Raw genomic sequence first — 57,671 nt, 5'->3', positions numbered from 1 at the left:
CGGTCGCGACATATTCGGTGACGATGAACTTGCCCTTGCCGCGGACGAAGCCGCCGATATGCATCACCGGCGTGCCCTCCGGCGCCTTCTCGTTGCAGGGCCACTGCACCGAGCCGAGCTCGTCGAGCTTGGCGTAGGAGACGCCGGTGAAGGTCGGCGTCAGCGCCGCGATCTCGTCCATGATCTCGGAAGGATGGCTGTAGTTCATCTCGAAGCCCATCGCCTTGGCGAGCGCGATGGTGACTTCCCAATCGGCCATGCCGTTCTTCGGCGTCATCACCTTGCGGACGCGCTGGATGCGGCGCTCGGCGTTGGTGAATGTGCCGTCCTTCTCGAGGAAGCTCGAGCCGGGCAGGAAGACGTGCGCGTAGTTCGCGGTCTCGTTCAGGAAGAGGTCGTGGACGATGACGCATTCCATCGCCGACAGCGCCGCGACCACGTGCTTGGTGTTCGGGTCGGACTGCAGGATGTCCTCGCCCTGCACGTAGATGCCCATGAACGTGCCTTCGATCGCGGCATCGAACATGTTGGGAATGCGCAGACCCGGCTCCGGGTTGAGCTTGACGTTCCAGAGTGCCTCGAACTGGTCGCGCACGGCCTCGCCCGAGATGTGGCGATAGCCGGGCAGCTCGTGCGGGAACGAGCCCATGTCGCAGGAGCCCTGCACGTTGTTCTGGCCGCGCAGCGGGTTCACGCCGACGCCGGGACGGCCGATATTGCCGGTGGCCATCGCGAGGTTGGCGATCGCGATCACGGTGGTCGAGCCCTGGCTGTGCTCGGTGACGCCGAGGCCGTAATAGATCGCGCCGTTGCCGCCGGTGGCGTAGACGCGGGCGGCTTCGCGCAGCACCTTCGGGTCGACGCCGGTGAGGATGGCGGTTGCTTCCGGGCTGTGCTTCGGCTGGGCGACGAAGGCGGCCCATTCCTCGAACTCGATCCAGTCGCAGCGCTCGCGCACGAAGGCTTCGTTGACGAGGCCCTCGGTGACGATGACGTGCGCCAGTGCGGTGACGACGGCGACGTTCGTGCCCGGCATCAAAGGCAGATGCAGCGCCTTCACATGCGGCGAGTCCACCATCTCGGTGCGGCGCGGATCGATCACGATCAGCTTTGCACCCTGGCGCAGCCGCTTCTTCAGGCGGGAGGCGAACACCGGGTGAGCCGATGCCGGATTGGCGCCGATGATGACGGCGACGTCGGTCTCCTCGACCGAGTCGAAGTCCTGGGTGCCGGCCGAGGTGCCGAAGGTCTGCGACAGGCCATAGCCGGTCGGCGAATGGCAGACGCGGGCGCAGGTGTCGACATTGTTGTTGCCGAAGCCCCCGCGGATCAGCTTCTGCACCAGATAGGTCTCTTCATTGGTGCAGCGGGAGGAGGTGATGCCGCCGATGGCATCGCGGCCGTACTTCTTCTGGATGCCGCGCATCTTGGCGGCGGCAAACGAGAAGGCCTCGTCCCAGGAGACTTCCTGCCAGGGGTCCTCGATCCGCTCGCGGATCATCGGCTTGAGGATGCGTTCCTTGTGGTTGGTGTAGCCCCAGGCGAAGCGGCCCTTGACGCAGGAATGGCCGCGGTTGGCCTTGCCGTCCTTGTACGGCACCATGCGCACGACTTCCTCGCCGCGCATCTCGGCCTTGAAGGCGCAGCCGACGCCGCAATAGGCGCAGGTGGTGACGACGGAATGCTCGGGCTGGCCGATCTCGATCACGGACTTTTCCGTCAGCGTCGCGGTCGGGCAGGCCTGCACGCAGGCGCCGCAGGAGACGCATTCGGAGCCGAGGAAACTCTCGCTCATGCCGGGCGAAACGCGGCTGTCGAAGCCGCGGCCGGAGATCGTCAGCGCGAAGGTGCCTTGCACCTCCTCGCAGGCGCGCACGCAGCGCGAGCAGACGATGCACTTGGAGGGATCGTAGGTGAAGTAAGGGTTGGACTCGTCCTTCGGCATCCAGTGGTCGTTCGCGCAGCCGTCGGTCTTGCCTGGTGTCTTGGCGAAAACATGATTCTCGCCCTCATAACCGTAGCGCACGTCGCGCAGGCCCACGGCGCCGGCCATGTCCTGCAGCTCGCAGTCGCCGTTGGCGCCGCAGGTGAGGCAGTCGAGCGGATGGTCGGAGATGTAGAGCTCCATCACACCCTTGCGCAGCTTCTTCAGCCGCTCGGTCTGGGTGCGCACGACGAGGCCGTTCATGACCGGCGTGGTGCAGGAGGCCGGCGTGCCGGCGCGGCCCTCGATCTCGACGAGGCAGAGACGGCAGGAGCCGTATGCGTCGACCATGTCGGTCGCGCAGAGCTTCGGGATCTGGTGGCCCGCATCCATCGCGGCCCGCATGATCGAGGTGCCCTCGGGCACCGTGACCTCATTGCCGTCGATGGTCAGCGTCACCATCGTTTCCGATTTGGAGCGCGGTGTGCCGTAGTCGATTTCTTCGATCAGAGACATCGTCGTTCTCCTATTCCGCGGCCTGAAGCGTGGTCGGCGCCGGAACGAAATCCTCCCGGAAGTGCTTCAATGCGCTGAGCACGGGGTAGGGCGTGAAGCCGCCGAGTGCGCAGAGCGAGCCGAATTTCATGGTGTTGCAGAGGTCCTCGACGAGTGCGAGGTTTTCGTGGACGCGCTCGCCGTTGATGATCTTCTCGATGGTCTCGACGCCGCGGGTCGAACCGATGCGGCACGGCGTGCACTTGCCGCAGGATTCGACGGCGCAGAATTCCATCGCAAAGCGCGCCTGCCGGCGCATGTCGACGCTGTCGTCGAACACGACGATGCCGCCATGCCCGATCAGGCCGTCGCGCGCGGCAAAGGCCTCGTAGTCGAAGGGGGTGTCGAACAGGGCGCGCGGGAAATAGGCGCCCAAGGGGCCGCCGACCTGCACCGCGCGAACCGGACGGCCGGTCGCCGTGCCGCCGCCGATGTCGTCGACGAGCTCGCCGAGCGTCACGCCGAACGCGGTCTCGAACAGGCCGCCGTGACGGATGTTGCCGGCGAGCTGGATCGGCATCGTGCCGCGCGAGCGGCCCATGCCGAAATCGGCATAGGCCTTGGCGCCTTCGGCGAGGATGAAGGGGATCGCGGCGAACGACAGCACGTTGTTGATGACGGTCGGCTTGCCGAACAAGCCATGATGCGCCGGCAGCGGTGGCTTGGCGCGCACGATGCCGCGGCGGCCTTCGAGGCTCTCCAGCAGCGAGGTCTCCTCGCCGCAGACGTAAGCGCCGGCGCCGACGCGCACTTCCATGTCGAAGTTGTAGGTGGAACCGCCGATCTTGTCGCCGAGATAGCCGCCGCGCTTTGCCGCGAGAATCGCGGCGTTCATCGCCTCGACCGCGTGCGGGTATTCGCTGCGGATGTAGATGTAGCCCTTGGTCGCGCCGACCGTGATGCCGGCCGTGGTCATGCCCTCGATCACCAGGAAGGGATCGCCTTCCATGATCATGCGGTCGGCAAAGGTGCCGCTGTCGCCCTCGTCGGCGTTGCAGACGATGAACTTGCGGTCGGCCTTGGCCTGCGCGACGGTCTTCCACTTGATGCCGGTCGGGAAGCCCGCGCCGCCGCGGCCGCGCAGGCCGGACGCTGTCACTTCGTTCAGGATCGCATCAGGTCCGAGCGAGAGTGCGCGCTCAAAGCCCTTGTAGCCGCCATGGGCGCGGTAATCGTCGAGCGAGCGCGGATCGATCACCCCGCAGCGGGCGAAGGTGAGGCGGGTCTGGCGCTTCAGCCAGGGGATCTCGTCGGTGGCACCGAGCCGCAACAGGTGCGGCGTGTTGCTGGCGAGCGCGTCGAGCAGGGAGGGCACGTCCGCTTCGGTGACCGGGCCGAAGGCGATCCGGCCCTGCGGCGTTGCGACCTCGACCAGCGGCTCCAGCCAGTACATGCCGCGCGAGCCGGTCCTGACGATGTCGACCGTTACGCCGCGCTTGGCGGCCGCCTGTGCCAGCGCCAGCGCGACCTCGTCGGCGCCGACGGCGACAGCACCCGCATCGCGTGAGACGAAGAGACGCATGCTCATCGCTGTGCCTCCGCAACCAGCGCGTCGAGGCGCTTCTCGTCGAGCCGGCCGATGAGGCGGCCGTCGAGCATCGCAGACGGCGCGGTCGCGCACAGGCCGAGGCAGTAGATCGGCTCCAGCGTGACGCGATCATCCGCCGTCGTGTGTCCAAGCGAAACGCCGAGCTTCGATTCGGCGCGCGCAGCCAGCGCATCGCCGCCGGCAGCCTGGCAGGCTTCGGCGCGGCACAGCTTCAGCACGTGGCGGCCGGCCGGCTTGTGGCGGAAATCATGATAGAAGGTGAACACGCCGTGCACTTCGGCGCGCGACAGATTCAGCGCCTGCGCGATCATGGGAATCGCAGCCTCCGGCACGTAGCCGAACGCCTCCTGGAGCGCGTGCAAGATGACCAGCGTCGCGCCTTCCTGCCTGGCATGTTCGGCGATGATCTCGGCGCCGCGCGCTTCGTCCCAAGGCTCGTAACGAGCTTCGTAAGGCGTTGTCATTATTCGTTCTCAACCTGAGCGTTTCTCTTCTGCAAACTATTTGGAATCATTCGAAGATCAATAAAGCTGTCTCATGCTGCGATTGCGAATTCTGATCGATTTGCAACCACAATCGGTCGATACGAAATGACAATGAAAGTTGTATCGGCTGCCGGTTTTTGCGTGTTGGTGCAGGGCCCGGCATGCTAGCTTGCATGCCACGACAGAAGCCGAGGGGACGACCGGTTGATCGACAAGCTTGAACTGCTGCTGGCGCTGGCAAAGGAGCGGCATTTTGGACGCGCGGCAGAGGCCTGCGGGGTCACCCAGCCGACCATGTCGACCGGGCTGAAACAGCTCGAGGAGATCCTCGGCGTGATGCTGGTCCAGCGCGGCTCCCGATTCCAGGGTTTCACGCCGGAAGGCGAACGGGCGCTGGACTGGGCGCGGCGGATCGTGGGCGATGCCCGCGCCATGCGCGACGAGATCAACGGGCTGAAGCACCAGCTCTCCGGCGAGATCCGCATTGCCGCGATCCCGACCGTGCTCGGCATGGTCGCCCAGCTGACGACGCCGTTCCGCGCCAAGCATCCCGAGGTGCGCTTCCGCATCCAGTCGACGACCTCATCCGAGGTGCTGGGCCTGCTCGAAAATCTCGAGGTCGATGCGGGGCTGACCTACATCGAGAACGAGCCGATCGGCAAGGTGCGCACCATCCCGCTCTACAACGAGAGCTATCGCCTGCTCACCGCGCCGGACGCGATGTTCGGCGACCGCGAGACGGTGACCTGGACCGAGGTCGGGCAGGTGCCGCTGTGCCTGCTGACGCCCGACATGCAGAACCGCCGCATCATCGACCGCGCGCTGCGCTCGGTCGGCGCGGAGGCGACGCCGACGCTGACCTCGAACTCGCTGCTGGTGCTGTTCACGCATGTGAAGACGGGACGCTGGGCGAGCGTGATGCCGGCCAAGCTCGCCGAGACGCTCGGCCTGTCCGACACCGTGCGCTCGATCCCGATCGTCGACCCCGAGGTCAATTACAGCATCGGCATGGTGATCCCGCAGCGCGATCCCATGACGCCGCTGATCGCGGCGCTGGTGAATGTCGCCAGGGAAGTCGCGCCGACGCTGCAGCTGTAAGCGCATCGACAGCGGAGCAAGCGGCTCGTCCTTCGAGACGCCCGCCTTGCGGGCTCCTCAGGATGAGGCTCTGCGCCGCCCAACTGCTCTAGAACTGCTGCCGCGTACTCGACCCTCATCCTGAGGGCCCGCCGCAGGCGGGCGTCTCGAAGGATGGCCGCAGGCACGCTGCCTGCGCCGCCTCAGGCCGCGGCCGAGATCCCGGCGGCCGCCTTGACGGCGTCGCGCGGCAGGGTCACGCGGACGACGGTGCCGACATCGATCTTCGAGCGCAGCCGCATCGAACCGCCGTGGAGCTGCGCCAGCGAGCGGGCGATGGCGAGGCCAAGGCCGGAGCCGTGGTAGGTCTTGGTGAGCTGGCTCTCGACCTGCTCGAACGGGCGGCCGAGCCGCGCCAGCGAGTGCGGCGCGATCCCGATGCCGGTGTCGGCGATCATCAGCACGATCCGGTCCTCGAGCTGCCGGCTACGCACCACGATGCGCCCGCCGTCGGGCGTGAACTTCACCGCGTTGGAAAGCAGGTTGACGATGATCTGCTTGGTGGCGCGGCGGTCGGCGACGACGGAGATCGATTTCTCGATCTCGGCATCGAGCGTCAGGTGCTTGTCCTCGGCGCGGCCGGAGACGACGCGCAGGGATTCCGCAAGCGTCTGGCCGAGGTCGAGCTCTTCCATGTCGAGCTTCATGCGGCCGGCCTCGATCTTGGACATGTCGAGGATGTCGTTGATGACCTCGAGCAGATAGTGGCCGCTGGTCAGGATGTCCTGGCAGTATTCCTGGTACTTCTCGCTGCCGAGCTCGCCGAACATGCCGCTTCCCATGATTTCGGAGAAGCCGATGATGGCATTGAGCGGCGTGCGCAGCTCGTGGCTCATATTGGCGAGGAATTTCGACTTGGTCTGGTTGGCTTCCTCGGCGCGGGTCTTCTCGCGCTGATACTTCTCGGCGAGGTCGGCGAGCTCGTTGGTCTGGCGCTCCAGCGCGGCCTGCGAGCGCTTGAGGTCGATGACGGTGGCGCGCAGGCGCAGATCGTTGTCGACCAGCTTCTGCTCGTGCTCCTTGATGCGGGTGATGTCGGTACCGACCGAGACGTAGCCGCCGTCCTTGGTGCGGCGCTCGCTGATGTGCAGCCAGCTGCCGTCGTCGAGCTGCGCCTCGAAGGTGCGTGCGCCCGGACCCTGGCTGGCGGTCTCGTTGTGGCGGGTGCGCACCTCCGGCATGCGGCCGACCTCGAGCACGGTCTCGTAGGAGGTGCCGGGAATGACGGCGCTGTCGGGCAGCTTGTGCAGGCGCTGGAAGTGCGAGTTGCACAGCACGAGGCGGTCGCTCGCGTCCCACAGCACGAAGGCCTCCGGGATGGTCTCGATCGCGTCGCGCAGGCGAAGGTCCGCTTCCACGGTCTTCTCGGCGAGGCTCTTCTGCTCGGTGATGTCGACGGCGATGCCGATCAGGTGCACGCTGGAGTCGGTCGCGCCGCGGGTCTTTTCGCAGCGGACGCGGAGCCAGATCCAGTGGCCGTCGACATGTTGCATGCGGAAGGTCTGGTCGATGTGGTCGATCTTCTCGGAGATGAGCTGGTCGGCGATCTCGAACAGGTCGATGTCGTCGGACTTCACCAGCGCGTTGACCTCGCCGAAGGTGAGCAACTCGTGGCGGCCGTCGAGGCCGAGCATCGAGAACATCGACTGCGACCAGAAGATCCGGCCGCGCGACAGGTCCCAGTCCCACAGCCCGCAGCGGCCGCGGTTCAGCGCGGTGTCGATGCGGCCGCGCACGGCGTCGTTGATGAGGTCGCCTTCGCGGGCGCGGGTGGACTGCCAGTGGAAGGCGAAGCCGAGGATCAGGACGACGAAGCCGGTGGTCGCCGACAGCGTCACCGAGAGCGCGGCGTCGGAGCCCCAGATCGGCTCGTTGCGCTCCTGGATCACGGTGACGAAGCCGGGCAGCGACTTGATCTGCCGCGAGGTCGCCATCGCGGCGTTGCCGTTCGGCAGCGTCATGTCGGAGATGCTGCCGTCGCGGGGCGGCGCCGCGAGCAGCTGCGCCGTGGTGATGGCATCGAGCAGGCGGTCGTTGCCGGAGGGATCGCTGTCGATGGGAATGCGGGCGAGGATGCGGCGGTCGATGCCGGCCGAGGTGACGATGACGTGGCGGCCCGAGGCCGTGCCCCAGGACGGGATCAGGTCGGGCAGCAGCGACGGCAGCCGCTCGATGTTCTTCTGTCGCTCGATCCGCGAGGAGGTGAGGCGATCGACGCGCTCGGCGAGCAGGTCGGCGAGCGCCGAGATATCGTGGCGGATCACCAGCCGCTTCTGGCGGGTCTGGTCCACGACCTGCACGAACGCGCCGAGGCAGATCGTGATCAGGAACGCGATGATGAGCGTCGGCACGGCGCGGCGCAATGCCGGCTCCGCGACAAGGAGCCGGTGATAGGCAGGTTTCGCGATCGATTGCGCCAATCCCTTGATCGAATCGGATTGGACGCACGCGTTCGCGGCGTCTGCACGCGACATGCCTTCGGCCCCCTGAAAACCAGCTTGCAACTTGAGCTCGGAAGCAGCCCCACGTCGCTTCCGAATCACACCGATTTGAATCCAGTTTTGCCGGACTGTCGAGAGTCAACGAATCGTTAACGCGAAATTATTCTTATCCAACGCGGAGTTCTTGCACTGCAGCTCCGCAAACTCACGTGCGCGGCGAGTCCGAAACGAGAACGTGTGAGTCCTCGCACATCCCGCGTCACATGCGCGGCGGTTCGGCGTGGCTGATCACGCGCTTCACGCTCGGAAACGCGCGGCGCAGCGCGCGCTCGATCGCGTCGACGTGCTCATGCACCTTGATCACGCTCATCGACGGTGCGGCGCGGCAGTGGAAGTTGACGATCTCGCCGGCGTCGGTGTTGCGGACGCGCACATTATGGATGTCGTGGATCTCGCCCTCGCCGGCAAACTCGGCCAATGCGGCGGCGATGGCCTGCGCGCGTTCCGGCGCGGCATCGACCCCGAACGGCAGTTCCGGTTCCAGCGGCTCGATATGGACGTCGACCTCGACGTCCTCGCCGAACTCCTCCTGGATGTTGCGCTCCAGCGCGTTGGCGATGTCATGAGCCGCATCGAGCCGCATGCCGGCGTCGACCTCGAGGTCGATGCTGACGATCAGCTTGGCGCCGAGATCGTGCACCGTGACGTGGTGGATGGCGAGGCTCGAATTGCGCGCGATCACCATGATGCGGTCGCGCACCGTCTCGTTGTTGCGCGCGACGGGGACCGGGGTGAAGGTGAGGTCGGCATCGCCGAACGCGGCGTCGACCGCGGCGTGGGCCTTGCGCTTGATCTCCTCGATGCGGTCGATCGGATAGGTGCGCGGCACCTTGGCGATGGCGTCGATGAAGGTGGTCGAACCGACCATGCGCACGCGCAGGCGCTCGACGTCGATCACGCCGGGGACGCCGCGGATCGCGGCTGTGGCCTTCTCCTGCGCCCCCTCGGGCGCGCGGTCCAGCAGGGTCTGCACGGTCGATCCGGCCATGCGCAGGCCGAGCAGGGCGATCATCACGGCGACGGCGGCGGCCGCCGCCGCATCGCCCCACCAGAAGCCGAGGGCGGCCAGGACCAGGCCCACGATCACGGCGCAGGAGCCCATCACGTCGGAGGCGAAATGCAGCGCGTCGGCGGCCAGCGCCTGGCTTCGCGTCTCGCGCGCGGCCTGGTGCAGAGCACGGGCGCGCCAGAGATTGACGACGATGTCGATCACCAGCACAACGAAGGGCACCGCCGAGATGGTCGGCGGCGGGGTTCCCTCGCGCAGCCGGCTATAGGCCTCGACCAGGATGCCGCCGGCGAGCACGTAGAGCAGGGCGGTGACGCCGAGGGCGGAGATGCTTTCCAGCTTGCCGTGACCGTAATGGTGCTCCTCGTCCGCCGGCTTGTCGGACACCCGCACCACCGCCCAGGTGATGATGGTCGCAACCAGGTCGATCGAAGAGTGCAGGGCTTCGGAGATCAGCGCGAGCGAGCCGATCGCGATGCCGACCACGAACTTGGCCGCCGCCATGCCGCCGCTGGCGAAGATCGAGATGGCCGCGACCGATGTCTTGTTGTGCTGGGAGCTCATGGCCGGGGATTTAGCAGCCTAGGGCTGAACATCAAGCGGCGATCCACAGCTGAAATCGCGAGTGAGTTGCAGGAGCGAAGCTCTTGCGAATGCTTCCGAATTGAATGGGGCCTATGCCACTCTCTCCGCCATGCCCGGGCCTGTCCCGGGCGTCCACGTTCTTTCTTTGCCGCCAGGACGTGGATGGCCGGGTCAAGCCCGGCCATGACGCGTGGAGACGGTGCGGCTCTCGTCCGGCTGCTGTTAAAGCGTCACGACGATCTTGCCCAGATGCTTGTTCGCCTCCATGTGCTCGAACGCCTGGTCGATCTGGTCGAACGGATAGACCTTGTCGATCGGCAGCTGCAGCTTGCGTGACTCCACCGCGCCCCAGATGTCCTTGCGGACCTCCTCGAAGATCTCGCGGACCTCCTCGATGCTGCGGGTGCGGAAGGTGACGCCGATATAGCTGATGCGGCGCGCGGCATGCAGGTCGAAGTTGAAATCGGCATGGGTGCCGCCGAGCCGGCCGACATTGACGATGCGGCCCAGGACCTTCGTCGCGGCGAGGTTCTGGTTGGCGACCTTGCCGGAGACCTGGTCGACGATGAGATCGACGCCTTCGCCGTTCGTCGCCTTCAACACCTCGTCGACCCATTTGGGATCGGAGGAATCGACCGCGAGGTCGGCGCCATACTCCTTCAGCCGGCCGCGCCGGTAGGCATCGGTCGAGGAGCCGATCACGAGCTTGGCGCCCTTGAGTTTTGCGATCTGCATCGCCATCAGCCCGACACCGGAGCTGGCGCCCTGGATCAGCACGGCTTGCCCGGGCTGCACGCCGCCGACCATGACGACGGCGTTGTACATGGTCGCGAGTGCGACGGGCAGGGTGGCGGCTTCCTCGAAGTTCATGTTCGAGGGCGCGCGGAACAGCCGGCCGTGGTCGGCGAGCGTGTACTCGGCAAACGCCGCGCCGCCCGATCCCATGATGCGGTCGCCGACCTTCACGCCCTTCGCATCGGGTCCGAGCTCGGCGACCTCGCCCGCCCATTCCATGCCGAGCACGGTGCCGACGCCGCCGGCCGCGCCGTGGGCGTGGCCCTTGCGCATGCCGGTGTCGGCGCGATTGAGGCCGCAGGCGCGGACCTTCACCAGCACCTGCGTGCCTTTGGGCTTTGGTTGAGCGACGTCGGAAATCCGGGCGCCCTCAGGGCCATAGACGTAGGCTTTCATGTATTGCTCTCGCTTCTTGCAGTGACTATTCCGCCGCTTGCGCCGCCGGGCCCGCGATCATGCCTTCGAGCCGGCTGCGGATGATCGCCTCGGCCTCGCGCACGATGCGCGAGATCAGCTCGCCGCAACTCGGGATGTCCTGGATCAGGCCCTGCACCTGGCCGGCCGACCAGATGCCTTCGTCCGAATTGCCGGTCGCATAGACCATCTTGCCGCGGGCGCCGGCCACGAGCTCGCGGATGTCCTCGAACTTGGCGCCTTCCTTCTCCATGGCGACGACCTTGGTCGAGATCTCGTTCTTGGCGACGCGCGAGGTGTTGCGCATGGTGCGGAAGATCAGCTCGGTCTCGCGCTCGTCATTGGCGACGATCTTCTCCTTGATGAGCTGATGGATCGGGCTCTCCTTGGTCGCCATGAAGCGGGTGCCCATGTTGATGCCCTCGGCACCGAGCGCCAGCGCAGCGACCAGGCCGCGCGCATCGGCAAACCCGCCCGAGGCGATCATCGGGATCTTGACCTTGTTGGCGGCGGCGGGGATCAGGATCAGGCCGGGGGTGTCGTCCTCGCCGGGGTGGCCGGCGCACTCGAACCCGTCGATCGAGATGGCATCGACCCCCATGCGCTCGGCCGAGAGCGCGTGGCGGACGCTGGTGCATTTGTGCACGATCTTGACGCCGTGCTTTTTGAACTCGTCGACATGCTCCTGCGGCTTGTTGCCGGCGGTCTCGACCACCGTGATGCCGGCTTCGATGATCGCGGCGCGATATTCGGCATAAGGCGGCGGCTTGATCGCGGGCAGGATGGTGAGGTTGACGCCAAAGGGCTTGTCGGTGAGGTCACGGCAGCGCGCGATCTCCTTGGTCAGGTCCTCCGGCGTCGGCTGGGTCAGCGCCGTGATGAAGCCGAGCGCGCCGGCATTGGCGACGGCAGCGACCAGCTCGGCGCGTCCGACCCATTGCATGCCGCCCTGGACGATCGGGTGCTCGACGCCGACGAGCTTCGTGAAACGTGTCTGCAGCATGATGTGTGTCCCCCCGGGTGGCCCGCAGGCTCTGTTATCGGTTGATGGCGGGAGGATGCCGCCGGGGGTGGGAAAAGTCTATCAGCGGGGCGTGCGGTGGGGGCGGGGCGTCATGCGGGCCGCGAGGGTGATTCCGCAGGGCGGATAATTGGTATCTCGTTCCGTCATCCCCGCACAACCGCGAAGCGGTTGTCGCTGGAGGTGCGACGCACGGGTCGCAACGCGTCCCATGGAGAGTCTCGAAGGATGAGCGGCCACGCCGCCAGAGCCGGGCTGTCGCCCTTCGAGGCTTGCTCAGCGGCGCGATGCGCCTCTGAGCGCGCACCTCAGGGTAACGGTTGAAGATCAGTGCGCAATCCGGGCTACCGCGCTTCGGCTACTCCGCCGACAGCCGCACCATCTGCCGGCCGCCGTTCATTTCCTTCAGGCGGTTGACGAAGTTTTCCGGGCGCTGCCAGCGGTTGGGGACCTCGAGGCCCATGAACTCGGCGATATCGCCGATAAAGCCCGTGCAGTTGGCGGTCTCGGCGTTCCACACCGGCGAGTTCGCCTGCAGCTTCTTGATATAGGCGAAGACGCGCTTGGCGTCGGCTTCGTTGAGATAGACCCGGTAGCTCGCGGTCAGATATTCCGGATCGAGATCGCCGTAGCTCGCGCCGGTCTCGGACGGCACGAAGGTGATATGACCGAGCACGTAAGCGAGCGTGTCGCCGGCCGGCGTGAGGCCTGCGACCTCGACCGCCTTCTCGCTGGTCTTGCCGTACCAGACGAACGCATGGCCCCAGCTCGCCGCCGTCCGCGCACGGAAGTCGACATAGTAGGGGCCCTTCTCCGCGCGCGCGACCGCACGCCGCGTTGCTTGCGGCTGTGGTCGCGATGCGGTCTCGGTCGTTGCAAGCGCGTTTGCATCGGCAACGCGCTTGTTCGCTTCGTGGGCCGAGGCCGTGGGCGTCGTGCACGCAATCATGGCCGCGAGGGCGAGCCCCGCGAGGATGCAGGATCCCGATCGATCAGCTTTGTTCGTCACGCTGTGCCCCCTTCGACTGTCGGCCGCTTACGCTGGAGTTGGCGCTCAGTAGCGCGCAGCGACCGGGCCGGGCGCCTTGCCGATCGGGGCCTTGCCAACCGGGCTCTTGCCAATCGGCATCTTGCCGATCGGAGCCTGCTCAGCCGGATAGACAGGCACGGGCTGCCGGCGCGGCAAATCCGCCGCATTCGCGGCGGTCACCAGAGCAAGCGTAGCACCCAGAACAAATACGATCTTCTTCACAGTCATACCCCTAGAAGGTTTGGTCCAAACACGACCATGCCGTGCCCCCAGACACACCTCACAGAAGGGCGGCCGAATGCGTCCAAGTTGCGGCACCCGCGCGACATGTTGGCGGCATCTGTCGGGCGCGCGCAGTTGTGATGTGTCTGGATGTTGCCGCGCGCGGTGCTCGTAGCCCGGATGAGTTCGTAGGATGGGTAGAGCGCAGCGAAACCCATCGGCCATCGGCCGTTTAGCTGAGGAGAGATGATGGGTTTCGCTGCGCTCTACCCATCCTACGCAGCTCCTCACCCGATCCGGTTCAGGCTGTTCCGGATCGTTGCGAAGATGCCGCCGATGTCCTTGCGCAGCGCGTCCAGCGCGTTGAAGTTCTCGAAGACGCGGGCGAGGCGGTCTTCGACCTCGCGCTTGCTTGTCGTCAGCGCGTCGACGCGCGAGGCGAGGGTGACTTCGCCGTTCGCCTCGATCTCGCCGACCGTCCTGGCGAGAAGGTCGCGGGTGGTGCTGACCTCCGCGATCATCGCCTCGATGCCGAACACCGGAGCCTTCAGCGGAACGAGGTCGGCTTGCGACTTCGACAGCTCCGTCTTGAAGGCGTTCAGCGTCGAAAGTGTCTCCTGCAAGGCGCCGAGACGCTGGCGCGACTGGATGACGAAATCGTTCAGCGCATTCTGGCGCTCAGTGAGGCTCTTGCCGTCGCCGTCGGTCTCGACCTCCGCGATCGCGCGTTCGAGCTGGGCGCGGCGCTGGCCGAGCTCCTCGAAGTCGAGGCCGATGCTTTTCAGGATGTTGGCGCTGTCGTCGATGCGGGCGAGGCGATGCTCGATCTCGATCTTGTTCTGCGACAGCGTCTCGACGCGCGTGCCGAGCGGCGTCTCGCCGCCGGTCTCGAGCTCGTCGATGCTCTTGGCGAGGCGGTCGTGGCTGAGGCCGAGCTCGCTGATCAGGGCGTTGATGCCGGCGTCCGAAGAGCGCAGCGGCGCGAGCTCGGCATGGGATTTCGCCAGATCTTCCTGGTAACGGTTCAGCGTGGCGAACGTGTCCTGCACCGCGCTCACCCGCGCCAGCAGCGCCGATACGTCGCGCGCGATGTCCTTCAGGCGGTCGGCGAGGTTGTTCTTGCGGTCGTCGGTCTCGAGGTCGTGCAGCGAGCGTTCGAGCTGGTTCTGCCGGTCGCGGATCTCGGTGAAGACGGGCTCGACCGCGCGGCGCTGATCGGCGACCTTGCCGACCATCTCGCGCAGCGCCTGCTGGCGGCGGCGGATCTCGGCGAGCTGGTCGTGCATGTCGGTGGATTCATTGCGGCTCTGCTGGAGCAGCGCGCGCTGCTCGGTCTCGCCGAGCTTGTCATGGAGCGCCGACACCGCCTCCCGCGGATCGCTCTCGATCAAGTGCTGGACGGTGGCGTCGAGGTGGTTCTGCAGGGCGTGGGCGACGACGACGTCCTCACGGGTCTTCCTGAGGCGGTCGCGCAAGGTGTCGAGGCGCCGGTCCTGGCGCGAGAGCCGCCAGACGGTTGCGCCGATCAGCGCCAGCCCTGCGGCCAGGATCGTGCCGGCCACGATGCGCTGGGGCACGGACAAGGCCGTGAACCACGCGGGCAGGTGACTGACATCGTACCCGAACGCCTGCTGGGCGAGGATCGCGATGGCGGCTAGCAGGGCAAACCAGGCAACCAGGAAAAACAGCCACATCGTGACTTCCTCACGCCGGCACACATTTTCGCCATAGTTGCTATTGGAGAGCGGAACCGAGATCAAGGGGCGGGCGGGGCGCCGGATGCGCCCTTTAGCGCGTATCCACGACTGGTTGTGTCAGCCGATCGGCGGACGGCGGCGTGGATTGCCGGATTTTCCCGAAGGCGCGCGCTTGTAGCCCGCATGAGCGGAGCGACATGCGGGACCACGTCAAGCGGTCCCGGATGTCGCTGCGCTCATCCGGGCTACGGCCGGGGCCGACGCGAACGGGCGTCTCTACTTCCCGAGAAAGTTCGAGCGCATCTTGTCGGCGAACCAGACGACGAAGATCGCACCGAATGCGAGAGCGAAGTACAGAACCGTCCACAGAAGCGCATTGCCGGCATTCGTCATGGTGTCCTCCCTTGCATCAGAAATTGATCTGTTGCCGGGAAGGATAATGGCGGCCGCGATGGCACGGCTTGAGCAGGATCAATTTCGCCGCGCTGCGGCGAAGATGGCGGGAGCCTTTGTTCTAGCGGTCAGGCCACAGCCTGTAGCCCGGATGACGCTACGCTCCATCCGAGTCACGGCACTGCGTCTGTCGCTACAGCCGGAATTCGTTGGTGAGCTCGCCGATGCCGTCGATCGCCACCGTCACCGTGTTCACCGGCTCCTTCATCACGCCGACGCCGACCGAGGTGCCGACGGCGATGAGGTCGCCGGGGAGCAGGGTCATGTCATGGGAGATTTTGCTGACCAGTTGTTGTGCGGTGAAGATCATGTCCGCGATCGGATAGTTCTGCCGCTCGGCGCCGTTGAGGATGGTGCGGACGGTGAGCTTGGCCGGATCGAGGCCGGTCGCGATCACGGGGCCGAACGGGCCGTAATCGTCGATACCCTTGGCGCGGGCCCATTGCGGGAAGGTCGGGTCGCTGGTCAGGATGTCGTTGGCGGTGATGTCGTTGACGCAGGTGTAGCCGAAGATGAAGCCATCGGCTTCCGCAGGCGACACGCGGGCGCAGGTCTTGCCGATGACGATGCCGAGCTCGCCCTCATAGGTGGTCTTGCCGTCGTAGTAGGAGGGACGGCGGATCACGGCGCCCGGCGTCGTGATGCTGGTGGTGGCCTTGAGTAGATAGAGCGGCTCCGGCGGCTCGGGCTGGTTGAGCTTCGCGGCAAGCGCGTGGAAATTATTCCAGAGCGCGACGATCTTGCTGGGCGCGCACGGCGCGAGCAGCTCGACCTCCGACAGCGCCAGGGTCTTTCCAGTGGCCGCGTTGCGGCCGAACATCTCGCCCTCGTGCACGCTGATGCCGGACGGCGTCAGCGTGCCGAAGCCGGTCGCGCCGGCATGGCGGAATCGGAGCCACTGCTTCATCTCGCTCGCCATCACGCCACCGCCAGTGCGCGGGGATCGGTGGGCGCGGAGACGCCGTCATAGAGACCGGCGATGCGGGCGCGCTGGGTCACCATCGCCAGCACCGAGTCCAGCGCGGGCGTCGGAACGCCGGTGAGGCGGCCCATCTCCTGGACCACGGTGACGAGCGGGTCGATCTCCATCGGACGGCCGCGCTCGAGGTCCTGCAGCATCGAGGTCTTGTGCGCGCCGACCTTGCGGGCACCTTCGATGCGGCGTTCGACGTCGACGCGGAACTTGACGCCGAAGGTTTCGGCGATGCCTTGCGTCTCCACCATGATCGCGCGCGACAGGGCACGGGTGGACGGATCGGTGCAGATCACGTCGAGCGTGGCATGGGTCAGCGCGCTGATCGGGTTGAAGCAGACATTGCCCCACAGCTTGAGCCAGATCTCGTCGCGGATGCGGTCGAGCACCGGTGCCTTCAGGCCGGCGGCGACGAACAGGTCGGCGAGACGCTGCACGTCGGAGGTGATCTCGCCGGAGGGCTCGCCGAGCGGGAAATTGTTGCCGTAGACGTGGCGGATCACGCCGGGCGCCTCGATCTCGGTGGCGGGATAGACGATGCAGCCGATGGCACGCTCGGCGCCGATCTCGCGCCATTGCCGCCCGCCGGGGTCTATGCTCTCCAGCGTCGAGTTCTCGTATTGGCCGCCGTGCTTGTAGAAGTACCAATAGGGAATGCCGTTGACGGCGGTGACGATGCGGGTGTGCGGCCCGAGCAGCGGCTGCATCTTCTCGATCACGCCGGTGATCGAATGCGCCTTCAGCGTGATGATGATGTAGTCCTGCACGCCGAGTTCGGCGGGATCGTCGGTGCAGCGCGGATGCACGGTGTGCGTCTCCTCGCCGGCGAGCAGCGTCAGGCCGCGCTCGCGCATCGCGGCAAGGTGGGCGCCGCGTGCGATGAGGCTGACATCGGCGCCAGCGCGCGCGAGCTGAACCCCGAGATATCCGCCGATCGCGCCGGCGCCGTAGATGCAGATCTTCATGAAATCCTCGCGAGCAGAGACCGGATTTTGGGACGAAAGATCCGGTCCGGCTCGAACGTGTCCGAGCCGGCCGGTAGTCGCAGGGGAAGAGTTGCCGCTTGTTAGGCTGCTGCTTGCGGCGTGCCGTTGATCGCTTCGTCCATGGCAGCTGCGATGTCGCGCATGCTGATGACGGAGACGAGGCTGTAGTCGTCGATGACAGGCAGGTGCCGGATGTGGTTGCGGTTCATCAGGTGCCGCACGTGCTCGATCGTGTCGGTCGAGGTGCAGGACACGAGCTGCTGCACCGACACGAGCTGCGAGACCTTGACGTTGATGGCGTTCGCGCCGTGCTCGGCGACGGCCCGCACCACGTCGCGCTCGGTGAACATGCCGACCGCGGTGTTGCCTTCCGAACGGACCACGTCCTTGACCACGAGCGCACTGATGTTGTTGGCGCGCATCAGCTTGGCGGCGATACCCACCGTTTCGTTCATTCGCACCGTGACGACGCGCGGTGTCTTCTTGCGCAGAATGTCTCCGACCAGCATTGCAACCTCCCTCGCGTGAATGACAAGGCGAAGTGTGGTATACATAATGCCAATCGTCAAGCGCTGGATTTGGCTGATCCGAAAATTCTTGCGACAGCGATACTGACGTTTGTCGCCAGGCCAAAAGAAAAGGGGCGCATCGCTGCGCCCCTTTCTGCAAGCTTTGGGATGAGGTGGCTTACGCCGTCTCGGTCTTGGCGCTGCCGGTCGCCGTGCTGGCGCTCTCGGCCTCCTTGCCGAGGATGAAGGACCGGCGCAGCGGCTTGATCACGAACAGCGCCATCAGCGCGGCCGTTGCGTTCAGCGCCACCGCCACCACGAACACGGCCTTCCAGCCATAGGTTGCCGAGATCACGCTGGCGAGCGGGACCAGCAGCGAGGCCGTGCCCTTCGCAGTGTAGAGCATGCCGTTGTTGGTGGTCGCGAACTTCGAGCCGAAAGTGTCGCCGCAGGTCGCCGGGAACAGCGAGTAGATCTCGCCGAACACGCCGAAATACACCGCGGTCGCGAGCACGAACACCATCGGATTCTGGCCATAGGCCGACAGCGTCAGCAGCATCACCGCAGCGGTGCCGAAGGCGATGAACATGGTGTGCTCGCGGCCGATCGTGTCGGAGACCCAGCCGAAGAACGGGCGACCGAAGCCGTCGAAGATGCGGTCGAGCGAGATCGCGAAGGTCAGCGCCGCCATCTGGAAGCCGGCGAGCGTCACCGGCGTGTTGGCGATCTTGTAGTCATGCGCGATCGGGCCGATCTGCGCCGCCGTCATCAGGCCGCCGGAGGCGACCATGACGAAGACGAGATACATCACCCAGAAAATGGGGCTGCGCAGCACTTGCGGCGGGGTGAAGTCGATCTTGGTCTGCGGCAGATTGAGCTGCTTCTTCTTCGGCGGGATCGAGAGGCGCGGCGGCTGGATGAAGAAGGCGAGCACGAACACGACCAGGCCCTGGCCGATGCCGAAGGTGAGGAAGGCGTGCTGATAGCCGCTCGTTGCGATCATGGTCGCGATCGGTACGATGGTGAGCGCGGCGCCGGCGCCGAAGCCGGCGGCGGTCGCACCGGCGGCAAGGCCGCGGCGGTCGGGGAACCATTTCAGCGCGTTGCCGACGCAGGTGCCGTACACCGCGCCCGCGCCCATGCCGCCGACGACCGCGGCCGCGTAGAGCAGGGTGAGCGTGTCGGCATAGGAGTTGAGCACCCAGGACAGCGCGATCATCACGCCGCCGAACATGATGACGACGCGGGGGCCGTATTTGTCGACGAACCAGGCTTCGATCGGCACCAGCCAGGTCTCGGTGACGACGAAGATGGTGAAGGCGAGCTGGATCGCGGCGCGTCCCCAATGATGGGCGGCATCGATCGGATCGACGAACAGCGTCCAGCCGTATTGCAGGTTGGCGATCATCGCCATGCAGACGATGCCCATGCCGAGCTGGAGCCAACGGAAACCGGTGCGAAGAGGCGCGGCCGTGACGGCGCCATCCGTGCTGGAAATCATCAAGAACCTCCCAACGCGCCTGATTGATTGCGACCTGGGATTGCAAGATGACCCAGTGTCGCAAATGTTGTGGCTTATCGTCGCAAGCGCGGCGGGCAGCTTGGTATACCATATTCCAGTTTGCAAGTCCTAACTTGATCTCCCGCTCAAGAAATTACGAGTTCCCTTCGGATTTTACGGAGTGGTGAAAGCATCGCCCAAAAGAAAACGCCCGGCCGTGAGGCCGGGCGTCTTGTCTGAAGTTTCTCTGGCGGTATCAGGCGGTCGATTTTGCGACCACGACCTTGCGCCAGGGCTTGAGCACCGCGATCGCCAGCAACGATGCCAGGATGTTGGCACCGGCCGCGATGATGAACACGCTGTCCCACGTGCCCGACGATTGCTGCATGTAGTTCGCGATCGGGACCAGCAGCGCGGCCGTGCCCTTTGCGGTGTAGAGCAGGCCCGCATTGGTGGTCGCGAACTTGGCGCCGAACGTGTCGGTGCAGGTCGAGGGGAACAGCGAGTAGATCTCACCCCAGGCGAAGAACACGAAGCCCGAGAGCAGCACGAACCAGACCGGATCGTGGCCCCAGAGGTAGAGCATCCAGATGCCGAAACCTTCCATGCCGAAGGCGATGAACATCGTGTTCTCGCGGCCGATCATGTCGGAGATCCAGCCGAAGAACGGACGCGTCAGGCCGTTGAGCACGCGGTCGATCGTCGCCGCGAACGTAACCGCGGTCATCGTCACCGCCATCAGCGTCACCGGAACGCTGTCGACCTTCCAGTCGACCGCGATCGGCTTCAGGTTCGCCGTCACCATCAGGCCGCCGGCACCGACGATCACGAACATGAAGTACATCAGCCAGAAGATCGGCTGACGCAGAACTTCCGTCGGCTGATAGTTGCGGCGGGTCTGCACCAGATTGGCGTTCGCCACCACGGCCGGCACCTGGCCGGCTTTCGGCGCCAGCAGGAAGAAGGCGAGGATGCAGATGATGATGCCCTGTCCGAGGCCGAAATAGAGGAAGGTGGTCTGGAAGCCACTGTCCTTGATCATGGCCTGGATCGGCGCGACGGTCAGTGCGGAGCCTGCACCGAAGCCCGCGGCCGTGATGCCGGCAGCAAGACCGCGCTTGTCCGGAAACCACTTCAGCGCGTTGCCGACGCAGGTGCCGTAGACGCCGCCGGCGCCGATGCCCGCGATGATCATGCCGAGATAGTAGCCGTTGAGCGTGGTGGCCTGCGCGTTGATCGCCCAGCCGACGGCGCAGAGCACGCCGCCGACGAGGACGACGATGCGCGGGCCGTATTTGTCGACGAACCATCCTTCGACCGGGACGAGCCAGGTCTCGAACAGCACGAAGAGCGTGAAGGCCCATTGGATCGATGCGCGATCCCAGCCGAACTTCTTCTGGATGTCGGGGACGAAGAACGTCCAGCCGTATTGGTAATTGGCGATCATCACCATCGCCGCTACACCGACCGCCAATTGCGCCCAGCGATACGTGTCGCTAACGCGCGCGGCTGTAGGGGCCGTTGCCTGCACCATGTCCGTCATAAAGCCTCCCGTGGCGCCTCTAATTTTTATGCGAGCGCTGGAGAGGCATTCTTGTATGCATTATGCCAAGCTTCAAGCGCTGGTCCGGTCACCGTGCGCAAATGCCGCAGGCCTTGTCCGGCCGCGGCAGTGACTCAGGGACAGCGCAAGTAGAAATGGCCCCGTCCTGCGGGGCCATTCATCAAAAGTAGTATGTTGATGGTTCCAAAACCGGCGCGCTGCTCGGCAGCGCGAAAGGCGCGGGCTTACAGGCCGAAGCGGGGCAGGTCGCCGTTGTGATTCGAGATCTCGGCGCTCGCCATCAGGAAGCGGTCGACGGCAGCCATGAAACGGGCGAACAGCGAGGAGGAGGGGGCGAGAGCGACGGTGGCGGTCTTGGACATCGGAATTCCCTTTCTTAAGACAGTCAGTGTTGCTGTCTCATTTCGAAGGGCAATCTATGTATACCAGATGCCACTGTCTATGCATGCCATTGCATGGCAGCATGTGCTCTGCCGCATTGCAGCATAACACTCCCTTAAAGAGGCCGTTTCGGGCGTAAAATTGCTCGTCGGGTGGCCGGAAGGGGCATTTCGGCCCCAAAACTCGCAGGCATCGCTGGAAAGTGACGGGCAATCGGGATCTCTGATCCCACCTGGATGCCTCGTAGCGCCCGAATTTCCGACCGCGCTGCAGCAAATCGGCTTGGCAGGGGAGGTCAAAGCCGTTAGTGGTCTGCCCCCTTTTCCAGTCAACCGTCAGAGTGGTTCATGTCGAGCGCCTCGCCCGCCGTCTCGATCGGCATCGATTTTGGGACCAGCAACACGGTCGTCGCGATCGCGGCGGACGATCGCCGGGTCGAGGCCATCCGCTTCGACCACGGTGGCCAGCGCCACAGCACCTTCGTGTCGGCGCTGTGCTTCTGGGAGGAGCGGCCGGGCGCCGGTGCCCAGGCCGAGGGCGGGCCGTGGGCGATCGAGACGTTTCTCGAAGGGCGGCACGTCTACCGCTTCCTCCAGTCGTTCAAGACCTTCGCGGCGAGCAGCAGCTTCAACACCACGCAGGTGTTCCGGCAGCGCTTCAAATTCGAGGACATCCTGGCGGCGTTCCTGCGGACGTTGGCGCGCCATGGCGGCGAGAAGTTCGGCTTCGAGGCGTCCAACATCACGGTCGGCCGGCCCGTGCGCTTTGCTGGCGGTAATCCCGATGAGGCGCTGGCGATGCAGCGCTACCGGGCCGCGTTCGAGCGGTTGGGGGCCGGCCACGCGCGCTATGTCTACGAGCCCGTCGGCGCCGCCTTCTCCTTCGCCCGCAAGCTCGAGCGCGATGCCACCGTGCTGGTGGCCGATTTCGGCGGCGGCACCAGCGACTTCTCGGTCATGCGTTTCTCGCGCGCGGGCGGCGTCCTACGCGCCGAGCCGCTTGGGCACGCCGGCATCGGCATTGCCGGCGACACGTTCGATTACCGCATCGTCGACCACGTCGTCTCGCCGCGGCTCGGCAAGGGCTCGAGCTTCCGCTCCTTCGACAAGGTGCTGCCGGTCCCGAGCGGCCATTACACCAACCTCGCGCGCTGGCATCAGCTCGCGATGATGAAGAGCAACGGCGATCTGCGTGAGCTCCGCGAGCTCCAGCGCACCGCGCTGAAGCCGAAGCTGCTCGAGGACTTCATCACCATCGTCGATTTCGACCTCGGCTTTTCGCTCTACCGCGCGGTATCCGATGCCAAGGTTGCGCTGTCGGGGCAGGACGAGGTGGACTTCCACTTTAGGGGCGGCGGAGTCGATATCGGCGCGACCATCACACGGAAGAACTTCGACGCCTGGATCGCCGACGATATCGCCCGCCTCGGCGCCACCGTCGACAAGGTGCTGGGCGAGGCCGGCATCACCGCGCGCGAGGTGGAGAAGGTGTTCTTGACCGGCGGCACCTCGTTCGTGCCCGCCGTCCGAAAACTGTTCGCCGACCGCTTCGGCAACGAACGGCTGATGTCAGGCGACCAGTTCGAATCGATCGCCTACGGCCTCGCTTTGATCGGGCACAGTCCCGAGCCCGACCGCTGGACGTCAGACGGCGGGCTGGCGCCGAAGGGCGCGTAACGATCGTTCTCCGTCATTGCGAGCGCAGCGAAGCAATCCAGAATCCCACCGCGGAAAGACTCTGGATTGCTTCGCTGCGCTCGCAATGACGACTGGGGCGATTTGCATGTCCAATCGAACAGTGCCGTAGGGTGGGCAAAGGCACGGAGCGCCGTGCCCGCGTTCTTTCCGATGCCGAGAGAGCACGGTGGGCACGCTGCGCTTTGCCCACCCTACGATGTCATCGCTACTGGTTGATCTCGGGCTCGACGAGCTTCGCCAGATTGCGCAGCGATTCCTGCCAGCCGAGATAGCAGGCTTCGACGGGGATGACGTCGGGAATGCCGGCCTGCGTGATGTCCACTTCCGTGCCGACCGAGACCTTCTTCAGGATCACGGTCACCTCGATCTCGCCGGGCAGGTTGGGATCGTCGAACCTGTCGGTGTAGCGCAGGCGTTCGCCAGGAACGAGCTCGAGAAACTCGCCGCCGAATGAATGGCTATTGCCCGTCGTGAAATTGCGGAACGACATCTTGAACGTGCCGCCGACCTTGGGCTCGAAGTGATGCACGGTGCAGGTGAAGCCGTTCGGCGGAAGCCATTTCGCCATCGCGTCCGCCTCGAGGAACGCGCGATAGACCTTCTGCGGGCCGGTGGCGAGAACACGGTGCAGGCGGACAGTGCCGGGCATGGTTGTTTTCCTCTTTGAATCGATGGGCCCGAGTTTGCCGTCTATGGCCCATTCATGTCACGAGGACGACCGGGAAGCTGCCGATCCGACAGGGCGTCCGAATTTTTTCGCTGGTTCCGGCCAGGTTGCTAGAGGGCTGCGACATCCTGCGGCGTCATCGTGAACGCCAGCCTGTAGTGGCCGATCGTCGACGCCTCGCGGGTGCCTGCCGCTTCAAGCGATGACGTCGAGAGCTGGTCCGCGATCACACTCTCGACCACATCGGCATCGTAGCCCGACAACAACACGATCCAGTCGGCAGCAGCGTCCTTCCCCCGGATCTGCTGTTCAGTGGTTGGCGCGCTTGTCCTGGGCGTATCGGTCTGGAGCAAATGAGCGCCCGTCAGCCCCGGCTTCTGCGCCAATGCGCCGAGCATCTGCGAGAGTTGGGTCTGCAACTCCGCGTCCCGTCCGGTCTCCGGCGAGAGCCTGATGGTCGCAAGCGAGGTCGCGACACCGCCGCCGAAGCTCGCCACGATCCGGCATTGGCTGCGCACCATGCCGAGATGATGCGGCATCATCCTGGTCGACCACGGTGTCGGCGCGTTGAGGCGATCGAGATAGAATTTCGAGGTGAGCACCTCGTATTGCTCCAGTTCGTAGAGCACGAAGAAGCCTTCGGCATCCGTCGTGCTGCTCCAGCGCGATCCGCGGCGGAAGCCGGGAATGCTCATCCGCTCCGGGAAGTGTTCGTGGGAATGCCAGTCGCCGAACTCGGCGCGCTGCTCGGGGCGGATACTCCACCACATCGCGACGGCGGCCTTGCCGAGCAATGACATGCTGACCTCCCTGTGTCGTGGCCGCTGCAACCGGAGCGTTCACCGGTCCCATAACCGCGACGTTGTAGATATCCTTGGTCCCGCCGAGCGAAGAAAGTCAAAACTATAGTCGAGCAACCTTGCTTGCCAAGCGGCCGGCTTGTGCGTCGCATGCGGACCCGTTAACCTCGAATGGCCGCGAGCGACGACGGGAGGATTCAATACCTCCCCTGGCAGCCCAAGCCAAAAGCAAGAAATTTCCAAGCATTTCTTCTGGCATTTTTTCCAGCAAGCGTTTCTTCCAGCCTTCGCAATGCCCGTTGTTTCCGATTGCGCATTTCGGTTTTCATTCAGGGATATTCAGCGATGCTCGGCTTAATGATGCAGACCCCGCTGCTGTTGTCGTCGATCCTGTCGCACGCAGCGCGCTCCTTTCCCGATGTCGAGATCGTCTCCCGCGTTCCCGACAGGCCGGACCATATCACCAATTATGCTGGCCTGATGCGGCGCAGCTCGCAACTCGCGAATGCGCTGAACTCCGCCGGCATCAAGCCGGGCGACCGCCTCGCCACGCTGGCCATGAACGGATATCGCCATCTGGAGCTCTATTACGGCATCTCCGGAATTGGCGCCGTGTGCCATACGGTCAATCCCCGACTGTTCGTCGAACAGATCGTCTACATCATCAACCATGCCGAAGATCGGCTTGTGTTCTTCGACCTCGGTTTCATCGAGCTGGTCAAGATGCTGATGCCGAAATGCCCGAGCGTCGAGCGCTGGATCTGTCTTGCCGACGCCGGCGAGGCCCGGGCGGCCGGAGCGGGTGACTTCCCCACCTACGAGGACATGCTGGCGGGGCAGGCTCAATCCATCGACTGGCCGCAGCTCGATGAAAACACCGCATGCGGCCTTTGCTACACGTCGGGAACGACGGGAAATCCCAAGGGCGTGCTCTACGCCCATCGCAGCGCGGTGCTGCATTCCTTCGCCGCCGCCCTGCCGGACGCATGCCGCATCTCGCTGAACGACACCGTGGCGTTCGTCTCGCCGATGTTCCATGCGATGTCCTGGGGCATGCCCTATTGCGCGCCCGCGATGGGCGCGAAGCTCGTGATGCCGGGCCAGAAGGTCGACGGCGAGAGCCTGCACCGGATCTTCGAGGACCACGGGGTCACTTTCGCGAACGGCGTGCCGACCGTCTGGCTCGGCTATGTTCAGTATCTGCAAAGCGCCGGCGTGCGGCCCACCACGCTCAATCGCGTCCTGATCGGCGGCACGGCGTGCCCGCGCTCGCTGATGCAGACGCTCCAGGACGACCTTGGCGTCGAGGTCCTGCACGTCTGGGGCATGACGGAAACCAGCCCGGTCGCAACGATATCGAAGGTCTTGCCCAGACACAGGTCGCTGTCGAGCGAGCAACGCCGGAACCGGCAAGTCAAGCAGGGGAGGGCGGTGTTCGGCGTCGAGATCGGCATTCGCGACGGCGACAACAACGAGCTTCCGCACGACGGCAAGGCCTTTGGAGATCTCGTGATCCGCGGTCCGTGGATCGCCCGATCCTACTACAAGATGCCCGAGAGCGAGCGCGCCGACGGGTGGTTCTTCACCGGCGATGTCGCGACAATCGACGAAGAAGGCTACATGCAGATCACCGACCGCTCGAAAGACGTCATCAAGTCCGGCGGCGAATGGATCTCCTCCATCGAGCTCGAGAACCTCGCAATGGCGCACCCGGAGATCGTCGAGGCCGCCGTGATCGGCGTTCCCCATCCCAAATGGGACGAGCGGCCGCTCGTGATCGCGGTGAGGCGCAAGGGATCGGGCCTGACCGCGGCCGAGCTGCTGGCCTTCTATGAGGGCAAGATTGCGAAATGGTGGATGCCCGACGACGTCCTGTTCGTGGAAGAGCTTCCGCATGGCGCGACCGGCAAGCTTCTGAAAACGAAGCTGCGGGAGCTGTATGGGGATCATGCGCTCCCGAGCGTCGCGTTGGCGAGAACGGGCCTGGCTTGAAGCCACGAAGGCCTGACGTCTCGCAGCAAGGAATCTGCCCGCTGCTGCTCAGCGTGCGTGCAAATCACAAGCATACAAGCTCGATATACACTTCGAAATACTCCGGCCGGATTTCCGCTCGACTCGGCGAATAGCGATGGCCTGCCGCGTCTCGCGGCGGACTGTCGCTGGAGAGACTTGCGATATGAAGCAGACGACGCTGCGTTACCGGGCCCTGCGCCGGCTCCGCAGCCTTCCAGCCGAGACGGCCTCGCGGCTCCTCGGAATGCCCGCGATCAGCCGACAGTTGAACAAGGCCTATGACAAGGCGCGGGCGGCCCACAGGCCGCACCTGCCCAGACTCCCGCCGCTCGACATGAGCATCGTCGCCGGGCTCGAAACGTGCGGCGTCCACATCACCTCGCTTGCGGAGTTGAACCTGCCCGGCACCCATGCGCTGTGGAGCGCCGCGACCGATGTCGCGGATGCCTATTCCCTGCGCGCGAAGGACGGGGAGTTTGCCGGCGACTATACGGTGCAGGTCGATGCCGGGGATATGATGCGCCACCCGCAGATCGTCCGCTGGTCCCTCAATGACCGCATCCTCGACATCGTCGAGACCTATCTCGGCTTGCCCGCGGCCTACGACACGCTGAATTTCTTCTACACTGTGGCCGACGGCAGACAGGTCGCAGCGCGCAGATGGCATCGCGATCTCGAGGACCGGCGGATGGTCAAGGTGATCGTCTATTTGCACGATGTCGACGAAGGCGGCGGCCCGCTCGAAATCCTGCATCGTTCCTTTCCGGGCAGCGAGACGCTCGACGGTGCCAATTTTCCAGTCCTGACGCAGGAAATGCTGGAGCAGAGGCTGGGCGGGAGGCTGGAGCGCGACGATGTCACGACCTGCACCGGCAAGGCCGGGACCGTGATCTTCGCGGATGTGGCCAGCCGCTATCATCGCGGACGCCCGGCGCTGACGCGCGATCGTTGCGCGCTGTTCTACAACTTCTTCTCGCGCTCGCCGCTTCGACCTTTCTTCTGCGAGCGGCATGTCTTCTCGCGCGAGCAGCTTGCCGAACTCGCGGCCGGGCAGACCGACCGGGCGCGCGCGTGCATGCTGTGGCATGCGAACGTGCCTTTGCTGGCCCGGATGGTGCCATCGGCACGGTCCTAGCCGGGTCTTCACCGCAGCTTGATTGGAAGTCTCGGCGTCTGTCGCTATCTGCTCCTTTAAGTGCGCTCGAGGCTTGTCCGGATCATCCCCATTACACGAGGAGCACAACGCATGCCATTTGTCCGCATCGATCTTCGCAGAGGCAAATCTAAGGAATACCGCAAGACGCTGGGCGAGATCGTCTATGCCGCCATGACCGCGTTGATCAACGTACCGCAGGACGACAAATTCCAGGTCATCACGGAGCATGACCGCGAGGACCTCAACCATGCCGAAAGCTATCTGGGCAATCGCTACAGCGAGGATGTCGTCTTCATCCAGATCACGCTGAATGCCGGCCGCTCGACCGAGATGAAGAAGGCTTTCTACAAGCGTATCGTCGACGAATATCAGAAGCAGCTGGACGGGCGTCCGGACGATATCGTGATCAACCTCGTGGAGACCGCGAAGGAAAACTGGTCGTTCGGACACGGCATTGCGCAATACGCGACGTGAAGGGGCCCGAAGCGAAGACCGGTTGAGAGACAATCGGTTGAAGCCACAGTTCCGCTGGGGTTTTGTCGCTGGCGCTGGCGCCCGGGTAGGGCGCCAGGAGAGCCTCGTTATGCCGGAGCCGCCGGACGTTTCACGAGAGCGAAGGCTGCGTCACGTCGTTCCGGCCGGCCACTTTGCGTTCCTCGCGCCTTGCTCGGCAGAGCTCGCGGCGGCCGTCCCTCGCATCTGCACGGACGTGCCCGCAGGGTTCGACCGGGCGGCGTTCCATCGCGCGTTCAACGCGGCAGTGGCTCAATACTTCCGCGGGCAGCCGAGCGATCACTGACGGAGCGCAGGATCTCGTCGGTGACGCGCTACTTCGTGATCACGTGCTTCGTCGGCGTCACTGCCGGGGGCGGCGCGGCCGGCGAGACGGCAAATGTCACCCAGGCGTTCCAGCCCGCGGGTCGGTTTTCTGCGGCAAATTCGCCGTAGCCCTTGAAGTTGAGATAGCCTTGCATGTCGCCGACCGGAAAAATGAATCCGATCTGAGGACCGATACTAGCCACCTGCGAGCGGAAGCAGCCGACGCGGTCCCCGGAGCCGCTGTCGCAGCCGAGCTGTTTGTAGACGTAGCCGACCAAACCGACCTGGACCTGCTTGGTCAGGAATTGCGATGCGCCCCAATCGAAGTGCATGTCGACGCCGCTTTGATATTTCGTGTCCGGATTCTCGAAATTGTAGGTGAAGCCGAGCACGCCGGAGAATTCACGTCCGGTCTGCGGATTGAAATAGGTGTAGCCGCCGCCGGCGTCGATCGCGCCGTGCCCGATCCCGATATTGGCGAGTCGCCCGGACTGGTAGGCGCCGACCGGAATGTCGCCCGTGACGTAAGTCATGTAGTTGTTGACGCCGGCATTCCAGCGCAGCGCGAATTGCGGGATCAGATCGCCGAAGCCGGTGACGGAGTCGCTGATGGAATCGAAGCGTGAAAAAGGAAGCGGCCCCAAGGGCGTTGTCAGAGTGCCCGTGAGCGATCCGTTGAGCGAGGTGGTATTGGCGCCGTAGATTCCGATCAGGCTGGCCGAGGCCTGGCCGCCAAGCACCGGCGTTGCGAAAACATAGGTCGCGTTCAACAGGCCCAGATCGACATGGGCGTTGACGTTGGCGTTGACCGTCGCCGTCAAATTCGCGGGAAAGCGGCCGATCTGGATTTCGCGTGAACGCGCCACGTCGCCGCCCGCGGACACCGATGTATGATAGTAGATCGCAGCGGCCGACCAGCCGGGCTGCTGAGGTGTAGCGGCAAGACTGCCGAATGTACCCGGAAGCCAGAAGCTGATGCCGGTCTCGTCTGCCGCGGCAATGGTCGGTGCCGACGCCGCAGCCAGCAAAGCAATCGCAACAAACGCTCTCGTCATTCTCATGGCAATCCTCCCGGACCACGAGCCTTGCTCACATTGAGCTGGATTATGATGCGGACGATACAACCGGCATGCTGCCCCGGACCATAGTCGTTGTTATATGCGGGAAAAATTGGCATACGTGTGTAATAAAATGGCGACAATAGCAGTATCGTACCACCTTTCCGGTATTCATCATATTCGGGATAACGTGGAGTAGTGCTTCCGCGCTAGAACTGAATACCTTCGCGCGTTGCCCGCGATCGGTGCTTGGGACGAATGGCGCCTGGCATGGGTTGATCTGCATCAACGCTTCGCATGGCGAAGCTTTCCCTAATGGCGGTCTTCGCGCGTTTTGCGCCATCTTTCGGGAGGGCTCGCAATGAATTTTCGCACGATTTTTGCCGGACTGGTTTTGACGTCGGCGATATCAGCGCCCGTGCATGCGCAGCAAGCGCAGCCGGCCACACCCCCACCCGGGTCGCCTGCGGCGACGATTACCATTCCCGGCGACCAGCTTCCGCCGCCGCCACAGAAGTTCGGCGGGAAGATCGAGCGCGATGCCAAAGATTCAAAGCCGTACTGGCCGGCGCGCGTGGTGCCGCCCAAGGGCGCGCCGAATGTCCTGCTGATCATCACTGACGATGCCGGCTATGGCGTGCCGAGCACGTTCGGCGGCGTGATCCCGACCCCTGCGCTGGATCGTATCGCGCAGAATGGGCTGCGCTACACCAATTTCCATTCGACCGCGCTGTGCTCGCCGACCCGTGCCGCGCTGATCACCGGACGTAACCATCACTCGGTCGGTTATGGCGTGGTTGCCGAGCAGGCAACCGGCTATCCCGGCTATGACAGTATCATTCCCAAGGACAAGGCCACGATCGGTCGCATTCTGACCGACAACGGCTACCGCACGGCCTGGTTCGGAAAGAACCACAATACGCCCGAATATCAGTCGAGCCAGGCAGGTCCCTTCGACCAGTGGCCGACCGGCATGGGCTTCGAATATTTCTACGGCTTCATGGGTGGCGACACCAATCAGTGGCAACCCGGCAATCTCGTCCGCAACACTACGCCGATCTATCCGTTCCAGGGAAAGTCCGACTGGAATCTGGTGACCGCCATGGCGGATGAGGCGATCGATTATGTGAACCGGATGAACGCACTGTCGCCGGACACGCCGTTCTTCGTGAAATTTGCTCCCGGCGCAACCCACGCTCCGCATCACCCGACGCCAGAGTGGGTGAAGAAGATCAGCGACATGCATCTGTTCGACCAGGGCTGGAACAAGCTGCGCGACACGATCTTCGAGAACCAGAAGCGGCTCGGCGTCATTCCGCAGAACGCGAAACTGACGCCATGGCCGAAGGATCTGATCAAGGAGTGGGATCAGCTCTCGGCGGACGAGAAGAAGCTGTTCATCCGCCAGGCCGAAGTCTTCGCCGCATTTGCGGCCTACGCCGACAACGAGATCGGCCGGGTGATCCAGTCCATCCAGGACATGGGCAAGCTCGACAACACGTTGATCATCTACATCGAGGGCGACAACGGGACGAGCGCGGAAGGGCAGCCGAACGGCACCCCGAATGAAGTCGCCATGTTCAACCAGATCAACCCGTCGGTCGAGGATCAGCTCAAATACTTCTACGACGTCTGGGGTACCGATCGCACCTATGGCCACATGTCGATCGGCTGGGCCTGGGCATTCGACACGCCGTTCTCCTGGACCAAGCAGATCGTCTCCCATTTCGGCGGCACGCGCCAGGGCATGGCGATCTCCTGGCCGGAGGTGATCAAGGACAAGGGAGGCATCCGCACCCAGTTCCACCACGTGATCGACGTCGTGCCGACCATTCTGGAGGCGGCTCGGATCAAGCAGCCGGACTTCGTCGACGGCATCAAGCAGAGCCCGATCGAGGGTGTCAGCATGATGTACACGTTCGACCAGAAGAGCGCCAACGCTCCATCGACGCACACCACGCAGTATTTCGAGATGTTTGCCGACCGGGCCATCTACAATGACGGCTGGATCGCAAGCACCAAGGTGCTGCGCCCACCGTGGGTGACGATTGCGAAACTGCCCGGCCCGCAGGACTATTCCTGGGAGCTTTATGACCTGCGCAATGACTGGACGCAGGCCGAGGACGTCGCAGCCAAGTATCCGGACAAGTTGAAGGAGCTGCAGGCGCTGTTCTTGAAGGAGGCGGAAAAGTATCAGGTGCTGCCGCTCGACTCGTCGGTGGCAACCCGGCTCATCACGCCGCGGCCAAGTCTGAGCGCCGGGCGAACGAGCTTTTCCTGGACGCGGCCGATGACCGGCACGCCCAATGGCGATGCGCCGAGCCTGCTCAACTCGTCCTACACCTTCAAGGCCGATGTGGACATTCCGCAAGGCGGCGCTGAGGGCGTGCTGGTGACGCAGGGCGGCCGCTTCGCCGGCTATGGCCTCTATGTCCTGAAGAACAAGCCGGTTTTCACCTGGAATCTCGTCGACCTCAAGCGCGTCCGCTGGGAGGGGCCGGAACTGACGCCAGGCAAGCACGTGATCGAGTTCGACTTCAAGTATGACGGCCTCGGCGCCGCCACGATGCTGTTCGGAAACTATAGCGGCATCGGGCAGGGCGGCACCGGCACGCTGAAGGTCGACGGCAACGTGGTCGCCACGGAGAAGATGGAGCATACGCTTCCCCTCATCCTCCAGTGGGACGAGGCGTTCGACATCGGCTCCGACACGGGCACATCGGTCGACGACAACGACTATCAGACGCCGTTCGCCTTCACCGGCACGATCAACCGAGTCACGCTGGATATCGATCGGCCGAAGCTGAGCCCGGAGGACGTCAAGCGGCTGCAGGACGCTGCGCGCGCGGCCGGGGACGGTCCGTCGGCGGAGGATGCAAAGACGGCTTCGGCCGAACCGCAAGTCGGTACCGTCGGCCTCAGCCTCGTCGACAAGATCCAGTTGCGGATCGACAAGCGCGAGGGCTGCCGCAAGCAGGCCGAGGCGCAGGGGCTCGGCATGGTGGACCGCATCAAGTTCGTCCAGCAATGCGTTCAGCGGTGATGCCGGCGCAGAAGATGGCGCGATCGTTCGAATGGTGACCGGAGGAGATCGGTGGGAAGCAATCGGCTTCCCGCCGGCCGGAATCAGACGTGCCACGACTGGAGGGATTGATACCCAATATGACTGATCTGCTGCCAGTAACGCCGTCGATCGACCAGCTCGGCCGCATCATCGCCAATGTGGCGGCTCCGGCGTTCCTGCTCGGCGCCGTCGCCGCATTCATCTCGGTGCTGATTTCCCGGATCAATCGCGTGATCGACAGATCCCTGTTCATTCACGGCATCCCGGAGAGCGACGCCACGAAGTCGTTCCTCAAGGCCGATCTGCCCCGGCTGCGCCGGCGAGCAGCGCTTCTGAACAGATCGCTGTTCTGCGCAATCGTCGCTGCGATCATGACCGCGCTCATCATCATCGTTGCCTTCATCAGCGCGCTGCTGCATCTGGCCCATGAGTATGGCGTTGCGATCCGGTTCATGGCAGCGCTTCTGATGTTCTGCGTTTCTCTCGTCGACCTGGCCCGCGAAACGCGAATTGCGCTTCACGAAAACGATCTGCGCGTGTAACCCAGACCGATAGAAGACGCTCGGATCGGCAGACGGACGTGGCAAAGGGCTCCGGAAAGAACCGCAAGCGCCAGAAGACACGCGCCAATGTGCGGCCGGAGCCGCCCCTTGACGCGCCGCAACAGCCCCACCTCGTCCCCCGCAAGAGCGTCTCTCGACTGGCGATCGGCGCCGGCCTGCTGCTGCTTCTCATGATGGGGGGCGGGCTCTACTGGTTTGCGCGGTCTGGGATCGCGGTCGAGCCGCATCGGACCGCTGAGTCGGGTTACGTCGGTAGCGAGACTTGCAGCGGATGCCATCAGGCGGAGGCGAAGCTCTGGCGGAGCTCGCAGCACCGGCGCGCCATGGACCACGCGACGGACCAGTCCGTGCGGGGCGATTTCAACGATGCGACATTTGAGCATGCCGGCACGCGCTCGCGGCTCTTCCGAGAGGGAAAGAAATTCCTGGTCGAGACCGACGGTCCGGACGGCAAGCTTGCGACGTTCGAGGTCAAGTACACTTTCGGTATCGATCCGCTGCAGCAATATCTGATCGAATTCCCCGATGGCCGCGTTCAGGCCCTGTCCATCGCCTGGGATACGCGCCCGAAGGACCAGGGCGGTCAACGCTGGTTTCACCTCTATGCGAACGAAGCCGTCACCAGCAAAGATCCCCTGCACTGGACGAAACTGAGCCAGAACTGGAATTTCATGTGCGCCGAGTGCCACTCCACCGGCGTGCACAAGAACTATGATGCGGGCAAGGACCGGTTCGCCACGACCTTTACCGAGATCAGCGTCGGTTGCGAGGGCTGTCACGGCGCAGGGGCGCGCCATGTCGGATGGGCCCGCCAGAAGGCCGCATCGCGCGGCCCGGACCGTGGCTTGCTCGTGAGGTTCGACGAGCGCACAGGCATCACCTGGTTGACCGGGACCGGGACGTTGACGCCGAAGCGTAGTGCGGAGCCGCCGGTTCTGCGCAAGGAAGTCGAGACCTGCGGCCGCTGCCACGCGCGGCGTGGCCAGCTTTCGGAAGACTGGACGCCCGGACGACCGCTCTCGGACACCCATCGTGTCTCGCTGCTCGATCAACAGCGCTTCTACGCCGACGGTCAGATGCGGGACGACGAGGAGACCTATAACTACGCCCCATTCAAGCAGAGCAAGATGTTTGCCAGGGGCGTGACCTGCAGCGACTGCCACGAGCCGCACAGTGCGGCCCTGAAGGCGCCCGGGGATGGCGTCTGCGCGCAGTGCCATGCGCCTGCGAAGTATGAATCGGCCGCGCACCGGCACCATGCCGATGTGACGTCGCCGCCAGGCTGCCCGTCCTGCCACATGCCGGAGCGCCGATACATGGTCGTCGACCGCCGCCATGACCACGGCTTTCGGATCCCCCGGCCCGATCTCTCCGAGAGCACGGGCACGCCGAATGCATGCAACGACTGTCATCGCGACAAGACCGCCGCCTGGGCGGCCCAGCAGATCGAAGCATGGTTCGGCCCCGTGCGGCACGGCTATCAAGCCTATGCGCCTGCGTTCCATACCGCATGGAGCGAAGCCGTCGATGCGCAGACTCTGCTTGCGGCCGTCGCCGGCTCCGGTGATGCTCCCGGTATCGTGCGGGCCAGCGCGCTGGCCACGCTTCCCGCACCCGATCTCAATCTGATCCGCCGCGGCCTGTCGGACTCCGATCCGCTCGTCAGGCTGGGCGCGCTCGATGCGCTGGAAGGCCTGCCGACCGACCAGCTCTGGGCGCTCGCATCGGCGCAACTGACCGATCAGGTGCGTGGCGTACGCATCCGCGCCGCCGAGCTTCTTGCATTCGTTCCAGTCCCAGGCCAGCCCGCAGCCGACCGCGACAAGTTCGCGCACGCCTCGGCTGAGTTCGTGGCGGCGCAGACATTGAACGCGGATCGTCCGGGTGCGCGAACGGCGCTCGCCAACTTCCTGGCACGGCAGGGGAGGATTGGCGAGGCCGAAGCCGAATACCAGGCGGCCCTGCGGCTGGATGCGTCGTTTTCAGTGGCTTCCATCAACCTGTCTGACCTGTACCGGCAACTCGGACGCGACAGTGACGGCGAGCGGGTCTTGCGCGCGGCTCTTGCGACATCGCCACGAGATGCATCCTTGCACCACGCACTTGGTTTGGCGCTTGTTCGCCTGAAGCGCAACGCGCCGGCACTTGATGAGCTGAGGCAGGCTGCGTCGCTGGACCCCAGCCAGGCGCGCTACGCTTACGTCTATGCCGTGGGGCTGCATTCCGCGGGCCGCCGCGATGATGCTCTTGCCGTCCTGAGAAACAGCCTGCAACTGCACCCCAATGACCGCGATGTGTTGTCCGAGGCGTTTGCACTGAGCCGCGAGACAGGCGATACCGCCTCTGCGCTGGTCTATGCCGAGCGGCTTTCGCGCCTGACGCCCGGTAACCGCCAGATCGAAGACTTGATCAAACAGCTCAAGCAGTAGAACTGCGGCGACGATCTCCAGCCCGGCTAGAAAAGACGCGTTATGCAGGAGCCGGAACCGCCGGACGTTTCACCAGCCCGAAGGCTGCTGCGGCGACCAGGCAGAGGATCCCGGCGAGCAGGAACGCCGGGACGTAAGTCCCCAGCGCATCCCTGCTGACGCCCGCGGCAAAGGCCATCAGGCCGACGCCGAGCTGATGGGCGGCAAAGATCCAGCCGAACACCACCGGTCCCATCTCCGGCCCGAACGTGCCCACCGTCAGCTTCACGGTGGGCGGAACCGTTGCGATGAAATCGAGACCGTAGAGCATTGCAAATGCGCTCATCGCGCCCAGCGTCGCGTTGGACTCCACGAGCCAGATGAGAGCCAGACCGCGAAAGCCGTAATAGATCGCCAGCAGCCATCGGTTGTCGTAGCGGTCGGAGAGCCATCCGGATCCGATCGTTCCGATCAGATCGAACACCCCGATCATGGCGAGCAGGCCTGCCGATGTCACGGCGGGCAAGCCGAGATCGCCGCAGAACGGCACGAAGTGGGTCGATGTCAGTCCGTAGCTGGAGACGCCGCAGATCAGGAACGTCAGCGCCAGCACCCAGAACACGAGGCGGGTGGAGGCCAGGCGCGGGCCCCGGAAGCTGATCTCGGCAAAGTTCTGCTTTGGCACGGCAGGGATCGGCGGCATCGTCGTCTCTCCCAGCGGCGCCAGGCCCAATTCCTGCGGGCGGTTCTTCCCGAGCAACAGGAAGAGGACGAGCGACAGCAGAAGACCGAGCCCGGACGGAAGCAGCGCGACGCGCCAGCCCCAATGTTCGGCGATCCAGGCGCCCAGCGGCATGAAGATCAGGGTGCCCGTGGCAATCGATCCGTTCAGGAGGCCGACCACCAGTCCCCGGTGGGTGGTGAACCAGCGCACCGAGATCACCGCGGCGAGCTGCAGCGCGGTGAGCCCCGGCGCGATGCCGAGAATGAAACCGAGGCCGAGCCACATCTCGTACCGGTTCGTCATGCCGACCGTCAGCAGCAGTCCCGTCAGCGCCATCGTCCCGGCGATCGCCAGCATCATTCGCGGACCGTAGCGAAGCATCAAGCCGCCGGCGAACGGCGCCACCAGTCCGAACAGCGCGAAGCGCAATCCTTGCGAGGCAGACAATTCTGCCATGCTGACATGGGCGTCCGCCGCGATCTCCCGCATCAGGACACTGGGCACGCCGAGGGACGAGCTCGCAAACAGCGAGTAGAGAAATCCCAGTGCAGCCATGATCCAGCCGTAGTGGATGTTTCGAGCTGCGGCATGTCGTGCGACGAATTCAGCAAGCATGGCCAAATTCCCTTTTGAAAATGAATTCTCTGAAAATGCCAGAGGCCGGGCCGGAGCCGCCGCCTTCCGCTCAATGCGAATTTTATGCACTGCAGGGGGCATTGCCCCGAAGTCAAAAAGGTCGCTGACGCCGGCGATGGTTCGAATGGCGTCGCCGGGCCGGACATTCGTTCGTCCGGATGCTGGCACATTACCCCTGTTTTGCCCGACGGGTCAAAGCGGTTTTCGCTAAATCAGAAATGTCCTTTGATTTCAAGGAGACGGCTACTGTGCATGGGGTTGTTTTCGAACTTTTGGTTTGAGCCCCTGACTGCACGTCGTCACAAGCAAAAAGGGCCGCCCCTTCGGGCGGCCCTTGGTGTCGTTCGATGCGGCTCGCTTACTCGGCGGCCTGCTTCTGCGGCGGGTCGAGCGCGCCGGACTTGTGGATCTCGGCGACCTGATGGTCCGAGAAGCCGAGCACCGCGCGCAGGATCTCGTCGGTGTGCTCGCCGAGCAGCGGGGAGCGGGTGACCTCGCTCGCGCTGTCCGACAGCTTGATCGGGTTGCCGACCGAGATGTACTTGCCGCGGGTGGGGTGATCGACCTCGACGACGGTGCCGGTCGCGCGCAGCGACTGGTCCTCGGCGATCTCCTTCATGGACAGGATCGGACCGCAGGGGATGTCGTCCTTGTTGAGGATCTCCATCGCCTCGAACTTGGTCTTGGTCATCGTCCACTGCTCGATGCGGGCGAAGATCTCGTTGAGGCGCGGCAGGCGGACGGCCGGCTTGGAATAGTTCGGATCGGTCTTCCAGGTGGGCTCGCCGATCACGTCGCAGATCTTCTCCCAGACCGGGGCCTGGGTGATGAAGTAGATGTAGGCGTTGGGATCGGTCTCCCAGCCCTTGCACTTCAGGATGCGGCCGGGCTGGCCGCCGCCCGAGTCGTTGCCGGCGCGCGGCACGGCATCGCCGAACGGAATGCCTTCGCCGAACTGGCTGTATTCCTTGAGCGGGCCGTGGGCGAGGCGCTGCTGGTCGCGCAGCTTGACGCGGGCGAGGTTGAGCACGCCGTCCTGCATCGCAGCGGTGACGCGCTGGCCCTTGCCCGAATGCGTGCGCTGGTAGAGTGCGGTGACGATGCCGAGTGCCAGGTGCAGGCCGGTGCCGGAATCGCCGATCTGCGCGCCGGTGACGAGCGGCAGGCCGTCGCGGAAGCCGGTGGTGGAGGCGGCGCCGCCGGTGCACTGCGCGACGTTCTCATAGACCTTGCAGTCTTCGTAGGGGCCGGGGCCAAAACCCTTGATCGAGGCGACGATCATCTTCGGGTTGATCGCCTGGATCTTCTCCCAGGGGAAGCCCATGCGGTCGAGCACGCCGGGGCCGAAGTTTTCCACCAGCACGTCGCACTTCTTGATCAGCTCGGTGAGGACTTCCTTGCCCTTGGGGTTCTTGGTGTCGAGCGTGATCGAGCGCTTGTTGTGGTTGAGCATGGTGAAATACAGGCTGTCCACGTTCGGGATGTCCTGCAGCTGGCCGCGGGTGATGTCACCCACGCCCGGGCGTTCCACCTTGATCACGTCGGCGCCGAACCAGGCCAGCAGCTGCGTGCAGGTCGGTCCGGACTGGACGTGGGTGAAGTCGAGAATGCGAACGCCCTCGAGCGCTTTGGTCATCGTGTTGCTCCGTACTCTGTGTCTGCCCCCGCCAACCGCAGGGATTAAGGGTTGAGGGTGGACTTACTTCTTCTTCTGCAGAACGCTCTGCGGATTGAGGTTGCCGATGCGGCCGCTCTCCGAGCCCGCGGCCGGATCGATCACCGCGTTGATGAGCGTCGGCTTACCGGACTTCATGGCGTCGTTGACGGCGCGCTTGAGCTCGTCGGGCGATGTCGCGTTGATGCCGACGCCGCCGAAGGCTTCCATCATCTTATCGTAGCGCGCGCCCTTGACGAACACGGTCGTTGCCGGATCGTCGTTGGCGCTGTTGACGTCGGTGCCGCGATAGATGCCGTCATTGTTGAAGATGACGACGCAGATCGGAAGGTTGTAGCGGCAGATGGTCTCGACCTCCATGCCGGAGAAGCCGAATGCCGAGTCGCCTTCCACCGCGAGCACGGGGTGACCGGTCTCGAGCGCGGCCGCGATGGCCTGGCCCATGCCGATGCCCATCACGCCCCAGGTGCCGACGTCGAGACGCTTGCGCGGGCGGTACATGTCGATGACGCCGCGGGCGAGGTCGAGCGTGTTGGCGCCCTCGTTGACGAGGATCGCTTCCGGATACTCCCTGATGACGTTCTTCAGCACGCCGAGCGCGCCGTGATAGTCCATCGGCGACTTGTTGTTCATGAGCTTCGGCGCCATCTTGGCGACGTTCTCTTCGCGCTTGGTCGAGATCGCCTTGGTCCAGTCGGAGGGCGGGGCGGTCCAGCTCGAGCCCATCGCCTGGTTGAAGGCGGAAACGACCGAGCCGATGTCGCCGACCACGGGCGCGACGATCTCGACGTTGGAGTCCATTTCCTTAGGCTCGATGTCGACCTGGATGAACTGCTTGGGCGCTTCGCCCCAGCTCTTGCCCTTGCCGTGCGAGAGCAGCCAGTTCAGCCGCGCACCGATCAGCATAACGACGTCGGAGTCCTTCAGCACGGTCGAGCGGGCAGCACCTGCGCATTGCGGATGGGTATCGGGCAGGAGGCCCTTGGCCATGCTCATCGGCAGGAACGGCACGCCGCTCTTCTCGACGAAATTCTTGATCTCCTCATCGGCCTGCGCGTAAGCCGCGCCCTTGCCGAGGATGATGAGCGGACGCTTGGCGCCCTTGAGCACGTCGAGCGCGCGCTTGATCGAAGCGGGCGAGGGGAGCTGCGCGGGGGCAGCATCAATCACCTTGACCAGCGACTTCTGGCCGGCCTCGGCGTTCATCACCTGGCCGAACAGCTTGGCCGGCAGGTCGAGATAGACGCCGCCCGGACGGCCCGAGACCGCAGCGCGGATGGCGCGGGCGAAGCCGATGCCGATGTCCTGGGCGTGCAGCACGCGATAGGCCGCCTTGCACAGCGGCTTTGCAATCGCGAGCTGGTCCATTTCCTCGTAGTCGCCCTGCTGGAGGTCGACGATCTCGCGCTCCGAGGAGCCGGACACGAGGATCATCGGGTAGCAGTTGGTGGTGGCGTGGGCGAGGGCCGTCAGACCGTTGAGGAAGCCGGGCGCCGACACCGTGAGACAGACGCCGGGCTTCTTGGTGAGGTAGCCGGCGATGCCTGCGGCGTAGCCGGCGTTCTGCTCGTGACGGAAGGAGATCACGCGAATACCGGCGGCCTGCGCCATGCGGCCCAGATCCGTGATCGGGATGCCCGGCACATTATAGATGGTGTTGATGCCGTTCAGCTTGAGCGCGTCGATGACGAGATGGAAGCCATCCGTCAGTTCCTGCTCGGTGCCCGGTGCCTCGGACTTGGTCGCGGTATTCAGCATGGGCCTTGTCTCCCTGGTCTCAAGTAGTGGGGCGAGTTTTTCGCCCTTCTGGTGAACGTTGCTAGGTGAAGAGTTCCTGGCCATGCGCTTCGACGTAAGCAGCAAGGCCGAGGGTGTGGTCGCGGGCGCGTTTCTCGGCGAGCTCGGTGTCGCGTGCTTCCAGTGCTTCGATCATGCCGAGATGCTCGGGCAGCGAGGTCGCGGTGCGGTCCTTGCGTCCAATGGTCAGCTGGCGATAGCCGCGCACGTGCAGCAGGAGGTCGTTGGTGAGATCGACCAGAACGGGGGATTCCGACAGCGAGATCAGCGCCTGGTGGAAGGCGATGTTGGCGCGCGAATATTCCTCGACGTGATCCTCGGGCAGGCGGTCCTTGCCGAAATCCTTGAAGTAGTCGCGCAGCGCCGTGATGTCCTTCTTGCGCGCGGTGGTGGTGATCAGGCGCGCGGCCATGCTCTCCAGCGCCGCCCAGGCGCGGATCATGTCGACGATCTCGCTCTTGGTTCTGCGCACCACCATGATGCCGCGGCGCGGCACGGTCTTCACGAAACCATCCTGCTCGAGCATCGCGATGGCTTCGCGGATCGGTGTGCGGCTGACACCCAGACGTTCGGACAACGCGCGCTCGTCGAGCATCACCGGCTCGGGCGTCGAATAGATGTCCATCTTGAGGATGGCTTCCTTCAAGGCGTCATACGCCTTGTTCTTGAAGCTACTCTCCGGGGCAATACGAACGATTGCGATATCTGCCTCGGCCATGTTCGGCAACGCCTTGGTTGGTTTCCGCAGTGACACGACGAATCTCCTCCAGTGGGAGTCGTCTTTTACAGGATTATTAACGGGAAAGTTTTTGGCATACCACATGCCAGAATGTCAAGCTGCCCATTTTTTGCGGCGTTCTAAGGCATGCCTGAGCTTGACAAGTTGGCTTCTGGCATACCAAATGCCATCGCCAGCCATTTTTGATCCAAGCCGGCGGAGTATTCTGGTCCTTATGCCACTCCGTTCCGCCGCATGGAACAGAGCGCGGCGAATGGCAAGCATCACGGGCAGCCGCAACACGCGCGCGCTTTGAAAAGAACGAACTCAGGTCAAGGGAGAAGCCATATGTCCAATTCCAAAGATGCCGTCCGCAAGGTGCTTGACCAGGTCAAGTCGGATAATCGCACCAGCCTGACGGCCCCGGAGGGCAAGCTGGTCTGCGACGCCTACGGCATCCCGGTGCCGAAGGAGGGCGTGGCCAAGTCGGCGGGCGAGGCCGGCAAGATGGCCTCTTCGATGGGCTTCCCGGTGGTGATGAAGATCGTCTCGCCGGACATTCTCCACAAGACCGAAGCCGGCGGCGTCATCGTTGGCCTCAAGACGGCCGAAGACGCCGAAAAGGCCTACGAGACCATCCTCGGCAATGCCAAGAAATATAAGTCCGATGCCAAGATCGAGGGCGTCCAGGTGCAGCAGATGCTGGCCGGCGGCACCGAGGTCATCGTCGGCTCGATCACCGACGGCTCGTTCGGCAAGCTGGTGGCCTTCGGCCTCGGCGGCGTGCTGGTCGAAGTGCTCAAGGACATCACCTTCCGCCTCGCGCCCGCGACCAAGGAAGACGCGCTCTCGATGCTCGACGGCATCCAGGCGCATGAGATCCTGAAGGGCGTTCGCGGCGGCGAGCCGGTGAACCGTACGGCGCTCGCCGACGTCATCGTCAAGGTCTCGCAGCTCGTTACCGATTTCCCTGAGATCGTCGAGCTCGACCTCAACCCTGTCTTCGCCACCGCAAAGAGCGCGATTGCCGCGGACGTGCGCATCGTCGTCGACTTCGCCTACAAGCCGAAGCCCAAGCCGCGCCCGACCGAAGAGATCGTGGCGGCCATGAGCCGCATCATGCAGCCGAAGGCGGTCGCTGTGGTCGGCGCCTCCGCGGAGGACGGCAAGATCGGCAACTCCGTGATGAAGAATCTCATCAACGGCGGCTACAAGGGCGACATCTACCCGATCCATCCCAAGGCCGCCGAGATCCTCGGCTACAAGGCCTACAAGAGCGTCAAGGACGTGCCTGGTGTGATCGACACCGCGGTGTTCGCGATCCCCGCCAAGTTCGTCGCGGCAGCGCTGACCGAATGCGGCGAGAAGAAGATCCCCGGCGCGGTGCTGATTCCGTCGGGCTTTGCCGAAGCCGGCGCGCCGGAGCTGCAGGCCGAGATCGTCGAGGTCGGCAAGAAGTATGACATCCGCCTGATGGGGCCGAACATCTACGGCTTCTACTACACGCCCGCCAATCTCTGCGCGACCTTCTGCACGGCTTACGACGTCAAGGGCCACGCGGCGCTGTCGTCGCAGTCGGGCGGCATCGGCATGGCCATCATCGGCTTCTCGCGTTCGGCCAAGATGGGCGTGTCGGCGATCGTCGGCCTCGGCAACAAGTCCGACATCGACGAGGACGATCTGCTCGCCTTCTTCGAGCAGGATCCGAACACCAACCTGATCGCGCAGCACTGCGAAGACCTCAAGGACGGCCGCGCCTTCGCGGAAGCCGCGAAGCGCGTCTCCAAGAAGAAGCCGGTCGTCGTGCTCAAGGCTGGCCGCACTTCGGCCGGCGCGAAGGCGGCCTCGTCGCACACCGGCGCGCTCGCCGGTAACGACAAGATCTACGAGGACGTGCTGGCGCAATCGGGCGTGATCCGCGCCCGCAGCCTGCGTCAGCTGCTCGAGTTTGCCCGTGGCGTGCCGGTGCTGCCGACGCCGAAGGGTGAGAACGTGCTGATCATCACCGGTGCGGGCGGCTCGGGCGTGCTGCTGTCGGACTCCTGCGTCGACAACGGCCTGTCGCTGATGTCGATGCCGCCGGATCTCGACGCGGCCTTCCGCAAGTTCATCCCGCCGTTCGGTGCGGCCGGAAATCCTGTGGATATCACCGGCGGCGAGCCGCCGATCACCTACGTCAACACGGTGAAGCTCGGCCTGTCGGACGAGCGCATCCACTCGCTGATCCTCGGCTACTGGCACACCATCGTCACGCCGCCGATGGTGTTCGCCCGCAACATGGTCGAGGTGAAGAAGGAGATGGAGGCCAAGGGTTTTGTGAAGCCGATCGTGGCGTCACTGGCCGGCGACGTCGAGGTCGAGGAAGCCGCCGAATATCTCTACCAGAACGGCATCCCGGCCTACGCGTACTCGACCGAGCTTCCGGTCGAGGTGCTCGGCGCCAAGTACAAGTGGGCGCGCGGGGCAGGGCTGCTCTGAGCCGAAGAAGCCGCTCCGGCATAGTCTGGAGCGGCACTTTTTCAGGTACGTCGTTCCGGGGCGATGCGAAGCATCGAACTACGGTGCGGAATTGCGCACTTGAGAACCTCGAGATTCCGGGTCTGGTCCTTCGGACCATCCCGGAATGACGAACCTCCAAAGCGGCAGGTCGCGATGAGCAAGAACGTGATCCGGCGCAAATCGCTCGAGCCCCGATCGCCATCGGAGGCTGACCACGACGCGCGCGACGGCGGCGTGCAATCCGTCGACCGCGCGCTGTCGATTCTCGAAACGCTCGCTGAAGACGACGAAGGTTACCGCCTCAGCGATCTCGCCGTCCGTACAGGTCTGTCAGCGTCCACCGTGCACCGCCTGCTGGCGACGCTGGAAAGCCGGCGTTTCGTGCAGTTCGACCGCGCCGAATCCAAATGGCATGTCGGCGTCCGCAGCTTCACGGTCGGCGCGAGCTTCGCGCGGCGGCGCAATTTCTCCACGCAGGCGATTCCTTACTTGCGCAAGCTGCGCGATCTGACCCGCGAGACCGCCAATCTCGCCGTGGTGGACGACGAATACATCATCGTGCTGACCCGGATGGAGAGCCGCGAGATCATGCGCTCGCTGACCCAGGTCGGCGGCCGCGTCGCCATGGTGACGTCGGGCGTCGGCAAGGCGGTGCTCGCGACCTATTCGGACGAGGAGGTCGGCGCCGTGATCCGCCATCACGGCATGCCGCGCCTGACCGAAAAGTCGATCGTGCGGCCGAGCGACCTGTTCAAGGAGCTCGGAAAGATCCGCAAGCAGGGCTTTGCGATCGACGACGAAGAAGCTTGCATGGGCCTGCGCTGTATTGCCGCAGTCGTGTATAACGACTGCGCCGAGCCGCTGGCAGCGATCTCGGTCTCCGGCATGACCAGCCGTCTCACCGACGACAGGCTGCCGGAAATCGGGCAAATCGTGCGCGAAGTCGCGGGTGAGCTGACATTGGCGCTCGGCGGGACGATGCCCACACCCGCCTGACGGGAACCAGGCCTGTCGCTGGACAGCATCAGCCGTTTTGGCTGATATGCGACCAAACGACACAATGCGGCAAACGATCAACACGTCCGCACGAGCCTGGAGAATGCCCCCATGTTTCAGTTTCCCGCGCGCCTTGCCGGCGCAGCCGTCGCGCTGACCCTTGCGGCAGCGACGCCTGCCTTTGCCCAGCAGCTCGAGCTCAAGCTGATGGCGCCGGCCGCACCGGGTGGTGGCTGGGACCAGACCGCGCGTTCGATGCAGCAGGCGCTGGTCGCTTCTGGCGTCGCGCGCAGCGTGCAGGTCACCAACGTTCCCGGTGCCGGCGGCAGCGTCGGCATTGCGCAGTTCGTCAACGGCGCCAAGGGCGACGGCAACCAGATGATGGTCAACGGCTTCGTCATGGTCGGCGCGCTCGCCATGAACAAGTCGCCGGTGACGCTGGAGCAGGTGACGCCGATCGCGCGCCTCACCGAGGAAATCCAGGTGATCGTGGTGCCCGCGAATTCGCCGATCAAGACCGCGCAGGATCTCGCCGCCGCGGTCAAGGCCGACATCGCCAAGGTGACCTTCGCCGGCGGCTCGGCCGGTGGCGTCGATCATGTGATGGCCGCGCTGTTCGCCGGTGCCGTCGGCGCCGACGCCAAGAAGATCAACTACATCCCGTTCTCCGGCGGCGGCGAGTCGCTCGCCGCGATCCTCGGCGGCAAGGTCACCGCGGGCATTTCGGGGCTGAGCGAATATGAAGGCCAGATCAAGTCCGGCAAGCTTCGCGCGATCGGCGTGACCTCGGAGAAGCGCATCGCCGGCAGCGACATCCCGACTTTCAAGGAACAGGGCATCGACCTCGTGATCGCCAACTGGCGCTCGGTGGTCGCGCCTCCCGGCATCACGCCGGAGCAGAAGAAGACCCTGAGCGACGCGGTCGAGAAGATGGTGAAGTCCGACGCCTGGAAGGAGATCCTCAAGCAGAAGGGCTGGGAGGATGCCTATCTCGGCGGCGACGCCTTTGCGGACTTCCTGAAGAAGGAAACCGTGCGCGTCACCGACGTGCTGAAATCGGTCGGCCTCGTCAAGTCATGAGCTCAGGCGATCCCGCCCAGCCGCGGCGCGTCGATCGCGCCGGCATCGTCATCGCCGCATTGCTCGCTGCGCTCGCCGCGGTGCTGGTCTGGGACTCGCGTGGGCTGCAATCCACCGCGATGTACGGCATGGGGCCGGAGGCGATGCCCGTCGTGGTCGCCACCGGCCTTGCGTTGCTCGCGATCGGCAATTTCATCGATGCGATACGCGGTAATCTGCCGGCGCGCGAGAGCGCCGATCCTGTGCCGGTGGTTCTGATCCTCGTTGGCCTTGCGCTGCTGATCGCCATCATCGGCTTCGGCGGCGGCTTCATTCTGGCGACGTCGGCGCTGTTCGTGACGACGTCGGCAGCCTTCGGCCGTCGCGCCGTCCTCGTCGACACCATCATTGCCCTGGTGATGTCAACCCTCATCTATCTCGCCTTTGACCGCCTGCTGACGCTGAGCCTTCCGGCCGGCCCCCTGGAGCGACTGCTGTGATCGACACCTTTGCCGCCCTGGCGCATGGCATGGCGGTCGCCGTCCAGCCGATGAACCTGCTCTATGCGCTGATCGGCGTATTCCTGGGCACGGCCGTGGGCGTGCTGCCCGGCATCGGCCCGGCGCTGACGGTCGCGCTGCTGCTGCCGGTGACCTACAAGCTCGATCCCGGCGGCTCGCTCATCATGTTCGCCGGCATCTATTATGGCGGCATGTATGGCGGCTCGACCACGGCGATCCTGATCAACACGCCCGGCGAGAGCGCCTCGATGGCGACCGCGCTCGAAGGCAACAAGATGGCCAAGGCCGGCCGCGGCGGGCCGGCGCTGGCGACATCGGCGATCGGCTCTTTCGTCGCCGGCACCATCGCCACCATCGGTCTTGCCTTCCTCGCGCCCTGGCTGGTCGATTTCGCCGTGCGCTTCGGCCCCGAGGACTATTTCGCGCTGATGTGCGTCGCCTTCGTCACGGTGTCGGCGACCTTCGGCGATTCTCCGATCCGCGGCCTCACCAGCCTGTTCATCGGTCTGACGCTGGGCCTCGTCGGCATCGACAAGCTGACGGGACAGGCGCGGCTTGCGTTCGGCGTCCCCGAGCTGCTCGACGGCGTCGAGGTGACGACACTTGCGGTCGGCCTGTTTGCAGTCGGCGAGGCGCTCTACGTCGCATCGCGCCGCCACCACACCGAGGAGAAGCTGGAGCCGGTTCGTGGCTCGCTGTGGATGACGAAGGAAGACTGGAAGCGGTCGTGGAAGCCGTGGCTGCGCGGCACGATGTTCGGCTTCCCGATCGGTGCGCTGCCCGCGGGCGGTGCGGAGATCCCGACCTTCCTGTCCTATTCGACCGAGAAGCGGCTGACGAAGCACCCGGAGGAGTTCGGCAAGGGCGCGATCGAAGGCGTCGCCGGACCCGAGGCCGCCAACAACGCGTCCGCCGCCGGCACGCTGGTGCCGCTGCTGACGCTGGGACTGCCGACTTCGGCGACCGCCGCGATGATGCTGGCGGGCTTCCAACAATACGGGCTCAACCCTGGGCCGCTGCTGTTCGCCGAGCGGCCTGACTTGGTCTGGGGCCTGATTGCGAGCTTGTTCATCGCCAATTGCATGCTGCTGGTGCTCAACCTGCCGCTGGTCGGGCTGTGGGTACGCCTGCTCGCGATCCCGCAGCCGTGGCTCTATGCCGGCATCCTGGTGTTCGCGACCATGGGCACCATCGCGGCAAAGCCGTCGGTGGTTGAATTGTCGATGCTGGCCGGTTTCGGCGTGCTCGGCTTCCTGATGCGCCGGTTCGATTTCCCGATTGCGCCCGTCGTGGTCGGCCTGATCCTCGGCCCGATCGCCGAGAGCCAGTTGCGCCGTGCGCTCGCGATCAGCCTTGGCGATCCCATGACGCTGCTGCAAAGCCCGATCTCGGCAACGCTGCTCGGTGTCGCGCTGATCGCGCTGCTGGCGCCCTTCGTGCTGAAGGGGCTGGGCCGGTTCAAGGCGAACGAGGACTAGCCGTTCCGACATACTTGCCGTCTAATGGGCGCCCACCATGAGGGGAATCCCATGCCGTCGGAACTTCGCTCGCCTCGTCTCGCCGTCCTGATCGACGCGGATAATGCGTCCGCCAAAATCGCGGATGGACTGTTCGAGGAGATTGCCAAGATCGGCGAGGCCAGCGTGCGTCGCATCTACGGCGATTTCTCCAACGCGCGATCAAGGGGGTGGGCTGATATCCTGTCGAAGCATGCGATCATCCCGCAACAGCAGTTCGCCTACACGACGGGAAAGAATGCATCGGACATAACTCTGGTCATCGACGCCATGGACCTGCTTCACAGCGGCCGGTTCGATGGCTTTTGCCTGGTGTCGTCCGATAGCGACTTTACCCGTCTCGCCGCCCGTATCCGGGAGCAGGGTGTCGATGTCTTTGGGTTCGGCGAGCAGAAGACGCCGGAAAGCTTCAGGCAGGCCTGCCGCAGGTTCGTCTATACCGAGAACCTGCTTGCGGGCACCGCGACCACCCAGGATGCCACCTCGAAGTCTGCGCCGCTTCAGCCGCCCGATGCGGCCACGCCGATCATCAAGAAGGTTATCACCCAGATGGAAAGCGAGGACGGTTGGGTCTCGCTTCGTGAACTCGGGCAGCGGCTCGCCAACCTGGCTTCCGATTTCGATCCGAGAACGTTCGGTTTCCGCAAGCTGAGCGACCTCGTCCGAAAGACGAATGCGTTCGAGATCGACGAGACAAACGGGCGATCGGTGCGGATCAGGGTGAAGGCCGCTGCCGCGCCGCCGCCGCCGACTGCACAGAAGTCGCGCAGACGTCCAAGGTCGAGGGCGGCGGGCGGCTCGGCGCCTAAGGCGTAAGCAGGGCGTGCCGTTATATTTGAGTTTGCCCGGTTTGGCGCAGGGCGTAACTATCGTTCGGCCGCAACGCCAAGCGAGGTTCCCATGACCAAGCTCACCCGTTTCTCCGTCGCGCCGCTGCACAGCATGACGCGGCGCCTCGCCGACGTCGCCTCGGCCCGCGTCGCACCCGATCTCGTCGTCACGGGCGCACGGGTGCTCTCGACCTATTCGGAGCGTATCCATCCGGGACGGGAGGTCTGGATCACCGGCGGCCGCATCGCGGCGGTGAAGCCCGCCGGTACAGTGAAGAAGGCGTGGAGCGACGTGCCGCTCTATGACGCCGCCGGAGGCATCGTCGCGCCCGGCCTCGTCGATCCCCACATCCACATCGAATCCTCGATGGTGACGGCCTGTGCCTATGCCGAGGCCGCGCTGCTCAACGGCACCACCACGATCTTCTGCGACAGCCACGAGATCGGCAACGTCATGGACGTCGCCGGCGTCGAGGCGATGCTGGAGGACGCACGCGAGGCGCCGCTCTCGATCTTCCTGACGGTGCCGAGCACTGTGCCGGCAACATCGGCGGCATTGGAGACGGCGGGCGGCGACCTCACGCCGGACAAGATCGCCGGCCTGTTCGACCGCTGGCCGGAGGCCGTGGCGCTCGGCGAGAAGATGGACTTTGTCCCGGTCACGATGGGCGACGAGCGCAGCCATGCGATCCTCGCGGCTGCGCTGAAGCGCGGGCGTCCGGTGTCCGGTCATGTCTATGGCCGCGAATTCGTCGCGGCCTATGCGGCAAGCGGGGTCACCGACACCCACGAGGCGATCGACCGCGACATCGCCGACGATCTGCTCGACGCCGGCGTCTGGGTGTTTTTGCGCGGCGGTCCGCCGACCACGCCCTGGCATTCGCTGCCGCAGGCGATCCGGACGGTCACCGAGCTCGGCGCCTCGCACAAGCGCACGGCGGTCTGCACCGACGACCGCGACGCCGACGATCTGCTGTTGTTCGGCCTCGACTGGGTGGTGCGCGAAGCCGTGAAGGCGGGCATGTCGCCGGAGCAGGCCTGGTCGATGGGCTCGCTGCATGGCGCGACGCGCTTCGGCATGGATGGCGACATTGGCGGTCTCGGCGGCGGCCGCCGCGCCGACCTCGTGCTGATGGACGACCAGCTCAAGCCGCAATGCACATGGTATGGCGGTGAGCTTGTGGTCGAGCACGGCAAGATCACGCCGCGCCTAGATCAGGCGCTGTCGCAGCGCTATCAATACCCGAAGGCGGCTTATGCGACGGTCAAGCTGCCGGAGAAGCTCAAACTGACGCCGGAGCTTCCGGCGAAGGCCTGCACCGTCAACGCGATCAAGACGGCGCTGCCCGGCATCACGCTGATCCATGACAAGGTTGCGATCGAGCCCGCAAAAGATTGGCCTTCGCTGTTCGCGCGCTACGGCCTGTGCTTCGTCACCGTGGTCGAGCGCCACGGCAAGTCGGCCGGCAACGTCGCCTATGGCCTGCTTAGGGATTTCGGTCTGAAGCGCGGCGCGGTCGCCTCCAGCGTCGGGCACGACAGCCACAACATCATCGTCGCCGGCGCCAACGAAGCTGATATGCAGGTGGCAATCGCGGCGATTAGGGAAAAACAGGGCGGCGTCTGCGTCGTGGCCGACGGCAAGGTGAGGGCGCTGGTTCCGCTGCCGATCGCGGGCCTCCTGTCCGATAAGCGCGTCACGGAAGTGGCCGAAGAGGTCAAGGTGCTGAAGAAGGAATGGGCCGAGGCGGGCTGCACCATCCCCTACATGGGCTTCAATTTGATTCCCCTATCGGTCATTCCGGAAATTCGCATCACCGACAAGGGCCTCGTGCTGGTCCCGCAGATGGAGCTGGCGCCGCTGTTCGAGTGATTTCCTTTCACGCATTTTGCAATCTAACCGATTGAGCTAGCCACGATTTTTCCGCGGCTGCCGCATCGTGGAAAATAAAACCGATCTCGTTGAGATCGCGTCCTGTCCGCCTGATGATCTCGCTCGCTGACTTAAACCAAGCGAGGTCCGATATGGCGAAGATGCGAGCTATCGATGCAGCCGTGCGCATCCTGGAGAAGGAAGGCATCTCCACCGCCTTCGGAGTTCCCGGGGCGGCGATCAATCCGCTTTACTCGGCGCTGAAGAAGCGCGGATCGATCCGCCACATCCTGGCGCGCCATGTCGAGGGCGCCTCGCACATGGCCGAGGGCTATACGCGGGCGAAGGCCGGCAATATCGGCGTCTGCATCGGCACCTCGGGGCCGGCCGGCACCGACATGATCACCGGGCTCTATTCGGCGATCGCCGATTCCATTCCGATCCTCTGCATCACCGGGCAGGCGCCGCGGGCGCGGCTCTACAAGGAAGACTTCCAGGCCGTCGATATCGAGTCGATCGCCAAGCCCGTGACGAAGTGGGCGGTGACGGTGCGCGAGCCGGCGCTGGTGCCGCGCGTGTTCAGCCAGGCGTTTCACGTGATGCGCTCGGGCAGGCCCGGGCCGGTGCTGATCGACATGCCGCTCGATGTGCAGCTCGCCGAGATCGAGTTCGACGACGAGACCTACGAGCCGCTTCCGGTCTACAAGCCGACCGCGACCCGCAAGCAGGTCGAGAAGGCGCTGGAGATGCTCAACGCCGCCGAGCGGCCGCTGATCGTGGCGGGTGGCGGCATCATCAACGCCGATGCCTCGGACCTGCTGGTCGAGTTCGCCGAGATCGCCAACGTGCCTGTCGTGCCGACGCTGATGGGCTGGGGCGCGATCCCCGACGATCACGTGCTGATGGCGGGCATGGTCGGTCTCCAGACGAGCCACCGCTACGGCAATGCCACGCTGCTGGAATCCGACTTCGTGCTCGGCATCGGCAATCGCTGGGCCAACCGCCACACCGGTTCGGTCGAGACCTACACCAAGGGCCGCAAATTCGTTCACGTGGACATCGAGCCGACCCAGATCGGGCGCGTGTTCAATCCCGATCTCGGCATCGTCTCGGACGCCAAGGCGGCGCTCGAGCTCTTCGTTGCCGTCGCCAGGGAGTGGCGGCGGTCAGGCAAGCTCCGCGAGCGCCAGGCGTGGCCTGCGGCTTGCCGCGATCGCAAGAAGACGATGCTGCGCAAGAGCCATTTCGACAACGTGCCGATCAAGCCGCAGCGCGTCTATGAGGAGATGAACAAGGCGTTCGGCCGCGACACAACTTATGTCACCGTGATCGGCCTGTCGCAGATCGCCGGCGCGCAGTTCCTCGGCGTCTACAAGCCGCGCAACTGGATCAATGCGGGGCAGGCCGGGCCGCTCGGCTGGACGCTGCCCGCCGCGCTCGGCGTGCGTGCCGCGTGTCCGGATCGCGAGATCGTCGCGCTCTCCGGCGACTACGACTTCCAGTTCCTGATCGAGGAGCTCGCGGTCGGGGCGCAGTTCAATCTGCCCTACATCCACGTCGTCGTGAACAATTCCTATCTCGGCCTGATCCGCCAGGCCCAGCGCGGCTTCGACATGGACTATCACGTCCAGCTCTCCTTCGAGAACATCAACGCGCCCGAGATCGGCGTCTACGGCGTCGACCATGTCACGGTGGCCGAAGGCCTTGGCTGCAAGGCGATCCGCGTCACCGATCCCAAGGACACGCAGGCCGCGTTCGCGACCGCACGCGAATTGATGGCGAAGCACCGCGTGCCCGTGGTGGTCGAGTTCATCCTCGAACGCGTCACCAACATCGCGATGGGTACCGAGATCGACAACATCGTCGAGTTCGAGGAGGTGCTGGATCTGCCGCTGGACGAGGTCGGGACCAAGAAGCCCGGCGTGCTGCAGCCGGCGGAATAGGGAAGAAGCATCATGCCGAAATTTGCCGCCAACCTCACCATGCTCTTCAACGAGATGCCGTTCGTCGACCGCTTCGCCGCGGCGAAGGCGGCGGGCTTCTCCGGGGTCGAATATCTCTTTCCCTATGATTTCGACAAGGCGCAGCTCCGCGAGCAGCTCGAGGCCCACGGCCTGACGCAGGTGCTGCACAATCTCCCCGCCGGCAACTGGGCCGGCGGCGAGCGCGGCATCGCGATCCTGCCCGCCCGCACCGCCGAATTCCGCGACGGCGTGTTCCGGGCCATCGACTATGCCAAGGCGCTCGATTGCGACCAGCTCAACTGCCTCGTCGGCATCGCGCCCGCTGATGCCGATCCGCGCGAGCTCCAGGAGACGCTGGTCGGCAACCTGCGCTTCGCGGCCTCGACGCTGGCGCGGGAGAACATCAAGCTGCTGGTCGAGCCGATCAACACGCTCGATATTCCCGGCTTCTTCCTCAACGGCACCGAGCAGGCGATCCAGCTCATCTCCGAGGTGCGGTCGACCAACCTGTTCGTCCAGTACGACATCTACCACATGCAGATCATGGAGGGCGATCTCGCCCGCACCATGCAGGAATACCTGCCTCAGATCGCCCACATCCAGCTCGCCGACAATCCCGGCCGCCACGAGCCCGGCACCGGCGAGATCAATTATCCCTTCCTGTTCCGCCATCTCGACGCGATCGGCTATCGCGGCTGGATCGGCTGCGAATACAAGCCGCGCACCACGACGCTGGAAGGCCTGTCCTGGCACGCGGCGCAAACTTTCGAGACGTGAGGACATCCGGACATGATCGACATCGGCTTCATCGGACTTGGCACCATGGGACGGCCGATGGCCGGCCATCTTCTTGCCGCGGGCCATCGCGTGCTCCTGCATGACGTCGCGCCGGTCCCGCCTGATCTGATCTCCGCGGGCGGCATCGCCTGCAAATCGGCCAAGCAGGTCGCCGAGGAGGCGGACGCCGTCATCATCATGGTGCCCGATACGCCGCATGTGGAGGCGGTGCTGTTCGGCAAGGACGGCGTTGCGAGCGGCATCTCCAAGGGCAAGATCGTCGTCGACATGAGCTCGATCTCGCCGCTGGCGACGAAGGAGTTTGCCAAGAAGATCGAGGCGCTCGGCGCGGACTATCTCGACGCGCCCGTCTCGGGCGGGGAGGTGGGGGCGAAAGCCGCGAGCCTCACCATCATGGTCGGCGGGCCCGAGCGCGCCTTCGGGACCATGAAGCCGGTGTTCGACAAGATGGGCAAGAACGTCACCCATGTCGGTGCCAATGGCGACGGACAGACCACGAAGGTCGCCAACCAGATCATCGTCGCTCTGACGATCGAGGCGGTGAGCGAGGCGCTGCTGTTCGCCTCCAAGGCCGGCGCAAACCCGGCGCTGGTGCGCAAGGCGCTGATGGGCGGTTTCGCCTCGTCGCGGATTCTCGAGGTGCACGGCGAGCGCATGGTGAAGCGCAATTTCGATCCGGGCTTCCGCATCGAGCTGCACCAGAAGGATCTCAACCTCGCGCTCGAAGGCGCGCGCGCGCTCGGCCTGTCGCTGCCAAGCACGGCGGTGGCGCAGCAATTGTTCTCGTCCTGCTCCGCGCATGGCGGCAAAGCCTGGGATCATTCCGCGATGGTGCGGGCGCTGGAATTGATGGCAGGACACGAGATCGCGGCCAGCTGAACTGTTACGCGGTAACAGTCTTCGGTGTTTGCTGCGTCTTTCGCCACGGGGGAACCGGAACAATGCTCGGGCCCCGCGGTTGAAGGCGCAGGACAATCACTGGAGACATCAGGACATGAAAACCCGTCTTGCGATTACGTTGGCTGCCGCATCGCTGCTGGCGTCGAGCGCAGCCTTTGCCCAGTCGACGACCGAACAGGGTGCCAGGGACGGCGCGCGTGCGGGTGGCGACATTGGCGGCCCCATCGGCGCGATGGTCGGCGGCACCGTCGGTGCGGCGGTTGGCGCAGGCCTCGAAATTCCGAATGCGGTGCTGGGCGGAATCCCGCGCAGTGATTCTGTCGTCGTCGAGGAGCGCGTCGTCGTCGGCGAGCCGCTGCCCCCGACTGTGGTCTTGCGGCCGGTGCCGAACTACACCGAGTATCGCTATGCCGTGGTGAACGATCGCCGCGTGATCGTCGAGCCGCGCACGCGCCGCGTCGTCAAGATCATCGACTGATCTGAGAGCAGGCCTTGAAGAAATGGGCCCTGCGGAGCGTCGCTCCGCGGGGCCTTTATCTTTGGGGGTCTCAGCCTGTCAGGGCCGAGCCTGTCCGAAAGCGGGTCATGACCCAGTCGGCGGCGGCCGCGAGCGCGAAGCCGATGCAGGCGGTGCCGGCATCGACAAGGAAGTCCTCCAGCCGCGCATGGCGGCCGGGCGCCCAGAACTGCATCAGTTCGAGCAGACCGATCAGGACCACCGCGACGGCCGACATGGCCAGACGGCGCTGCTTGTAGGCGAGGCCGAAGGCCAGCCCGACCAGGATGAACGCCAGCGCGTGCTCGCCGTCCTGGCCGAGGTCGGAATGGGGCCGCAGGCCCGGCGGTCCCAGCGTTGCAAAGGTCACGGCGGCGGCAAGCAGCCAGGCAAAAGCGCGAACAAAAATGGACATCCGGTGCGGTTAGCACGGATTTGCCGCCGGCTGCCGTGGGATGCGGATCAGATCGCCGTGTAGTTAATGACGAAACGTTAAAGTGGCTCGCGCACGCCGAGGCCGTGCATGAAGCGTTCCCGGATCTGAACCGGATCCCTGCGGGTGGTTCCGACGCCCGGTTTGTCGTCGATGCGGACCGCGATCAGGCTCGGCTCGGCGGCCGACATGGCCTCGTCGACCAGGCGTTCGAAATCCTCCTCGTCCGCGGCCCAGGAACTCCTGACGAGCCCCGAGGCGGCGGCGATGCCGACGATGTCGGCGACGCTTGCCGCCGGTGTCGGCTGCGCGCCGGTGATCTGGTAGACGCCGTTGTCCATCACGATCATGATCAGGTTCTTCGGCTTCAACATCGCGATCGTCGAGAGCGCGCCAAGCTGCATCAGAAGCGAGCCGTCGCCTTCGAGCGCGAAGACGCGGCGGTCCGGCTGCGCCAGCGCCACGCCGAGCGCGATCGGGAAGGCGAGACCCATGCTGCCCAGCATGTAGAAATTCTGCGGGCGGTGGCCGGCGGCCCAGAGGTCGAAATTGGTGTTGCCGATGCCGCCGATCACGGCTTCCTCGTGCTTCAGCTTTGCGATCAGCCGCGAGGTCACGTCGAACCGGTTCATCACCTTGGTATTGCGCGTGGTCATGGCGGCGCTCACTTGTCGGAAACCTTGCCGCCCGTGAGCAGCGGGTTGAGGATCAGCGCCACCGGCGCCTGCGTGGTGACGGCCTGCTTGATCGAGCGGTCGGCGATGAATTCGAGCTCGTCGACGCGGGTGATGGTGTGGTGCTCGAGTGCCAGCGAATCCAGCACAGGGCGCATGGTGCGGCAGACCAGCGACTGGCCGTAGTTGAACTCGCCGAGCGTGCCGCGCTCGGACACGAACATGATCAGCGGGATCTGGTAGGGCACCGCGAGCGAGGCGAGCACGTTGGCGAGCGTGGCAAAACCCGAGGTCTGCATCAGCACTGCGCCGCGCCGTCCGCCCATCCAGGCGCCGGAGACGATGCCGACGGCCTCTTCCTCGCGGGCGGTGGCGAAGGTCGTGAAGAAGGGATCGGCGTGCAAATTCTTGATCAGCGGCGTCAGCACGCGGTCGGGGACGTAAGGGATCAGGCTGATCTCGTTCCGCTTCAGGGTCTGCAGGACGATGCTGTGCCAGCTTCTGTCGCTGGTCGCCTGTGTCTGCTGTTCCGCAATCGCCATTGCGTTCTCCCTTCAGCCGCGCATGCTTCTTGGTTCTGGCCGTCGCGGCGGTCTGCCGAACTTGACGGAGCGGACGGGATTGTCAACATGTCCGGGCCGGCACCGTGATCTGCGCCAGACGGCCTGCCATGGCCGGCGCCGCCATGGCATAGGTGCGGCAACGAGAAAACGGGAGGGACGCATGGACGGGGCGCGGGTTGCGCTGGCCTTGCGGGTCTCCGCGAGATAGCCGGAAGGGTCCTGATGTCGGTCAACAGCAAGCGCGTCTTCTACGTCAAATATCTGGCCAATCCGATCTATGTCGACATCCTGAAGGCGCGGCCCGACGTCCGGCTCGATCGCATCGAGAACGAGAGCCCCGAGGATTTTTACGCACCGATCCTGAGCGCGGCCCATGTCTACCAGATCGGCGCGGCCCGCGACGAGCTGGCACCGCATTTCCATGTCGATGCCGCCCTCCTGAAGCGCACGCCGAACCTGCTGCTGGTCTCCAGCAACGGCGCCGGCTTTGATCCTGTCGACGTCGAGGCCTGCACGGCGGCGGGCGTGCTGGTCGTCAACCAGTCCGGCGGCAACGCCCATTCGGTCGCCGAGCACGCGCTGGCGATGATGCTGACGCTGTCCAAGCGCATCATCCAGTCCGATCGCAAGCTCCGCAGGGAGGCCAACGTCAATCGCAACGAGCTCGTCGGCAACGAGATCGAGCACAAGACCGTCGGCATCATCGGGCTCGGCAATGTCGGCCGCCGCATCGCCGCGCTGTGCAAGGGTCTGTTCGGCATGAAGGTGCTGGCCTATGACCCGTATTTGTCGGCCGATGTGATGGCCGAGCGGGGCGGCGAGAAGGTCGAACTCGACGAGCTGCTGCGCCGCGCCGATTTCGTGTCGATCTCCTGTCCGCTCGACAAGAAGAGCCGCAACATGATCAGCACGCGCGAATTCGCGCTGATGCAGCCGCATGCCTATTTCATCACCACGGCGCGCGGGTTCATCCACGACGAGGACGCGTTGCTGCAGGCGCTGCGCGACAAGCGCATTGCCGGTGCCGGCCTCGACGTCTGGTCCAAGGAGCCGCCGCCGCCGGAGCATCCGCTGCTTCAGTTCGACAACGTGCTGGCGAGCCCGCACACCGCCGGCGTCACGATCGAGGCGCGCCAGAACATGGGCCGCATCGCCGCCGAGCAGGTGCTGGATACGCTCGATGGCAAGCGCCCGCCGCGCATCATCAATCCCGAGGTCTGGCCACATTATGCCGAGCGCTTCAAGCAGGCCTTTGGCGTGACGCCGGGGTAGGCGCGCGAAGTCTAATTGCGCTCCGATCGCTGGTTACGAGGATGAAAACGGAAAGCCGCGGATTTTAATGATGGCGTGAGGGAACGCGTATGACTTGTCCTGTAGACCAGGGGCATGAGCATCCTTTCGATTGCGACATCGGGACTTTCTGCGGCGAGCTTGCGCGTGAGCGTGGCCGCGAGCAACATCG

47 protein-coding genes (2 of these 47 cut by a window edge) are annotated in these 57,671 nt (G+C 64.7%); 21 read left to right on the top strand and 26 right to left on the bottom strand.

Features of this window, described 5'->3' with window-relative positions; genetic code table 11:
* The 3 genes in view from fdhF to A7X65_RS37595 are tightly spaced (at most 10 nt apart) and all read right to left on the bottom strand, a layout consistent with a single transcriptional unit that may run on beyond the window.
* Positions 1-2,440 carry the 5' portion of a formate dehydrogenase subunit alpha gene (gene fdhF, locus A7X65_RS37605; protein WP_063694451.1) on the bottom strand. 446 nt of this gene lie to the left of the window's left edge, so the window shows 2,440 of its 2,886 coding nt (coding positions 1-2,440); its start codon is at positions 2,438-2,440; its stop codon lies beyond the left edge, outside the window.
* 10 nt (positions 2,441-2,450) lie between these two features.
* Positions 2,451-4,007, bottom strand: coding sequence for a formate dehydrogenase beta subunit (locus tag A7X65_RS37600; RefSeq protein ID WP_063694450.1), 1,557 nt, complete (start codon positions 4,005-4,007; stop codon positions 2,451-2,453).
* On the bottom strand, positions 4,004-4,492 hold the full coding sequence (locus A7X65_RS37595; RefSeq protein WP_063694449.1) for a formate dehydrogenase subunit gamma: 489 nt from the start codon (positions 4,490-4,492) through the stop codon (positions 4,004-4,006). The genes A7X65_RS37600 and A7X65_RS37595 overlap by 4 nt, the downstream gene beginning before the upstream one ends.
* Positions 4,493-4,717: 225 nt before the next feature.
* Between A7X65_RS37595 and A7X65_RS37590 the strand changes: the two genes are divergently transcribed.
* Positions 4,718-5,611 (top strand): LysR family transcriptional regulator, encoded by an 894-nt coding sequence (locus A7X65_RS37590; RefSeq protein ID WP_063694448.1) that lies wholly within the window; start codon positions 4,718-4,720, stop codon positions 5,609-5,611.
* A 182-nt stretch (positions 5,612-5,793) separates the two neighbouring features.
* Here the strand turns inward: A7X65_RS37590 and A7X65_RS37585 are convergent, their stop codons facing one another.
* The 13 genes from A7X65_RS37585 to A7X65_RS42970 all read right to left on the bottom strand — a co-directional run bounded on the left by A7X65_RS37585 (position 5,794) and on the right by A7X65_RS42970 (position 21,272).
* Entirely contained in the window at positions 5,794-8,124 is a 2,331-nt protein-coding gene (locus A7X65_RS37585; protein WP_063694447.1) for a PAS domain-containing sensor histidine kinase, read from the bottom strand.
* 226 nt (positions 8,125-8,350) lie between these two features.
* Entirely contained in the window at positions 8,351-9,724 is a 1,374-nt protein-coding gene (locus A7X65_RS37580) for a cation-efflux pump (protein ID WP_063694446.1), read from the bottom strand.
* Between the two features lie 243 nt (positions 9,725-9,967).
* Positions 9,968-10,936, bottom strand: a complete 969-nt coding sequence (locus A7X65_RS37575; protein WP_063694445.1) for a zinc-binding dehydrogenase — start codon at positions 10,934-10,936, stop codon at positions 9,968-9,970.
* A 25-nt stretch (positions 10,937-10,961) separates the two neighbouring features.
* The gene (locus A7X65_RS37570) at positions 10,962-11,957 is read right to left on the bottom strand and encodes an NAD(P)H-dependent flavin oxidoreductase (protein ID WP_063694444.1); all 996 of its coding nucleotides are present in this window, start codon (positions 11,955-11,957) and stop codon (positions 10,962-10,964) included.
* Between the two features lie 376 nt (positions 11,958-12,333).
* Positions 12,334-12,984, bottom strand: a complete 651-nt coding sequence (locus tag A7X65_RS37565; RefSeq protein ID WP_063694443.1) for a hypothetical protein — start codon at positions 12,982-12,984, stop codon at positions 12,334-12,336.
* Between the two features lie 45 nt (positions 12,985-13,029).
* Entirely contained in the window at positions 13,030-13,233 is a 204-nt protein-coding gene (locus A7X65_RS37560; protein ID WP_018647766.1) for a hypothetical protein, read from the bottom strand.
* 281 nt (positions 13,234-13,514) lie between these two features.
* Positions 13,515-14,921: a hypothetical protein gene (locus tag A7X65_RS37555; protein ID WP_063694442.1), complete on the bottom strand. Its 1,407-nt coding sequence runs from the start codon at positions 14,919-14,921 to the stop codon at positions 13,515-13,517.
* A 589-nt stretch (positions 14,922-15,510) separates the two neighbouring features.
* Positions 15,511-16,284, bottom strand: a complete 774-nt coding sequence (locus A7X65_RS37550; RefSeq protein ID WP_063694499.1) for a fumarylacetoacetate hydrolase family protein — start codon at positions 16,282-16,284, stop codon at positions 15,511-15,513.
* Positions 16,285-16,295: 11 nt separating this feature from the next.
* Positions 16,296-17,315, bottom strand: coding sequence for a 2-dehydropantoate 2-reductase (locus tag A7X65_RS37545; RefSeq protein ID WP_063694441.1), 1,020 nt, complete (start codon positions 17,313-17,315; stop codon positions 16,296-16,298).
* A 101-nt stretch (positions 17,316-17,416) separates the two neighbouring features.
* A complete protein-coding gene (locus A7X65_RS37540; protein WP_063694440.1) occupies positions 17,417-17,845 on the bottom strand; it encodes a CBS domain-containing protein in 429 nt (142 codons plus the stop codon).
* A gap of 178 nt (positions 17,846-18,023) precedes the next feature.
* Positions 18,024-19,346 (bottom strand): oxalate/formate MFS antiporter, encoded by a 1,323-nt coding sequence (gene oxlT, locus A7X65_RS37535; RefSeq protein WP_063694439.1) that lies wholly within the window; start codon positions 19,344-19,346, stop codon positions 18,024-18,026.
* A gap of 256 nt (positions 19,347-19,602) precedes the next feature.
* Positions 19,603-20,889, bottom strand: a complete 1,287-nt coding sequence (gene oxlT / locus A7X65_RS37530; RefSeq protein WP_063694438.1) for an oxalate/formate MFS antiporter — start codon at positions 20,887-20,889, stop codon at positions 19,603-19,605.
* Positions 20,890-21,134: 245 nt separating this feature from the next.
* A complete protein-coding gene (locus A7X65_RS42970) occupies positions 21,135-21,272 on the bottom strand; it encodes a hypothetical protein (RefSeq protein WP_167358336.1) in 138 nt (45 codons plus the stop codon).
* A 366-nt stretch (positions 21,273-21,638) separates the two neighbouring features.
* Here A7X65_RS42970 and A7X65_RS37525 point away from each other — a divergent pair, with 366 nt between their 5' ends.
* On the top strand, positions 21,639-22,967 hold the full coding sequence (locus A7X65_RS37525) for an Hsp70 family protein (RefSeq protein WP_063694437.1): 1,329 nt from the start codon (positions 21,639-21,641) through the stop codon (positions 22,965-22,967).
* A gap of 226 nt (positions 22,968-23,193) precedes the next feature.
* Here A7X65_RS37525 and A7X65_RS37520 read toward each other — a convergent pair whose 3' ends face one another.
* Complete coding sequence (locus A7X65_RS37520) at positions 23,194-23,637, bottom strand: SRPBCC family protein (protein WP_063694436.1); 444 nt, start codon at positions 23,635-23,637, stop codon at positions 23,194-23,196.
* A gap of 128 nt (positions 23,638-23,765) precedes the next feature.
* A complete protein-coding gene (locus A7X65_RS37515) occupies positions 23,766-24,455 on the bottom strand; it encodes a hypothetical protein (protein WP_063694435.1) in 690 nt (229 codons plus the stop codon).
* Between the two features lie 345 nt (positions 24,456-24,800).
* Between A7X65_RS37515 and A7X65_RS37510 the strand changes: the two genes are divergently transcribed.
* From A7X65_RS37510 to A7X65_RS37500, 3 genes are all read left to right on the top strand, one after another.
* Positions 24,801-26,447, top strand: a complete 1,647-nt coding sequence (locus A7X65_RS37510; protein ID WP_063694434.1) for a long-chain-fatty-acid--CoA ligase — start codon at positions 24,801-24,803, stop codon at positions 26,445-26,447.
* A gap of 184 nt (positions 26,448-26,631) precedes the next feature.
* The gene (locus A7X65_RS37505) at positions 26,632-27,603 is read left to right on the top strand and encodes a phytanoyl-CoA dioxygenase family protein (protein WP_063694433.1); all 972 of its coding nucleotides are present in this window, start codon (positions 26,632-26,634) and stop codon (positions 27,601-27,603) included.
* 111 nt (positions 27,604-27,714) lie between these two features.
* Positions 27,715-28,098 (top strand): tautomerase family protein, encoded by a 384-nt coding sequence (locus A7X65_RS37500; RefSeq protein ID WP_063694432.1) that lies wholly within the window; start codon positions 27,715-27,717, stop codon positions 28,096-28,098.
* A gap of 353 nt (positions 28,099-28,451) precedes the next feature.
* Here A7X65_RS37500 and A7X65_RS37490 read toward each other — a convergent pair whose 3' ends face one another.
* Entirely contained in the window at positions 28,452-29,498 is a 1,047-nt protein-coding gene (locus A7X65_RS37490) for a SphA family protein (RefSeq protein WP_063694430.1), read from the bottom strand.
* A gap of 364 nt (positions 29,499-29,862) precedes the next feature.
* On the opposite strand from A7X65_RS37490, the gene A7X65_RS37485 reads away from it, so the two are divergent.
* The 3 genes from A7X65_RS37485 to A7X65_RS37475 all read left to right on the top strand — a co-directional run bounded on the left by A7X65_RS37485 (position 29,863) and on the right by A7X65_RS37475 (position 35,557).
* The gene (locus A7X65_RS37485; protein ID WP_063694429.1) at positions 29,863-32,544 is read left to right on the top strand and encodes an arylsulfatase; all 2,682 of its coding nucleotides are present in this window, start codon (positions 29,863-29,865) and stop codon (positions 32,542-32,544) included.
* Positions 32,545-32,663: 119 nt separating this feature from the next.
* Positions 32,664-33,107 (top strand): DUF2721 domain-containing protein, encoded by a 444-nt coding sequence (locus A7X65_RS37480; RefSeq protein WP_063694428.1) that lies wholly within the window; start codon positions 32,664-32,666, stop codon positions 33,105-33,107.
* Positions 33,108-33,145: 38 nt separating this feature from the next.
* Positions 33,146-35,557 (top strand): cytochrome c3 family protein, encoded by a 2,412-nt coding sequence (locus A7X65_RS37475; RefSeq protein WP_063694427.1) that lies wholly within the window; start codon positions 33,146-33,148, stop codon positions 35,555-35,557.
* A 40-nt stretch (positions 35,558-35,597) separates the two neighbouring features.
* Here the strand turns inward: A7X65_RS37475 and A7X65_RS37470 are convergent, their stop codons facing one another.
* From A7X65_RS37470 to A7X65_RS37455, 4 genes are all read right to left on the bottom strand, one after another.
* The gene (locus A7X65_RS37470) at positions 35,598-36,875 is read right to left on the bottom strand and encodes an MFS transporter (protein ID WP_063694426.1); all 1,278 of its coding nucleotides are present in this window, start codon (positions 36,873-36,875) and stop codon (positions 35,598-35,600) included.
* A gap of 379 nt (positions 36,876-37,254) precedes the next feature.
* Positions 37,255-38,532, bottom strand: a complete 1,278-nt coding sequence (frc, locus tag A7X65_RS37465; RefSeq protein WP_063694425.1) for a formyl-CoA transferase — start codon at positions 38,530-38,532, stop codon at positions 37,255-37,257.
* 63 nt (positions 38,533-38,595) lie between these two features.
* Entirely contained in the window at positions 38,596-40,329 is a 1,734-nt protein-coding gene (oxc, locus tag A7X65_RS37460; protein WP_063694424.1) for an oxalyl-CoA decarboxylase, read from the bottom strand.
* Between the two features lie 61 nt (positions 40,330-40,390).
* Positions 40,391-41,086 (bottom strand): GntR family transcriptional regulator, encoded by a 696-nt coding sequence (locus A7X65_RS37455; protein WP_166819518.1) that lies wholly within the window; start codon positions 41,084-41,086, stop codon positions 40,391-40,393.
* Positions 41,087-41,434: 348 nt separating this feature from the next.
* Here A7X65_RS37455 and A7X65_RS37450 point away from each other — a divergent pair, with 348 nt between their 5' ends.
* The 11 genes from A7X65_RS37450 (at position 41,435) to A7X65_RS37400 (ending at position 54,521) form a co-directional block, all read left to right on the top strand.
* On the top strand, positions 41,435-43,564 hold the full coding sequence (locus A7X65_RS37450) for an acetate--CoA ligase family protein (RefSeq protein ID WP_063694423.1): 2,130 nt from the start codon (positions 41,435-41,437) through the stop codon (positions 43,562-43,564).
* A gap of 174 nt (positions 43,565-43,738) precedes the next feature.
* Complete coding sequence (locus A7X65_RS37445; protein WP_063694422.1) at positions 43,739-44,581, top strand: IclR family transcriptional regulator; 843 nt, start codon at positions 43,739-43,741, stop codon at positions 44,579-44,581.
* A 111-nt stretch (positions 44,582-44,692) separates the two neighbouring features.
* Positions 44,693-45,661, top strand: a complete 969-nt coding sequence (locus A7X65_RS37440) for a Bug family tripartite tricarboxylate transporter substrate binding protein (protein ID WP_063694421.1) — start codon at positions 44,693-44,695, stop codon at positions 45,659-45,661.
* Complete coding sequence (locus A7X65_RS37435) at positions 45,658-46,140, top strand: tripartite tricarboxylate transporter TctB family protein (RefSeq protein WP_063694420.1); 483 nt, start codon at positions 45,658-45,660, stop codon at positions 46,138-46,140. Before A7X65_RS37440 ends, A7X65_RS37435 begins: the two co-directional genes overlap by 4 nt.
* A 29-nt stretch (positions 46,141-46,169) precedes the next feature.
* Positions 46,170-47,639, top strand: coding sequence for a tripartite tricarboxylate transporter permease (locus A7X65_RS37430; RefSeq protein WP_186467519.1), 1,470 nt, complete (start codon positions 46,170-46,172; stop codon positions 47,637-47,639).
* Positions 47,640-47,690: 51 nt separating this feature from the next.
* Positions 47,691-48,494: an NYN domain-containing protein gene (locus A7X65_RS37425; protein ID WP_063694419.1), complete on the top strand. Its 804-nt coding sequence runs from the start codon at positions 47,691-47,693 to the stop codon at positions 48,492-48,494.
* 84 nt (positions 48,495-48,578) lie between these two features.
* Entirely contained in the window at positions 48,579-50,381 is a 1,803-nt protein-coding gene (locus A7X65_RS37420; protein WP_063694418.1) for an adenine deaminase C-terminal domain-containing protein, read from the top strand.
* Positions 50,382-50,533: 152 nt separating this feature from the next.
* The gene (gene gcl / locus A7X65_RS37415) at positions 50,534-52,324 is read left to right on the top strand and encodes a glyoxylate carboligase (RefSeq protein ID WP_063694417.1); all 1,791 of its coding nucleotides are present in this window, start codon (positions 50,534-50,536) and stop codon (positions 52,322-52,324) included.
* Between the two features lie 12 nt (positions 52,325-52,336).
* Positions 52,337-53,122: a hydroxypyruvate isomerase gene (hyi, locus tag A7X65_RS37410; RefSeq protein WP_063694416.1), complete on the top strand. Its 786-nt coding sequence runs from the start codon at positions 52,337-52,339 to the stop codon at positions 53,120-53,122.
* Between the two features lie 12 nt (positions 53,123-53,134).
* Complete coding sequence (locus A7X65_RS37405) at positions 53,135-54,022, top strand: 2-hydroxy-3-oxopropionate reductase (RefSeq protein ID WP_063694415.1); 888 nt, start codon at positions 53,135-53,137, stop codon at positions 54,020-54,022.
* Between the two features lie 115 nt (positions 54,023-54,137).
* Positions 54,138-54,521, top strand: a complete 384-nt coding sequence (locus tag A7X65_RS37400) for a DUF1236 domain-containing protein (protein WP_018315876.1) — start codon at positions 54,138-54,140, stop codon at positions 54,519-54,521.
* Between the two features lie 70 nt (positions 54,522-54,591).
* Here A7X65_RS37400 and A7X65_RS37395 read toward each other — a convergent pair whose 3' ends face one another.
* From A7X65_RS37395 to A7X65_RS37385, 3 genes are all read right to left on the bottom strand, one after another.
* The gene (locus A7X65_RS37395) at positions 54,592-54,954 is read right to left on the bottom strand and encodes a VanZ family protein (RefSeq protein ID WP_063694414.1); all 363 of its coding nucleotides are present in this window, start codon (positions 54,952-54,954) and stop codon (positions 54,592-54,594) included.
* A 77-nt stretch (positions 54,955-55,031) separates the two neighbouring features.
* Complete coding sequence (locus A7X65_RS37390; protein ID WP_063694413.1) at positions 55,032-55,628, bottom strand: thiamine pyrophosphate-dependent enzyme; 597 nt, start codon at positions 55,626-55,628, stop codon at positions 55,032-55,034.
* Positions 55,629-55,636: 8 nt separating this feature from the next.
* Positions 55,637-56,188 carry a thiamine pyrophosphate-binding protein gene (locus A7X65_RS37385; protein WP_063694412.1) on the bottom strand — a complete coding sequence of 184 codons (552 nt, stop codon included), beginning with the start codon at positions 56,186-56,188 and terminating at the stop codon, positions 55,637-55,639.
* A 243-nt stretch (positions 56,189-56,431) separates the two neighbouring features.
* Here A7X65_RS37385 and A7X65_RS37380 point away from each other — a divergent pair, with 243 nt between their 5' ends.
* On the top strand, positions 56,432-57,481 hold the full coding sequence (locus A7X65_RS37380) for a hydroxyacid dehydrogenase (RefSeq protein WP_063694411.1): 1,050 nt from the start codon (positions 56,432-56,434) through the stop codon (positions 57,479-57,481).
* Between the two features lie 114 nt (positions 57,482-57,595).
* Positions 57,596-57,671: the 5' portion of a flagellar basal body rod protein FlgC gene (locus A7X65_RS37375; RefSeq protein ID WP_063694410.1), read on the top strand. The gene runs 350 nt beyond the window's last position; 76 of the gene's 426 nt are visible here — the first part of the coding sequence; its start codon is at positions 57,596-57,598; its stop codon lies off the right edge, out of view.

This window comes from Bradyrhizobium stylosanthis, assembly GCF_001641335.1.
Classification (GTDB): Bacteria; Pseudomonadota; Alphaproteobacteria; order Rhizobiales; family Xanthobacteraceae; genus Bradyrhizobium; species Bradyrhizobium stylosanthis.
This window is presented reverse-complemented; position numbering and strand designations above follow the sequence as displayed.

Coding starts and splice junctions, on each gene's coding strand:
- A7X65_RS37600 (WP_063694450.1), bottom strand. CDS start 4,007: ATGAGCATGCGTCTCTTCGTCTCACGCGATGCGGGTGCTGTCGCCGTC.
- A7X65_RS37595 (WP_063694449.1), bottom strand. CDS start 4,492: ATGACAACGCCTTACGAAGCTCGTTACGAGCCTTGGGACGAAGCGCGC.
- A7X65_RS37585 (WP_063694447.1), bottom strand. CDS start 8,124: ATGTCGCGTGCAGACGCCGCGAACGCGTGCGTCCAATCCGATTCGATC.
- A7X65_RS37580 (WP_063694446.1), bottom strand. CDS start 9,724: ATGAGCTCCCAGCACAACAAGACATCGGTCGCGGCCATCTCGATCTTC.
- A7X65_RS37575 (WP_063694445.1), bottom strand. CDS start 10,936: ATGAAAGCCTACGTCTATGGCCCTGAGGGCGCCCGGATTTCCGACGTC.
- A7X65_RS37570 (WP_063694444.1), bottom strand. CDS start 11,957: ATGCTGCAGACACGTTTCACGAAGCTCGTCGGCGTCGAGCACCCGATC.
- A7X65_RS37560 (WP_018647766.1), bottom strand. CDS start 13,233: ATGACTGTGAAGAAGATCGTATTTGTTCTGGGTGCTACGCTTGCTCTG.
- A7X65_RS37555 (WP_063694442.1), bottom strand. CDS start 14,921: ATGTGGCTGTTTTTCCTGGTTGCCTGGTTTGCCCTGCTAGCCGCCATC.
- A7X65_RS37550 (WP_063694499.1), bottom strand. CDS start 16,284: ATGAAGCAGTGGCTCCGATTCCGCCATGCCGGCGCGACCGGCTTCGGC.
- A7X65_RS37545 (WP_063694441.1), bottom strand. CDS start 17,315: ATGAAGATCTGCATCTACGGCGCCGGCGCGATCGGCGGATATCTCGGG.
- A7X65_RS37540 (WP_063694440.1), bottom strand. CDS start 17,845: ATGCTGGTCGGAGACATTCTGCGCAAGAAGACACCGCGCGTCGTCACG.
- oxlT (WP_063694439.1), bottom strand. CDS start 19,346: ATGATTTCCAGCACGGATGGCGCCGTCACGGCCGCGCCTCTTCGCACC.
- oxlT (WP_063694438.1), bottom strand. CDS start 20,889: ATGACGGACATGGTGCAGGCAACGGCCCCTACAGCCGCGCGCGTTAGC.
- A7X65_RS42970 (WP_167358336.1), bottom strand. CDS start 21,272: ATGTCCAAGACCGCCACCGTCGCTCTCGCCCCCTCCTCCTCGCTGTTC.
- A7X65_RS37525 (WP_063694437.1), top strand. CDS start 21,639: ATGTCGAGCGCCTCGCCCGCCGTCTCGATCGGCATCGATTTTGGGACC.
- A7X65_RS37520 (WP_063694436.1), bottom strand. CDS start 23,637: ATGCCCGGCACTGTCCGCCTGCACCGTGTTCTCGCCACCGGCCCGCAG.
- A7X65_RS37515 (WP_063694435.1), bottom strand. CDS start 24,455: ATGTCATTGCTCGGCAAGGCCGCCGTCGCGATGTGGTGGAGTATCCGC.
- A7X65_RS37510 (WP_063694434.1), top strand. CDS start 24,801: ATGCTCGGCTTAATGATGCAGACCCCGCTGCTGTTGTCGTCGATCCTG.
- A7X65_RS37505 (WP_063694433.1), top strand. CDS start 26,632: ATGAAGCAGACGACGCTGCGTTACCGGGCCCTGCGCCGGCTCCGCAGC.
- A7X65_RS37500 (WP_063694432.1), top strand. CDS start 27,715: ATGCCATTTGTCCGCATCGATCTTCGCAGAGGCAAATCTAAGGAATAC.
- A7X65_RS37490 (WP_063694430.1), bottom strand. CDS start 29,498: ATGACGAGAGCGTTTGTTGCGATTGCTTTGCTGGCTGCGGCGTCGGCA.
- A7X65_RS37485 (WP_063694429.1), top strand. CDS start 29,863: ATGAATTTTCGCACGATTTTTGCCGGACTGGTTTTGACGTCGGCGATA.
- A7X65_RS37480 (WP_063694428.1), top strand. CDS start 32,664: ATGACTGATCTGCTGCCAGTAACGCCGTCGATCGACCAGCTCGGCCGC.
- A7X65_RS37470 (WP_063694426.1), bottom strand. CDS start 36,875: ATGCTTGCTGAATTCGTCGCACGACATGCCGCAGCTCGAAACATCCAC.
- frc (WP_063694425.1), bottom strand. CDS start 38,532: ATGACCAAAGCGCTCGAGGGCGTTCGCATTCTCGACTTCACCCACGTC.
- oxc (WP_063694424.1), bottom strand. CDS start 40,329: ATGCTGAATACCGCGACCAAGTCCGAGGCACCGGGCACCGAGCAGGAA.
- A7X65_RS37455 (WP_166819518.1), bottom strand. CDS start 41,086: ATGGCCGAGGCAGATATCGCAATCGTTCGTATTGCCCCGGAGAGTAGC.
- A7X65_RS37450 (WP_063694423.1), top strand. CDS start 41,435: ATGTCCAATTCCAAAGATGCCGTCCGCAAGGTGCTTGACCAGGTCAAG.
- A7X65_RS37445 (WP_063694422.1), top strand. CDS start 43,739: ATGAGCAAGAACGTGATCCGGCGCAAATCGCTCGAGCCCCGATCGCCA.
- A7X65_RS37440 (WP_063694421.1), top strand. CDS start 44,693: ATGTTTCAGTTTCCCGCGCGCCTTGCCGGCGCAGCCGTCGCGCTGACC.
- A7X65_RS37435 (WP_063694420.1), top strand. CDS start 45,658: ATGAGCTCAGGCGATCCCGCCCAGCCGCGGCGCGTCGATCGCGCCGGC.
- A7X65_RS37430 (WP_186467519.1), top strand. CDS start 46,170: ATGGCGGTCGCCGTCCAGCCGATGAACCTGCTCTATGCGCTGATCGGC.
- A7X65_RS37425 (WP_063694419.1), top strand. CDS start 47,691: ATGCCGTCGGAACTTCGCTCGCCTCGTCTCGCCGTCCTGATCGACGCG.
- A7X65_RS37420 (WP_063694418.1), top strand. CDS start 48,579: ATGACCAAGCTCACCCGTTTCTCCGTCGCGCCGCTGCACAGCATGACG.
- gcl (WP_063694417.1), top strand. CDS start 50,534: ATGGCGAAGATGCGAGCTATCGATGCAGCCGTGCGCATCCTGGAGAAG.
- hyi (WP_063694416.1), top strand. CDS start 52,337: ATGCCGAAATTTGCCGCCAACCTCACCATGCTCTTCAACGAGATGCCG.
- A7X65_RS37405 (WP_063694415.1), top strand. CDS start 53,135: ATGATCGACATCGGCTTCATCGGACTTGGCACCATGGGACGGCCGATG.
- A7X65_RS37400 (WP_018315876.1), top strand. CDS start 54,138: ATGAAAACCCGTCTTGCGATTACGTTGGCTGCCGCATCGCTGCTGGCG.
- A7X65_RS37395 (WP_063694414.1), bottom strand. CDS start 54,954: ATGTCCATTTTTGTTCGCGCTTTTGCCTGGCTGCTTGCCGCCGCCGTG.
- A7X65_RS37390 (WP_063694413.1), bottom strand. CDS start 55,628: ATGACCACGCGCAATACCAAGGTGATGAACCGGTTCGACGTGACCTCG.
- A7X65_RS37385 (WP_063694412.1), bottom strand. CDS start 56,188: ATGGCGATTGCGGAACAGCAGACACAGGCGACCAGCGACAGAAGCTGG.
- A7X65_RS37380 (WP_063694411.1), top strand. CDS start 56,432: ATGTCGGTCAACAGCAAGCGCGTCTTCTACGTCAAATATCTGGCCAAT.